At 63.3% G+C, this 57671-nt stretch carries 51 protein-coding genes, 1 tRNA gene and 3 pseudogenes (2 of these 55 cut by a window edge); 27 read left to right on the top strand and 28 right to left on the bottom strand.

The genetic code is table 11. The features are described from left to right. A protein-coding gene (gene hisC, locus DRB19_RS03175; RefSeq protein ID WP_114184581.1) for a histidinol-phosphate transaminase crosses the window boundary here: on the bottom strand, positions 1-421 show its start. 689 nt of this gene lie to the left of the window's left edge; only the first 421 of its 1110 coding nucleotides appear in the window; its start codon is at positions 419-421; its stop codon lies beyond the left edge, outside the window. Positions 422-476: 55 nt separating this feature from the next. Further along, entirely contained in the window at positions 477-1310 is an 834-nt protein-coding gene (locus DRB19_RS03170) for a chorismate mutase (RefSeq protein WP_114184580.1), read from the bottom strand. A gap of 139 nt (positions 1311-1449) precedes the next feature. Between DRB19_RS03170 and metX the strand changes: the two genes are divergently transcribed. The 3 genes from metX to copM all read left to right on the top strand — a co-directional run bounded on the left by metX (position 1450) and on the right by copM (position 3998). Next, positions 1450-2625 carry a homoserine O-acetyltransferase MetX gene (metX, locus tag DRB19_RS03165; RefSeq protein ID WP_114184578.1) on the top strand — a complete coding sequence of 392 codons (1176 nt, stop codon included), beginning with the start codon at positions 1450-1452 and terminating at the stop codon, positions 2623-2625. Then, entirely contained in the window at positions 2622-3266 is a 645-nt protein-coding gene (metW, locus tag DRB19_RS03160) for a methionine biosynthesis protein MetW (RefSeq protein WP_114184577.1), read from the top strand. Before metX ends, metW begins: the two co-directional genes overlap by 4 nt. A gap of 351 nt (positions 3267-3617) precedes the next feature. Continuing rightward, positions 3618-3998: a CopM family metallochaperone gene (gene copM / locus DRB19_RS03155; RefSeq protein WP_114184576.1), complete on the top strand. Its 381-nt coding sequence runs from the start codon at positions 3618-3620 to the stop codon at positions 3996-3998. 85 nt (positions 3999-4083) lie between these two features. Here the strand turns inward: copM and DRB19_RS03150 are convergent, their stop codons facing one another. The 3 genes from DRB19_RS03150 to DRB19_RS03140 form a co-directional block, all read right to left on the bottom strand. Further along, the gene (locus DRB19_RS03150) at positions 4084-4269 is read right to left on the bottom strand and encodes a con-10 family general stress protein (protein WP_114184574.1); all 186 of its coding nucleotides are present in this window, start codon (positions 4267-4269) and stop codon (positions 4084-4086) included. 191 nt (positions 4270-4460) lie between these two features. Then, a complete protein-coding gene (xerD, locus tag DRB19_RS03145) occupies positions 4461-5393 on the bottom strand; it encodes a site-specific tyrosine recombinase XerD (RefSeq protein ID WP_114184573.1) in 933 nt (310 codons plus the stop codon). Beyond that, positions 5390-5539, bottom strand: coding sequence for a histidine kinase (locus DRB19_RS03140; protein WP_114184571.1), 150 nt, complete (start codon positions 5537-5539; stop codon positions 5390-5392). Before DRB19_RS03140 ends, xerD begins: the two co-directional genes overlap by 4 nt. 137 nt (positions 5540-5676) lie before the next feature. Here DRB19_RS03140 and DRB19_RS03135 point away from each other — a divergent pair, with 137 nt between their 5' ends. From DRB19_RS03135 to DRB19_RS03125, 3 genes are read left to right on the top strand one after another with little or no spacing between them, the layout of a single operon-like run. Further along, positions 5677-6303, top strand: a complete 627-nt coding sequence (locus DRB19_RS03135) for a shikimate kinase (protein ID WP_114184570.1) — start codon at positions 5677-5679, stop codon at positions 6301-6303. 17 nt (positions 6304-6320) lie between these two features. Further along, on the top strand, positions 6321-7448 hold the full coding sequence (aroB, locus tag DRB19_RS03130; RefSeq protein WP_114184569.1) for a 3-dehydroquinate synthase: 1128 nt from the start codon (positions 6321-6323) through the stop codon (positions 7446-7448). Continuing rightward, on the top strand, positions 7445-8776 hold the full coding sequence (locus DRB19_RS03125; protein ID WP_114184568.1) for an HlyC/CorC family transporter: 1332 nt from the start codon (positions 7445-7447) through the stop codon (positions 8774-8776). The genes aroB and DRB19_RS03125 overlap by 4 nt, the downstream gene beginning before the upstream one ends. Here the strand turns inward: DRB19_RS03125 and DRB19_RS03120 are convergent. From DRB19_RS03120 to DRB19_RS03100, 5 genes are all read right to left on the bottom strand, one after another. Then, a complete protein-coding gene (locus tag DRB19_RS03120; protein ID WP_114184567.1) occupies positions 8706-9635 on the bottom strand; it encodes an alpha/beta fold hydrolase in 930 nt (309 codons plus the stop codon). The two genes, DRB19_RS03125 and DRB19_RS03120, sit on opposite strands and share 71 nt — an antisense overlap. A 49-nt stretch (positions 9636-9684) precedes the next feature. After that, positions 9685-11508, bottom strand: a complete 1824-nt coding sequence (locus DRB19_RS03115) for a glucan ABC transporter ATP-binding protein/ permease (RefSeq protein ID WP_114184566.1) — start codon at positions 11506-11508, stop codon at positions 9685-9687. A 161-nt stretch (positions 11509-11669) separates the two neighbouring features. Beyond that, complete coding sequence (locus DRB19_RS03110; RefSeq protein WP_114184562.1) at positions 11670-12167, bottom strand: CAP domain-containing protein; 498 nt, start codon at positions 12165-12167, stop codon at positions 11670-11672. Beyond that, positions 12164-14692 carry a DUF3772 domain-containing protein gene (locus DRB19_RS03105; protein WP_245439254.1) on the bottom strand — a complete coding sequence of 843 codons (2529 nt, stop codon included), beginning with the start codon at positions 14690-14692 and terminating at the stop codon, positions 12164-12166. Before DRB19_RS03105 ends, DRB19_RS03110 begins: the two co-directional genes overlap by 4 nt. A gap of 142 nt (positions 14693-14834) precedes the next feature. Beyond that, positions 14835-15122, bottom strand: coding sequence for a flagellar basal body-associated FliL family protein (locus tag DRB19_RS03100; protein WP_114184560.1), 288 nt, complete (start codon positions 15120-15122; stop codon positions 14835-14837). Between the two features lie 346 nt (positions 15123-15468). Here DRB19_RS03100 and DRB19_RS03095 point away from each other — a divergent pair, with 346 nt between their 5' ends. After that, entirely contained in the window at positions 15469-18219 is a 2751-nt protein-coding gene (locus DRB19_RS03095; protein ID WP_114184559.1) for a glycoside hydrolase family 2 protein, read from the top strand. 78 nt (positions 18220-18297) lie between these two features. On the opposite strand, the gene DRB19_RS03090 is transcribed toward DRB19_RS03095, so the two are convergent. The 7 genes from DRB19_RS03090 to DRB19_RS03060 form a co-directional block, all read right to left on the bottom strand. Then, the gene (locus DRB19_RS03090; RefSeq protein WP_114184558.1) at positions 18298-20469 is read right to left on the bottom strand and encodes a family 1 glycosylhydrolase; all 2172 of its coding nucleotides are present in this window, start codon (positions 20467-20469) and stop codon (positions 18298-18300) included. A gap of 73 nt (positions 20470-20542) precedes the next feature. Then, entirely contained in the window at positions 20543-21697 is a 1155-nt protein-coding gene (glf, locus tag DRB19_RS03085; RefSeq protein ID WP_114184557.1) for a UDP-galactopyranose mutase, read from the bottom strand. A 4-nt stretch (positions 21698-21701) separates the two neighbouring features. Next, positions 21702-22814 carry a glycosyltransferase gene (locus DRB19_RS03080; protein ID WP_245439253.1) on the bottom strand — a complete coding sequence of 371 codons (1113 nt, stop codon included), beginning with the start codon at positions 22812-22814 and terminating at the stop codon, positions 21702-21704. A 294-nt stretch (positions 22815-23108) separates the two neighbouring features. Further along, positions 23109-23420, bottom strand: coding sequence for a polyhydroxyalkanoic acid system family protein (locus DRB19_RS03075; protein WP_114184555.1), 312 nt, complete (start codon positions 23418-23420; stop codon positions 23109-23111). A gap of 143 nt (positions 23421-23563) precedes the next feature. Continuing rightward, positions 23564-23869, bottom strand: a complete 306-nt coding sequence (locus DRB19_RS03070) for a hypothetical protein (protein ID WP_114184554.1) — start codon at positions 23867-23869, stop codon at positions 23564-23566. 101 nt (positions 23870-23970) lie between these two features. Further along, complete coding sequence (locus tag DRB19_RS03065) at positions 23971-24237, bottom strand: hypothetical protein (protein WP_114184553.1); 267 nt, start codon at positions 24235-24237, stop codon at positions 23971-23973. 155 nt (positions 24238-24392) lie between these two features. Further along, a complete protein-coding gene (locus DRB19_RS03060; RefSeq protein WP_170148898.1) occupies positions 24393-24773 on the bottom strand; it encodes a septal ring lytic transglycosylase RlpA family protein in 381 nt (126 codons plus the stop codon). 330 nt (positions 24774-25103) lie between these two features. On the opposite strand from DRB19_RS03060, the gene crtI reads away from it, so the two are divergent. From crtI to ispH, 7 genes are all read left to right on the top strand, one after another. Further along, positions 25104-26654, top strand: coding sequence for a phytoene desaturase family protein (crtI, locus tag DRB19_RS03055; RefSeq protein WP_114184551.1), 1551 nt, complete (start codon positions 25104-25106; stop codon positions 26652-26654). A gap of 136 nt (positions 26655-26790) precedes the next feature. Then, positions 26791-28326 (top strand): phytoene desaturase family protein, encoded by a 1536-nt coding sequence (locus tag DRB19_RS03050; protein ID WP_245439251.1) that lies wholly within the window; start codon positions 26791-26793, stop codon positions 28324-28326. A 5-nt stretch (positions 28327-28331) separates the two neighbouring features. Beyond that, positions 28332-29153: a lysophospholipid acyltransferase family protein gene (locus tag DRB19_RS03045; RefSeq protein ID WP_373867333.1), complete on the top strand. Its 822-nt coding sequence runs from the start codon at positions 28332-28334 to the stop codon at positions 29151-29153. Further along, complete coding sequence (locus tag DRB19_RS03040; protein ID WP_114184550.1) at positions 29150-30253, top strand: glycosyltransferase family 2 protein; 1104 nt, start codon at positions 29150-29152, stop codon at positions 30251-30253. The genes DRB19_RS03045 and DRB19_RS03040 overlap by 4 nt, the downstream gene beginning before the upstream one ends. Before the next feature lie 19 nt (positions 30254-30272). Further along, entirely contained in the window at positions 30273-31916 is a 1644-nt protein-coding gene (locus DRB19_RS03035; RefSeq protein ID WP_162815569.1) for a squalene/phytoene synthase family protein, read from the top strand. Continuing rightward, a complete protein-coding gene (locus tag DRB19_RS03030) occupies positions 31913-33199 on the top strand; it encodes a hydroxysqualene dehydroxylase (protein WP_114184548.1) in 1287 nt (428 codons plus the stop codon). The genes DRB19_RS03035 and DRB19_RS03030 overlap by 4 nt, the downstream gene beginning before the upstream one ends. Beyond that, a complete protein-coding gene (gene ispH, locus DRB19_RS03025; RefSeq protein WP_114184547.1) occupies positions 33196-34164 on the top strand; it encodes a 4-hydroxy-3-methylbut-2-enyl diphosphate reductase in 969 nt (322 codons plus the stop codon). Before DRB19_RS03030 ends, ispH begins: the two co-directional genes overlap by 4 nt. 6 nt (positions 34165-34170) lie before the next feature. Here ispH and DRB19_RS03020 read toward each other — a convergent pair. Then, a pseudogene (locus tag DRB19_RS03020) lies at positions 34171-35502 on the bottom strand (MATE family efflux transporter). Between the two features lie 269 nt (positions 35503-35771). On the opposite strand from DRB19_RS03020, the gene DRB19_RS03015 reads away from it, so the two are divergent. Both DRB19_RS03015 and DRB19_RS03010 read left to right on the top strand, forming a co-directional pair. Further along, on the top strand, positions 35772-36749 hold the full coding sequence (locus DRB19_RS03015; RefSeq protein ID WP_162815568.1) for an amidoligase family protein: 978 nt from the start codon (positions 35772-35774) through the stop codon (positions 36747-36749). A 56-nt stretch (positions 36750-36805) separates the two neighbouring features. Beyond that, positions 36806-37450, top strand: coding sequence for a gamma-glutamyl-gamma-aminobutyrate hydrolase family protein (locus DRB19_RS03010; RefSeq protein ID WP_245439250.1), 645 nt, complete (start codon positions 36806-36808; stop codon positions 37448-37450). 133 nt (positions 37451-37583) lie between these two features. On the opposite strand, the gene DRB19_RS03005 is transcribed toward DRB19_RS03010, so the two are convergent. Then, complete coding sequence (locus tag DRB19_RS03005; protein WP_162815567.1) at positions 37584-39074, bottom strand: response regulator; 1491 nt, start codon at positions 39072-39074, stop codon at positions 37584-37586. Positions 39075-39266: 192 nt separating this feature from the next. On the opposite strand from DRB19_RS03005, the gene DRB19_RS03000 reads away from it, so the two are divergent. From DRB19_RS03000 to DRB19_RS02990, 3 genes and pseudogenes are all read left to right on the top strand, one after another. Beyond that, complete coding sequence (locus DRB19_RS03000; protein WP_245439249.1) at positions 39267-41453, top strand: glycoside hydrolase family 3 N-terminal domain-containing protein; 2187 nt, start codon at positions 39267-39269, stop codon at positions 41451-41453. A 109-nt stretch (positions 41454-41562) separates the two neighbouring features. Continuing rightward, positions 41563-42276: pseudogene (locus DRB19_RS02995) on the top strand (YoaK family protein); the annotation flags it as partial. Positions 42277-42350: 74 nt separating this feature from the next. Then, positions 42351-43478 carry a DSD1 family PLP-dependent enzyme gene (locus DRB19_RS02990; RefSeq protein WP_114184542.1) on the top strand — a complete coding sequence of 376 codons (1128 nt, stop codon included), beginning with the start codon at positions 42351-42353 and terminating at the stop codon, positions 43476-43478. Positions 43479-43492: 14 nt separating this feature from the next. Here DRB19_RS02990 and DRB19_RS02985 read toward each other — a convergent pair whose 3' ends face one another. Continuing rightward, the gene (locus DRB19_RS02985; protein ID WP_114184541.1) at positions 43493-43681 is read right to left on the bottom strand and encodes a hypothetical protein; all 189 of its coding nucleotides are present in this window, start codon (positions 43679-43681) and stop codon (positions 43493-43495) included. Positions 43682-44059: 378 nt separating this feature from the next. Between DRB19_RS02985 and DRB19_RS02975 the strand changes: the two genes are divergently transcribed. Continuing rightward, positions 44060-45037 (top strand): NADPH:quinone reductase, encoded by a 978-nt coding sequence (locus DRB19_RS02975; RefSeq protein ID WP_114184539.1) that lies wholly within the window; start codon positions 44060-44062, stop codon positions 45035-45037. Positions 45038-45122: 85 nt separating this feature from the next. On the opposite strand, the gene DRB19_RS29715 is transcribed toward DRB19_RS02975, so the two are convergent. Further along, a tRNA-Arg gene (locus tag DRB19_RS29715) sits at positions 45123-45220 on the bottom strand. A gap of 104 nt (positions 45221-45324) precedes the next feature. Here DRB19_RS29715 and DRB19_RS31795 point away from each other — a divergent pair. Together DRB19_RS31795 and DRB19_RS02970 are read left to right on the top strand one after the other, a co-directional pair. After that, positions 45325-45591 (top strand): annotated as a pseudogene (locus DRB19_RS31795) (integrase arm-type DNA-binding domain-containing protein); the annotation flags it as partial. 36 nt (positions 45592-45627) lie between these two features. After that, positions 45628-46599 (top strand): tyrosine-type recombinase/integrase, encoded by a 972-nt coding sequence (locus tag DRB19_RS02970; RefSeq protein ID WP_245439248.1) that lies wholly within the window; start codon positions 45628-45630, stop codon positions 46597-46599. Between the two features lie 30 nt (positions 46600-46629). Here the strand turns inward: DRB19_RS02970 and DRB19_RS02965 are convergent, their stop codons facing one another. The 3 genes from DRB19_RS02965 to DRB19_RS02955 form a co-directional block, all read right to left on the bottom strand. Continuing rightward, positions 46630-46962 carry an MliC family protein gene (locus DRB19_RS02965; protein ID WP_245439247.1) on the bottom strand — a complete coding sequence of 111 codons (333 nt, stop codon included), beginning with the start codon at positions 46960-46962 and terminating at the stop codon, positions 46630-46632. Between the two features lie 11 nt (positions 46963-46973). Then, complete coding sequence (locus DRB19_RS02960; protein WP_420870157.1) at positions 46974-47231, bottom strand: BrnA antitoxin family protein; 258 nt, start codon at positions 47229-47231, stop codon at positions 46974-46976. 127 nt (positions 47232-47358) lie between these two features. After that, on the bottom strand, positions 47359-47559 hold the full coding sequence (locus tag DRB19_RS02955) for a hypothetical protein (RefSeq protein WP_147021662.1): 201 nt from the start codon (positions 47557-47559) through the stop codon (positions 47359-47361). Between the two features lie 402 nt (positions 47560-47961). On the opposite strand from DRB19_RS02955, the gene DRB19_RS02950 reads away from it, so the two are divergent. From DRB19_RS02950 to DRB19_RS02930, 5 genes are all read left to right on the top strand, one after another. Further along, positions 47962-50706: an ATP-dependent DNA helicase gene (locus DRB19_RS02950; protein ID WP_245439246.1), complete on the top strand. Its 2745-nt coding sequence runs from the start codon at positions 47962-47964 to the stop codon at positions 50704-50706. Then, the gene (locus tag DRB19_RS02945; protein ID WP_245439245.1) at positions 50703-52724 is read left to right on the top strand and encodes a DUF7017 domain-containing protein; all 2022 of its coding nucleotides are present in this window, start codon (positions 50703-50705) and stop codon (positions 52722-52724) included. Before DRB19_RS02950 ends, DRB19_RS02945 begins: the two co-directional genes overlap by 4 nt. 145 nt (positions 52725-52869) lie before the next feature. Continuing rightward, on the top strand, positions 52870-54039 hold the full coding sequence (locus DRB19_RS02940) for an ankyrin repeat domain-containing protein (RefSeq protein ID WP_114184534.1): 1170 nt from the start codon (positions 52870-52872) through the stop codon (positions 54037-54039). After that, positions 54039-54548, top strand: a complete 510-nt coding sequence (locus DRB19_RS02935; RefSeq protein ID WP_114184533.1) for a hypothetical protein — start codon at positions 54039-54041, stop codon at positions 54546-54548. Before DRB19_RS02940 ends, DRB19_RS02935 begins: the two co-directional genes overlap by 1 nt. A 96-nt stretch (positions 54549-54644) precedes the next feature. Beyond that, positions 54645-55172 carry a hypothetical protein gene (locus DRB19_RS02930; protein WP_147021661.1) on the top strand — a complete coding sequence of 176 codons (528 nt, stop codon included), beginning with the start codon at positions 54645-54647 and terminating at the stop codon, positions 55170-55172. 7 nt (positions 55173-55179) lie between these two features. Here the strand turns inward: DRB19_RS02930 and DRB19_RS02925 are convergent, their stop codons facing one another. The 4 genes from DRB19_RS02925 to DRB19_RS30695 form a co-directional block, all read right to left on the bottom strand. Beyond that, positions 55180-55785: a hypothetical protein gene (locus DRB19_RS02925; protein WP_114184531.1), complete on the bottom strand. Its 606-nt coding sequence runs from the start codon at positions 55783-55785 to the stop codon at positions 55180-55182. A 125-nt stretch (positions 55786-55910) separates the two neighbouring features. Continuing rightward, the gene (locus DRB19_RS02920; RefSeq protein ID WP_114184635.1) at positions 55911-56690 is read right to left on the bottom strand and encodes a hypothetical protein; all 780 of its coding nucleotides are present in this window, start codon (positions 56688-56690) and stop codon (positions 55911-55913) included. Between the two features lie 98 nt (positions 56691-56788). Next, the gene (locus tag DRB19_RS02915) at positions 56789-57070 is read right to left on the bottom strand and encodes a hypothetical protein (protein WP_114184530.1); all 282 of its coding nucleotides are present in this window, start codon (positions 57068-57070) and stop codon (positions 56789-56791) included. Beyond that, positions 57070-57671, bottom strand: partial view of a hypothetical protein gene (locus DRB19_RS30695; RefSeq protein ID WP_210207437.1) — the 3' portion only. 382 nt of this gene lie beyond the right edge of the window; the window shows 602 of its 984 coding nt (coding positions 383-984); the start codon falls outside the window, past its right edge; it ends in the stop codon at positions 57070-57072. The genes DRB19_RS02915 and DRB19_RS30695 overlap by 1 nt, the downstream gene beginning before the upstream one ends.

Here is a 57671-nt window from a genome sequence, read left to right as displayed (position 1 = left end):
CCACGTCCGCGTGGTAGTCCTTCTCGGGCGCCACGACCGGCACGCCGCCGGCGGCCAGAATGGCGATGCGATAGACCAGGAACCCGTGTTCCGCGAATATGCCCTCGTCGCCGGGCCCCACATAGGCGTTCGTGATCAGGCTCAGAAGCTCGTCCGAGCCCGAGCCGCAGATGATGCGGGCCGGGTCGAGGCCGTATTTCGCCCCGATGGCCTCCCGCAGCTTGGTCGCGGAACCGTCCGGATAGAGCTCAAGATAGCCGGCCGACCGCACGGCCTCGAGGGCCTTCGGCGAAGGCCCGAGCGGGGTTTCGTTGGACGAGAGCTTGTGGATCTTCGTCACCCCGGCGCCGGCGCTGCTCTTGCCGGGCACATAGGCCTCGATCTGCATTACGCCGGGGCGGGGTTCGGGACGGGCGGCCATGGATCAGGTTCCTGCAATCAATCGGTTCGGCGGATGCTCTAGCGCAGGCTGAGGCTCATTTCACGCGGAAACGTTCGGCGTGGCTGCCCACTTCGACGAGCTGCGACAGGCTTGCGCCGGCCTTGGTGAGCGCGTTCTGGAGATCCGAGGGCTGAAGCGTCCCCGGCACGGCGATGAGTTCCGACAGGCCGTTGGCGTCGGCGGCGCTCGCCACCACCTCGCCGCCGAGATCCGCGAGCGCCTCGTTGGCGCCCTTGTGCCAGCGCTCGAACTGCGCCGCATAGAGCACCACGTCGCGCAGGGACGCATCGGCCAGGGGTTTCGAGATGACGAAGACCGGGGTGCCGGCGGGGTGGTCCGGCCGCTCGATGAAGGGCAGGCGCGCGATGATCTTGGGACGGTCCGGCCCTGCCAGACTCCGCCACCACGCGCCGCTCGTCGCGCCCTGGTCCATCCGGAAGATGCCGAGATCCCCTCGCGAGGTCGCGACCGCCTCGATCACCGCCGCGGCGCTCGGATGGGTCACATACGGGACCGTGAAACCGAAGTGGAACCGGGCCGAATCGCGCACGGGCGCGTCGCCTGCCGAAACATCCGCATGAACTGAGTAAGGGGCCTGCACATACGTGAAGGTCGCGATGATCACCCGCCAGATACCCTCGGCCGTGTCGAGCGGAAGCAGCCCCTCGTGACGCTCGGCAAGAGCGCGCATCATGGAAGCCTCTCGGCCCGGCCTGAAGGCGGAGCCGGATTCGGAGGTCTTCTTCACGGCGATGAGGCGGTCGATGATCTTACCGCGCTCCATCAGGAGCCGGTGCATCGTCTCGTCGATCCGGTCGATCTCCTGGCGCAGATCGGCAAGGGAGGGAACGGGCGCGTCGGAGGACATGAGTGGTGATCCTGGTCAAAAGGCGCTTCTCTTTCGCAGTCTCCCGCGGCCCTGCCAAGTCCTATCCAGCCCCCGCCGGGCTTTTAGCGCGTTGACGGCATGACCGGTCCGAACTACCGGTGTTCGAAAGATCGAACGCATGACCATGTCCAGCGCAACCCTGCCCCCCGAACCGCGAAACCAGGTCGACGATCCGTCGAGCCTTGTGGCGCGCTTCGGCGCGAGCGAGCCGTTGCTGATGGATTCCGGCGGCTCGATCGGCCCCTGGCAGATCGGCTACCAGACCTATGGCAAGCTCAATGCGGACAAGTCGAACGCGGTTCTGATCTGCCATGCGCTCACGGGCGACCAGCACGTGGCGAATGTCAGCCCCCTGACCGGCAAGCCCGGCTGGTGGAGCACCATGGTGGGGCCCGGCAAGCCCGTCGACACGAACCGCTTCTTCGTGATCTGCGCCAACGTGATCGGCGGCTGCATGGGAACGACGGGCCCGGCCTCGACCAATCCGGCGACAGGCCAGCCCTATGCGGTCGATTTTCCCGTCGTGACGATCCGCGACATGGTGCGGGCCCAGGCGGCCCTGATCGACAGGCTCGGCATCGAGAGCCTGTTCTGCGTCATCGGCGGCTCCATGGGCGGCATGCAGGTGCTGCAATGGGCCGTGAGCTACCCGGACCGGGTTTTCGCGGCGCTTCCCATCGCGGCGGCGGCGCGCCACTCGGCCCAGAACATCGCGTTCCACGAAGTGGGACGCCAAGCCGTCATGGCCGATCCCGACTGGCGCGGCGGCCGTTACCTGGTTGAGGGGACGCGGCCCTCCAAAGGCCTGGCGGTCGCCCGCATGGGCGCACATATCACCTACCTGTCGGAGATCGCCCTGCACCGGAAGTTCGGCCGCAACTACCAGGACCGCAGCGCACCGACTTTTTCGTTCGATGCGGATTTTCAGATCGAGAGCTACCTGCGCTATCAGGGCTTGTCCTTCGTGGAGCGCTTCGACGCCAATTCGTATCTCTACGTGACGCGCGCGATGGATTACTTCGATCTCGCAGCGGAGCACGGAGGCAGCCTCGCCAAGGCATTCAGGGGATCGAAAACCCGCTTCTGCGTGATCTCCTTCACGTCGGACTGGCTGTTTCCCACCTCGGACTCGCGCGCCATCGTGCATGCGTTGAACGCAGCGGCCGCCTCCGTGGGCTTCGTGGAGGTGGAGAGCGACAAGGGCCACGACGCCTTTCTGCTCGACGAGCCTGAAATGTTCGCAGCCGCCCAGGGCTTTATCGATGCTGCCGCGCGGGCGCGGGGAATCGCATGACGTCCTCCCGCGTTCTGCCCCCTATCGAGGACGTTGCGGGACACCGCCTCGATTTTCTCCTGGTGGCCGACATGGTCGAGCCCGGCTCCCGGGTGCTCGACATCGGCTGCGGCGACGGTTCGCTCCTGGCCCTCCTGCGGGATCGCAAGGGCGTCGATGGGCGGGGCATCGAGCTGTCCCGCGACGGGGTGAATGCCTGCCTGGCCAAGGGGCTGCCTGTGATCCAGGGCGATGCCGACACCGACTTGGCCGATTATCCGGATGACGCCTTCGACTACGTCATCCTCACCCAGACCATCCAGGCGACCAAGCAGCCGAAGGTGGTTCTGGAACACCTCCTGCGCATCGGTCGCCGGGCCATCGTGTCGTTCCCGAATTTCGGCCACTGGAGCGTTCGCCTCGACGTGGTCCTCCGGGGCCGGATGCCCGTGACCAAGAACATGCCCTATTCCTGGTACGACACGCCCAACATCCATTTCTGCACCATCCGCGACTTCGTGGAGCTGTGCCGGGAGGTGGGCGCGCAGATGGAAAAGGCGGTGGCCCTCGACGCCAGCGGACGCCCGATCCGCGTGACCCTGCCCTGGTGGGCCTGGAACCTGCTCGGCGAGCAGGGAGTGTTTTTGCTCAAGCGGCGCTAGAGCATCGGACCGAGCGAAAAACCGGAGCCACTTTTCGCCAACGTGGACCTCCAGTTCAGCACGATGCGCTAGGGCTGCACGAAGCCCTTGACCTTACCATCATGGGAAGCCCCAAACATCGTGAGACCTCAGGAAGCCTAAGGATCTCGACCATGTTTCACTTCCACATTCCGGGCATGACATGCAGCGGCTGCGTCGGCGCCGTCACCTGTGCCATCTAGGCCATCGACGGCACGGCCAGGATCGAGACCGATCTCGCGGTTCGCGAGATCACGGTCACGTCGGGCTCGTCCGAGGCCACCACCTAACATCCTCGTTCAACGCCCAGAACCGAACCCAAGGAGAATGCCGATGAGACTTCATCCTCTTGTTCTTGCCCTTGCAATGGCCTCCATCCCGGCTCTTGCGCTTGCGCAAGGAACGCATCACGGCGGCCATTCGGGCCACGCCCGGCCATCCGCCGCAACCGCTGCGGAAACGCCCGCCACAAAGGGCTATCGCGAAGCCAATGCGAAGATGCACCGGGACATGGAAATCGAATTCTCGAACGACGCGGATGTCGATTTTGTGCGCGGCATGATCCCCCACCACCAGGGTGCCATCGACATGGCCAAGGTGGCCCTGCAGCATGTCAAGGACGAGCAAATCCGCAAATGGGCCACCGACGTGATCCGCGAGCAGGAACGTGAAATCGCCGAGATGCAAGCGTGGCTCAAGAAGCAGGGCCGCTAAGCCGCCACCGGCCTTTTGGCATTTCAAGACAGAAAGAAAAGAGCTGCTGGATCGGCAGCTCTTTTGCGTTCAGACCGGGACGCTGCTAGCGGTTGCCGCCCCGGGAATGTTGCCCGCCCTTACGGCCGGCCGCGCTGGCGAGATCGCGATTTTTCGAGAAGGAGCGATCTTCAGGGGCCACGCTCTGTCCGCCCTTACGGGCGATCTCCAATTGCCGCTCTTTGTCCATCGAGGCAAAGCCCCGATTCGAGGTGCCGGATCGATCAGCCATCATGTATCTCCACCGTTGCGTAGCCATGGACTCGGACAACGCATGCCGGTGGTGCTTGTTGCTAAAGGAGTTCGACAAATACGTATTTTAGAACGTTTCTATTGAGAAACAGGAATATAAATTCATCGATTTACATAGGTTAGTCTGCATCCTGGCTGAAACGCGCGAGAACAGCCGAAATGGACGCGCCGTCAGCCGTCGCTGCCTGACAAGGGATGCAGGTCCCGCACCATGCTCTTCAGGCGCTCATCCAGCACATGGGTATAAATCTGGGTGGTCGAAATATCCGAATGCCCGAGCAGCTCCTGCACGACCCGCAGATCCGCTCCGTTCTGGAGCAGGTGGCTCGCAAAGGCGTGGCGCAGGACGTGCGGGCTGATCTTGTCGGTGCGAAGGCCTGCGGCGGCCGCAACCGTCTTCAGGTCGCGGGCAAAGGCCTGGCGGGTCAGATGGCCGCTTTCGCTGTCGGCGGGAAACAGCCACGACCCGGCGGTCTTATTGCGTTCCTCCAGGAGCGCCAAATAGGTGCGCGCCGCCTCGCGAGCCGCTTCCGTTAGGGGAACGAGGCGTTCCTTCGCGCCTTTGCCGCGCACCACGAGGAAGCGCTCCCGGGTTTTGGCGGCGCTGCGCGGGAGCGAGATCAGCTCCGAGACACGCAGGCCCGTGGCGTAGAGGAGTTCGAGCAGGCAGGCCATGCGAGCCGCGCGCAGGCGTTCGGCCGGTGACGCGGTCTCGCGCCCGGCTTCCTCGTGAGCGACTTGGAGCAGGCGGTCGACCTGCTCCACCGACAGCACCTTAGGCAGGGAGCGCCCCCGCTTCGGGGCCGAAACGGCAGCCGTCGGATCGGCGGCGGCGTAGCCTTCTACGTAGAGAAATTTATGGAACTGGCGCACGGCCGAAAGCCGCCGGGAGGCGGAGGTGGCCTTCAGGCCGCGCTCCTCGAGGCTCGCCATGAATCCGCGCACCGTGGCGGCGGCGGCCTTGTCCGGTTCCGATCCGGCCTCCCGGAGATAGGCGAGATAATCGTCGAGGTCGCGCCGGTAGGCGTCGAGGGTGTTCTTCGAAGCGCCGCGCTCGGCTGCGAGCATGTCCAGGAACAGGCTGGCGTGGCGCGCGCCGCTCATGAAGACGCGGGCAGGCGGTTATGCGGGATCGGCACCGTGATCTCCCGGGAGTCGGGTTCGACAAAGGTCGCGAGCGCGAACATGGCCGCAAAGCCCAGACCGGCCAGGATGGCGACGACAAAGAGAAATCGAAGTAAAGTCGGCACGGGAGCCTCTTGAAGCGTTACCCCGCTAGAACCACGCATGGGCCGCAATGGCAAGCCCTGACCAAGCGCAAGGTCGCGTCCCCTTCGCCCAATAACGCCCTTGTGACAGACCCCCGGCCCCGTGCTAGGACAAGGGCATGAACACTATCAGCCGCCTCAATTCGCTCGTGGACGAGGGCGGGCAGGACATCGGAAGCCATGGCGGCCCCTCAATCACCCGCCAGCTCGGCGCGCGATCGATCGTGCTCGTCGGCCTCATGGGCGCTGGAAAAAGCACCGTCGGCCGCAGGCTTGCCCAGAAGCTTGGCCTTCCTTTTCGCGACGCCGACCATGAAATCGAGGCGGCCGCCGGAATGTCGATTCCCGATATCTTTTCCATTCACGGCGAAGCTTATTTCCGGGATGGCGAGCGCCGGGTCATCGGCCGTCTTCTGCAGGAAGGGCCGATGGTGCTGGCCACCGGGGGCGGCGCCTATATGAACGAGGAAACTCGCGCCCGGATTGCCGAGAACGGAGTCTCGGTGTGGCTGCGGGCGGATCTCGACGTGCTCATGCGCCGTGTGCGCAAGCGGGCCACCCGCCCGCTCCTCCAGAACCCGGATCCGGAGGGCACCATGCGCCAGCTCATGGCCATACGCCACCCGGTCTACGCCTTGGCCAATCTGACAGTCGATTCGCACGAGGCTCCCCACGACCGCGTCGTGATCGACGTCATGAAGGCCGTGGCGGAGTGGCTGGAGCAAAACGGAGGTTCACGCCATTGAGCGGCGCAGCGGCCAGGATGCGGCCTGCATCCATCACCACGGTCCCGGTTCCCCTCGGCGACAGGGCTTATGAGATCCTGGTGGGCCGAGGCTTGCTCGGAGAAGCCGGCAGCCGCATCGCGGCCCTGGAAGCCCGCACCGCCGCCATCGTGACGGATGGTCACGTGGGGCCGCTTTACGCCGAAGCCCTCGCGGCCTCGCTGCAGCAGCACGGCCTGCGCGTCTCCATCATCACCCTGCCGCCCGGCGAGGCCACCAAGTCCTATGCGTCCTTGGAGCGCGTTTGCGACGCGGTGCTGGAAGCCAAGGTCGAGCGGGGCGATCTTGTGGTGGCGCTCGGCGGCGGCGTCATGGGCGATCTCGCGGGCTTCGCGGCGGCCGTGGTGCGCCGGGGCGTGCGCCTCGTGCAGGTGCCGACCACCCTGCTGTCCCAGGTGGATTCCTCCGTCGGCGGCAAGACGGGCATCAATTCGCTCCACGGCAAGAACCTCGTGGGCGCGTTTCATCAGCCAAGTCTCGTCCTGGCCGACACGGCCCTTCTGGACACGCTGCCCATCCGCGAAATGCGGGCCGGCTACGCCGAGGTGGTGAAATACGGCCTCATCGACGACCCGGACTTCTTCGCTTGGTGCGAGGCGAACTGGCGCGGGGTTTTTGACGGCGGGCCGGAGCGCGACGAGGCGGTTGCGCAGAGCTGCCGGGCCAAGGCCGCCGTCGTCGTCAAGGACGAGCGGGAAGACGGGGATCGCGCCCTTCTCAATCTCGGCCACACTTTCGGCCATGCCCTCGAGCGCATCACCTACTACGATTCCGCCCGTTTGGTTCATGGTGAGGGCGTTGCCATCGGCATGTGCCAGGCGTTCCGCTTCTCGGTGGCGCTGGGCGTCTGCCCGCCTGCGGATGCGGAGCGGGTCGAGGCTCACTTGAGCGAAGCCGGACTGCCCACGCGCCTCGCCCAGGTGCCGGGAGGGTGCGGCACCGTCGACGAACTCCTCGACGCCATGGCCCAGGACAAGAAGGTGAAGGGCGGCGCCCTCACGTTCATCCTGGTCCGGGGAATCGGGCAGAGCTTTATCGCGCGCGACGTGCCCGTCGCCAGCGTCCGGGCCTTTCTGCAGGATGAAAACAGCACATCACGGCCATGATTGAGGATCCCTCCGTCGACCTCTGGCTCGCCGGCTTGGTCGTCGTTTTCTGTCTTCTTCTCTCGGCGTTCTTCTCAGCGGGCGAAACGGCTTTCACGGCCGCATCGAAGGCCCGGATGCTGATGCTGGAAAAGGGTGGCGACACCCGCGCCGGGCTGGTGAACCGGCTGTTGCAGATCCGCGAGCGCTTCATCGGCACGGTGCTGATCGGCAACAACATCGTCAATATCGGCGTATCGGCCTTCACGACCAGCGTACTCGTAGGTATCTTCGGCGATGGCGGCGCGCTCTACGCCACGATCATTATGTCGATCCTGGTGATCATCTTCGCCGAGGTTCTGCCCAAGACCCTGGCGATCTCGTCGCCCGATACGGTCTCGTTGTTCCTGTCGCGGCCCATGAACTGGGTCGTGGGCATTCTCGGACCGCTCGCCATCGCCATCGAGCGGCTGGTGCGGCTCATGCTGCGTCCCTTCGGCATTCACATCGGCACGAACGTACCCATCCTCTCGGCCTCGGAGGAGATCCGGGGCCAGCTCAACCTCCTGCACCGGGAGGGCGGCGTCGCCAAGGTGGAGCGCGACATGCTGGGCGGCCTCCTCGACCTTGAGGATCTGACGGTCTCGGAGGTCATGGTCCACCGCACCAAGATGCGCACCATCAACGCGGATCTCTCGTCCGAGGAGATCGTCCGCGAGGTGCTCTCCTCACCCTATACGCGTATGCCGCTCTGGCGCGAAAGCCAGGAGAACATCGTCGGCGTGCTGCACGCCAAGGACTTGCTGCGCGCCCTCGACGCGGTGGGCGGCGACGCCGGAAAGCTGCGGGTGGAAGCCATCGCCCTCGAGAGCTGGTTCGTGCCCGACACGACCTCGCTCCGAGACCAGCTCAAGGCCTTCCTGGCCAAGAAGACGCACTTCGCCCTCGTGGTGGACGAGTACGGCGAGGTGATGGGCCTCGTGACCCTCGAGGACATCCTCGAGGAGATCGTCGGCGACATCAAGGACGAGCACGACCTTTCGGTGCAGGGCGTGCGGCCTCAACCCAACGGCGCGGTCAATGTGGACGGCTCCGTGCCGATCCGCGATCTCAACCGGGTCATGGACTGGAACCTTCCGGACGCCGAGGCGACGACGGTCGCGGGCCTTGTGATCCACGAGGCGCAGGCCATTCCGAACACAGGCCAGATCTTCACGTTCCATGGCTTCCGCTTCCAGGTGCTGCGCAAGTCCCGCAACCGCATCACGGCGCTCCGGATCACGCCTCTGGCACATGCCCGGAAGGCTGACGAGGCTCCGGCCGCAAGAACTCGACCAGAGCCTGATTGACCGCATCGACCTCTTCGAGCTGCACCCAGTGGGACCCCTGCTCGAAGAACACGGACCTGGCGGCGTCGCACAACGCCAGGCTCTCCTCCGCAAGCCCTGTCTCGAGAAAGCGATCCTGCTGGCCCCAGATGAGGAGCGTGGGAACCGTCACGCGCGCATCGCGCAATTGGGCCTTCACGCGCAAGGCCCGATACCAGTCGAGCATCGCCTTGAGGGCGCCGGGCTCAGCCCATGCGCGTTCATAGAGATCCAGATCGGCGGACGTGAAGGCACCGGCCTGGCTGCTCCCCGTGAGCGCCTGCCGCAGCATCGCGAAATTGCCTGCCGAGAGCGCCGTTTCCGGCAGCCAGGGAAGCTGGAAGAATCCTGCGTAGAGGCTGCGCATCATCTGCGTCGGATGGCGGCGCATATAGGGCGAGACCACCTCTGGATGCGGCGCGTTGATGACCGCGAGCCGCTCCACCCGGTCCGGATGGCAGGTGGCCGCCCACCAGGCGACGAGCCCGCCGAAATCATGTCCCACGAGCCGAACCTTCGGGCTCCCCAAGGCGTCGGCCAACGCGATGACGTCGGATGACAGGATGTCGAGGTCGTAGGCCTGGAAGCGCGGCGGCTTGCTGCTGAGATTGTAGCCTCGCTGGTCGGGCGCGACGACCCGCAGACCGGCCTCCGCCAAGGGCCCCATCTGTCGTCTCCACCCCCACCAGAAATCCGGAAAGCCATGCAGGAGGATGACCAGGGGAGCATCGGCGTCGCCGGCCTCCGCATAATGCAGCCGAATGTCGTTGACTTTCTGCTGTCCAACGGTGAACCGCCCGGACCACCCGGGAAGGGACAGTTCTTTGGTCGCCTGCGCCATGGTGATTCCTCGGAAATTGATATCAGGTGACGGTTTGACACCGTATCCGTTACGCCTCGACAGGCGAACCCGCCGGAACCCTCCTTGCGGCCTTCGGCTTGGCGTCAGACGGCTTGGCGTCGGTCGCCATGAACTGAGCCTTGGCGAGCTCCGCGAAGCGCCCGCCCTTCGCCACGAGTTCGTCGAACGTGCCGGTCTCGACGACGCGTCCATGATCGAAGACCAGGATGCGGTCCGCGTTGCGGATGGTGGCGAGCCGGTGGGCGATGACGAAGGTGGTGCGGCCCTTCATGACCTCGTCAAGCGCCCGCTGAAGCTTCTGCTCCGTGGCGGCGTCGAGTGCGCTGGTCGCCTCATCGAGGATCAGGATCGGCGGGTTCTTCAAAAGCGCGCGGGCAATCGACAGGCGCTGGCGTTCGCCGCCCGACAAGGAGCGCCCCCGCTCGCCGATGATGGTATCCAGGCCGTCGGATTGGCGGGTGATGAATTCGAGCGCCTGCGCCCGTTCGAGCGCCTGGATCATCTCGGCATCGGACGCCTCGGGACGGCCCACCTGGAGGTTCTCGCGGATCGACCGCGCAAAGAGCATCGGCTCCTGAAACACCACACCGATGTTGCGGCGCAGGGACGCCAGGGAGATGTCGCGTATGTCGTCGCCATCGATGCGGATGCAGCCGGATTGCGGATCGAAGGCGCGGTGCAGGAGACCCAAGGTGGTGGATTTGCCGGATCCCGTCGAACCGACGAGCGCCACGGTCTCGCCCTGCCTGACGTGGAACGTCACGTCCTGCACGGCAGACCTCTTGCCGTCGTAGGAAAAGCTCACCTCCTCGAAAGCGACCTCGCCTCCGAAGCGTTCCACGTTCTTCGCGTGGGGCCTGTCGTGCACGGCAGGCGCGGTGTCGAGGATCTCGAAGAATTCGCGCAGTTTCGGGGCCTGCATGAACAACTGGTTGATGAAGCTGACCGCCTGCTCCAGTCGCCCGATCAGCATGGTGGCCATGCTCATGAACATCACGATCTCGCCGATGGTCGCAAGCCCGTTGAGGTGAAGCCACGTGCCTGTCAGGAAGATCGCAGTCACCGTGATGGTCGCCGCCGCCCGCGACGCCACGGAGGCGATGGCCCACCAGGACAGGACAGGGTTCTGGGCCTGGAGCAGCTGATGGATGATGGTCCGCAAGGACCGGGTCTCCGCCTCCACCCGGGTGAAGGACTGGATCACCGGCACGTTGCCGAGCGCATCGGAGGCGTGTTCCGCAAGATTGGAGTGATAGCGCTCCACCGAGCCCTGCAGACTTTCGGTCTTGCGCACCACGATCGCGGTGAGAACCGTGAAGACGACGACGAGCGCCACGAGGAGAAGCCCAAGCCGCCAGTTCAGAAACACGGTCAGCGGCAGCAGGATCACCAGGGCCACCAAGGCCGACAGGTGCTCACGGAAGAATCCGAGCCACAGCCAGGACATGCCGCCCGAGCCCTCGAGCATAACCTTCAGGACCCGGCCCGAATGGGTGCTGGTATGGAATGCCAGCGGCAGTTCGAGCACGTGCTCGAAGTAGTTCGCCACCACGGCGAGACGCCGCCGATGCGAGAGCCGGTCGGCGTAGAGGGCCACGAGGGCGCCGGCCCCGATGGAGAAGAACCCGAAGGCGATCCAGGCGACGATGAGAGGCGTCAGGACCCCGAACGTAATCGGCGGCGTGCCAGGGATCTGAGCCCTGGTGAGAACGTCGATGATGCGCCCGAACAGGATCGGCTCGGCGAAGGCCGAGACCGCAAGCGCCACGTTGGCAAGGGACAGCAGAGCCCCGACGCGAAGATCGGAGCCGAGCTGGCCAAGAACCCGGACATAAAGGCGAATCAGCCACATGCGTGGTCTACCAATGAACGTCACGGGGTGGGATGAAAGCCCTACGCCCGATGAGGGTTGCATGATCCTCTGCCCAGGGGCGCGGGACCATATCCCCTAGACCTAACGTTTTGACACGCGATAACAATCCCTGGACTGTCCCAGGCCTAGGTCAGAGCCGTCTAGCGGTCGGCCGCCACCACAAGCGCCCAATAGACCTTGTACTTGGAGTTCGGCGTATAGGCCGTGGCGATGCCGATACGGCTGGCCTGGGGGTCGAGGAGAACCCGGTTGTGCTGGGCGCTCTCACGCCAGCCCGAGAAAGCTTCCGCAAGGGTATGATACCCGGCCGAGAGATTGGCCCCGGGCGCCTTGACGCCGGAGGCGGCCAGGCGGGACTTGAAGGCATCGGCCGAACTCGGCTTGTCCGCCGACGCCATGGCGTCGGCTTCCGCCTGGGCCGCGGCCTGGAGGGCGGGGTCGAGCGTCAGGGGCCCCAGTCCCTTGTTGCCCCGATAGGCGCTGATCATGTCCCTGGCCATTGCGGCGTCCACCGCCGCATCGGCCTTCGCCATGGAGACGTAGAAGCTGGGAGTCTGGCTGGTCGCCCGAGGCGCAGGAGCGCTTTGGCAGGCCGCCAGGGCAATAGCCGTGAGGCCGAGGGTGGCAAGACGTTTCATGCCGGAGATTTATCCTTGAGAAGGGTTAAGCCTTCATCCTCATCCACCGGCTTGGAGGCTTTTTCCTCGGGCTCCTCCGGGGGGCTGGACGAGGCGGCCGGCTCGGGCGGCGCGGTAAGCTTGCGCAACTCCCGGAAGATCTCGAAATAGAGATCGCTCGATACCCGGCCGGCGGAATCGATGTCGTCCACGAAGCACACCAGATCGAAGTCGATGGTGTTTTCAGTCGCTTTCTTGAACAGGACCCTTGGCGTGGGCTCGCTCATGATCTCCCGGTGGGCAAGCGCCGCGCGGCGCATGATTTCCGCAACCTGATCCGGATCCGTGGCGCGCGGGACCGGAACGGACACGAGCACGCGCCCGACCCGGTCGTTGCGCACCCGGTTGCGCACAATGCCGGAGATCAGGTTGGAGTTCGGCACGATCAGGGTCGACCGGTCGAAGGTCTGGATCTCGGTGGAGCGCACGTTGATCCGGCGCACATAGCCCTCCCCGTCGCCCACCACCACCAGGTCGCCCACGCGGATCGGGCGCTCCCAGAGAAGGATCAGACCCGAGATGAAGTTGTTGACGATGGATTGCAGGCCGAAACCGATACCGACCGAGAGCGCGCCGGCCACGATGGTCACCCGCTCGAGGCTCAGGCCCAGATACGTGAAGGCAATCATGCCCGCCGTGATGATGCCCACATAGCCGGCCGCCGTGCGGATCGAGTTGCGTAGGCCCGCATCGAGATCGGTCGCGGGCAGGAACGTGTTGTCGAGCCAGCGCTGGATGATCCGCGTGACCGTGAAGCCTGCGGCGAACAACGCGGCGGCGATCAGGATTGACGAGATGGAGATGGTGACGTCGCCGACGCTGAAGCCGAAGAAGATGGCCCGCAGGGACCCCATCAGGTCGGTGGATTCGATGCCCCACGGCGCGAGCACGAGCAGGATCGCCATGATAATGAGGCAAAGGCGCGCTGCGCCGCTCGCCAGAACGCCGATCTGCTCCAGGGAACGGCGGCGCAGGCCGGTATTGGCCTGAAGCGTCGTGGCGATGCGGCTCGGCCCACGCAAGGAGTTCCCGATGAACTCGTCCGCCAGCGCGATGGCCAGCACGAGAAGGGCGATGAGGATCGAGATCCAGACCACCTGATCGACCATGAAGGAGGCAAGCGCCACATAGCCGCCGATCACGCTTCCGACGACGATGGCGACAGCGAGCCAGCCCACGGTCCGGACAGGGCCGCCGATATCCACCTCGGGCGGCACGTAGGGCCCGAGGCAAGCCTCGTCCTGGTTCGCCCGGGCGGCGAACCGGCGCAGCAATTCGGCGAAGATCAACCCGGACGCAAGGGCGAAGAGGGCCCGCGTCATGACCGTGATCGGCAGGACCGCCGCAATGGCCTGGTTGAATGCGTCGAGGACTTTTCCGACTACCATGACGGTCGCCAGGGTGATCGAGAAACTCATGATCCGCGTGGCCGACGCATTCGAGATGGAGACCAAGCGCCAAGGGGAGCGGTCAGGCGCCAGGATCGCGTCGGCCAGGGCGCGAACGAAGGCAATGAAGGCGAGGCCGCGCAGGAGGGCCGCCACCACCCGCTCCAGGCGGGGCGGAAAGATGTCGGCCGAATCGAATGCGATCCAGACGATCCAGCTTCCGGCCATCGCCGGCACCGCGCCGAGCAGCAGAACCGCCAGCGCCGCCAGGAGGCGGCTGCGACGGGCAGGGTCGGAGATCGCCGGGTCTCGCCGGACCAGGCGAGGCGCGATCGAACGCCGCCCGGCATAAAGCGCGACGGCGGCGCCGATCGCGAGGCCGAGGATCAGCAGAACGCCCAGGGAGCTGTTGCGCTGCACCTGCCCCAGCGTGTCGGTGAAGGTGATCTGCTGCGCGCGCAGCTCCCGCGGGATCGCCTGTATCACGGCGAGCCAGAGGCCCGGACTGAACACGCTGTCGGTCTGCTCGAAGAGCGCGCGGGTAAAGCCGGATCTGCGCAGGTCGCCGATCTGCGTGTTGAGCTGCTCCGCCTGAACCAGGAGGGCGCGTCCCAGGCGCTGGGTCTCGTCGAGCTCCGCGACGGCGGCTTCCCGCTCGCTCCGATCCCGGGCCACGTCAGGACTTTCCTCGGGCTGGCCTTCCTTGGGCTTGGGGCCGAGTTGGTTCAACCGCTCGCGGCTTGCCTCCAGCTTCGGCGCCTGCTCGTCGATGACCGCGCGGATATTGGCGATGATCGGCTCGATCTGCTGGCGCAGAACCTGAAGGTCCGCGTCGGACTGCGCCCGTCCGCGCAGGGCAAGCTCCTTCTGGTCGAGATCGGCCTTGTAGCCGTCGAGCTTGGCGCGCGCCGCCTTGGTGTCGGCGGAAACGGCCGGAGCTTCCGGCGCGGGAGCGGCCGGCGTCTGGGGCAGGTTTTGGGTTTGGGCCGGACTGGAGGGTTGGGGCTGGGGCTGCTGCGCCTGAGCCAGACCACCTGCCGAAAGGGCTAGCGAAACCATCGCGGCCCAGAAGAGCCGCCGCATTCCATTACTCGTCATTCAATCCGCCTTGTCGCAATCCCTCGAACGGGCGGTCTTGCGAATCATTGAGGCGAAAAGTCGCCGCCTCTCCGGCGCAACGCAAGAAAAAGCCGGGAACGATGAACAACATCGTTCCCGGCTTCCCTTAGATAAGGTGTTGTTACTGCTTCGTGGTTCCAGTCGCCGAGGGCTCGGCCGGCACCGGATAAGCCGGGTTGGCGGGCGATATCCGATTTGTCGGGTTTGCGTTCGAGGACCCCGACGGAGACCCGGTCACGGCCTCGCGGGATGCCTCCTGGCTTGGATTGTCCGGGGAGGTCGCGCCCATCCAGATCATCAAGCCGGCGCCGATGACGGCCAGAAGTGCGAGGGCGCTGATCAGAACTCCGAGAACCGGGCGGCCCTTGGGACCCTGTCGGGAACGATCGTCAGGAATGAGTTTTGGCATTATGAGCCTCATGTAATATAGTTTTGCGAGATGAGCCGCCAAGGCTCGGCCGTATGAGGGCAACGCGAGATGGGAAAGGCGGTTCCTGCCCGAGATCCAATCAGCCTGCCGGGACTGCCGCCGAAATCAGTTTTGCCGATGAATGTCCGGGATCCAACATGCCGCATGGCCGTTGTTGAGAACGGGCCATAGAACGATGGTCAGGGGTTAAGGGGCGGATGTTTCAAGCGAAGCTGAATGGGCTCGAGTGTGCGGTAGATCACGCGCCACGTTGCGCTGTCTGCCGTTCAGCCATGTTTTCGCCGCTTTGGACGCCCTTGGGTACGCCCTGATTCAAGGAGATGTTATGCAGGATAATCGCATCAGCTTGGACGGGACCTGGGAATTTTTGCATGTGGCGGATGACCGCCTGTCCGGCCCGGCTGAAGTTCGCCACATCGTTGTGCCTAGTCCCTGGCAGGCCCAGTTCTCGGACCTGCGCATGCGCGCGGGCATCGGCATCTATCGGCGGACGATCGAGATCGCCGAGGAGTGGCTGCACGACAGCATCTTGATCCGTTTTGGCGCGGTGTTCCACAACTCGCGCGTCTTCATCAACGGCGAGCCGGTCGGCACGAACGAAGGAGGCTTTCTGCCCTTCTCGTTCGACGTGACCCACTACCTCAAGCCCGGGCGGAACGAGATCAAGGTGCGCGTGGACTCGCCCACCGACAACCCGGCCGAGTTCCCCGATTCGCCATTCGCCGAGATCCCGTTCGGCAAGCAGAGCTGGTATGGCCCCCTGTCCGGCATCTGGCAGCCCGTCTATCTCGAGCGCCGCATCCCGGACCACATGAACCGTGTCCGGCTTGTTCCGAACCGCGAGACGGGCCGGGTCACGTCGGGCGTGTTCTTCGCGCGTCCGCTGACGGATTCCACGCAGATCCGCGTCGAGGTTCGCGACCCCTCGGGCGAGGTGGTGCTGGACGAACTGCACGAGACCCAGGTCGGCGTCACCAGCATGCCGTTCGAGTTCACGGTGCCGGACGTGCAGTCCTGGTCTACCGACCATCCCAACCTCTATCGCGTCCGCCTGGAGCTGATCCGCGACGGCCAGGTCCGGGATGAGATCGCCGATCATTTCGGGTTCCGCACCATCGAGACCCGGAACGGCAAGTTCTACCTCAACGGCGAGCCCCTCTATCTGCGCTCGGCCCTCGACCAGGACTACTACCCGGACACGATCTGCACCGTGCCGTCCGTGGAGTTCCTGGAGGATCAGTTCCGCAAGGCCAAGGAACTCGGCCTCAACTGCCTGCGCTGCCACATCAAGGCGGCCGATCCGCGCTACTACGAGGTTGCCGACCGGATGGGCATGCTCATCTGGACCGAGCTTCCCAACGGCGGCATGGCGACCGACCGCTCCCGCGGGCGCAAGGAAAAGCTCCTCAAGGGCATCGTCGATCGCGACGCCAATCATCCGTCCATCATCATCTGGACGATCATCAACGAGAACTGGGGCGTGGACCTCGTCAACGACGCGGACCACCGCGAGTGGCTCAAGCGAACCTTCGCCTGGCTCAAGGCCTACGATCCGACCCGGCTCGTGGTCGACAACTCGCCGCTGGCCCCCAGCTTCCACGTGGAATCCGACATCGCGGATTACCATTTCTACGCCGCCTATCCGGACCACCGGGCGCAATGGGACCAGTTCGTCGACGAACTCTCCAGCAGGGCGTCCTGGCTCTATTCTCCGCATGGCGATGCGGTGATCACCGGACGCGAGCCGCTCATGTGCTCCGAGTTCGGCAATTGGGGCCTGCCGTACCCGAAGGACCTTCGGGACGAGAAGGGCGAGGAGCCCTGGTGGTTCGAGACCGGCCACGACTGGGGCGAGGGCGTGATGTATGCCCACGGCGTCGAGAACCGGTTCTCCGACTGGAGCCTGGACCGGGTGTTCGGCGACCTGCGCCGCTTCGTCATCGCGGCGCAGTGGCAGCAGTTCCGCGCCTTGAAATACGAAATCGAGGTCATGCGCCAGAAGCCGAGCCTTGCCGGCTACGTCATCACGGAGTTGCACGACTGCCACTGGGAGTCGAACGGTCTTCTCGACATGCGCCGGAACCCGCGCGTGTTCCATGAGCTGTTCCACATCGTCAACTCGGACACGGTGATCGTGCCGCGATGGGAGCGCGCCTCCTACTGGGCGGGCGAGACGATCAGCCTTCAGCTTTCGGTGGCGCACGGCGCAGGACCGGTCCTTGAGGATTGCCAGCTCGAGATCACTGTCTGCGACACCAAGCAGACCCTGCCCCTGCCGCGCATCGAGGCTCCGACGGTGTTCGATCTCGGTCGGGTGGAGGTGCAGGCGCCGGATCTGGACGAATCGGCCCTGCGCCGGGTCAATTTCGACCTGCGTGCCCCGGACGGCCGCGTGGTTTCCCACAACCACATCGACATCGCCGTGCACCCGACGCGCCCCCGCTCGACCCGCTCGCGCGAGCTTGTCTGGTCGCCCGACGAGGATATTCGGGAGCGCTTCACGGCCATGGGCTATACCTTGGCCCGTGCGCTCGAGGAATCCACGCTGGTTGTGGCCCGCACGCACAACAAAGCCATCGCGGACCACGTGCGCCAGGGCGCCAAGCTTCTGTTGCTGCCCGAAGCCGACATGAGCCTGTATCCGTTCTTCCCGCACTGGCAGGCGGTCAGGGTCCAGGCGCGCGCCGGCACGCTGTGGTCGGGTGATTGGGCCTCATCCTTCGGCTGGCTGAGGCGGTCGAGCCATTTCGCCCGCTTCCCGTCCGGTCCCCTCCTCGACGAGACCATGGACCGGGTGCTGCCGGACTACGTGATCTCGGGCTGCAATCTTCTGGACTTCCAGGCCCGGGTGTTTGCTGGTCTCGTGGTCGGCTGGATCCACAAGCCGGTGGCTCTGGGCGTCGAGCGCTCCTATGGACGCGGCCGCATGGTGGCATCGACCCTTCGGCTGTTCCGGGATGCGCCCTTGGCCGATCCCACCGCGACCCTGCTTCTCGACTCCTTGGTGGAGCTTGCCGTTGAGGCGCGTGCGCCCCGCCTGGAAGAAGCCGTCAGGGCTGCCGAAGCGGCGGCCTGAGTCGGTCGGTCTATTCGACGAAAAGAAAAAGGCCCGGCGGGATTGTCCCGCCGGGCCTTTTTCTTGAGAAAAGACGAATTACTCGGCTGCCATTCTCATGGCGTCCATCGACCAGTCGATCTCGCTGTCGTGGAAGAAGCGGTCGACCGCGACCTCAAGGCTCGGCATGAGGATGCCGCGCTCTGTGGACAGGGCGGTATTCAGCGCAGCGCCGTTCTGGATTTCGACGATGGCGCTGGCGTCGAGTCCGGCGCGCTCGGCCACCATGACGGCGAAATTGCGCCACGACACCTCACCGAGATTGGCCATGTGCCAGAGGCCAGTGCCGCCATCGATGAGGAGATTGAGGGCAGCATGCACAAGGTCGGGCACATAGGTCGGGGATACGATGTCGCCGCTGGCTTCAATCCCCTCCCCTCGGCTCAGGGTGTTGAGGACCGACCAGACGAAGTTGTACCGGTCCCATGGACCGAAGAACCCGCTGGTTCGAATGACCAAGGCCTTGTCGTGCGCCGCCAGGACCCGCTGTTCCGCCTCGGCCTTGCTGGCCCCGTAGACGGTGGTCGGATTGACCTCGTCGCTTTCCCCGTAGGCGCGGCCGAGGCCGCCGTCGAAGACGAGATCCGACGAAAAGGTCACGAGCGGGATGCCCAATTCCGAGCAGGCCTCAGCCAACACTTCAGCTCCGAGCGCATTCTCGCGAAAGCAGATCTCGGACTCCTCTTCGGCCTGAGCCACGCGCACATAGCCGGCCGTGTTGATCACCGCCCAGGGCCTGTTGCAGGCAAGCGCCGCCCTCACGCTTTCCCGGTCTGCGATGTTCATGTCGTCCCGCGACACAAGGGTATGATCGAGGCCTCGGAAGTCGCTCAGGCGCGAGAAGGCGCGGCCTAGGGTGCCGGTTGCGCCTGTGATCAGGAGCTGGCGCGGCGCGCCCACGAGGCGGCATGCATTCGATTTCCTGGCCGGAGGACGGTAGAAACGAATGTCGCGCTTCCACCACCCGGCCCGGTCGAGAACCGGGTGGTCGAAGGTCCCGGTCTTGGCAAGCGCCTCGGCCGCATGGGCCAGCGCCGTGGGTCGAGGCTCGGGAGCCCGGACGTCGAATGGACCCGGCTCATAGAAGCCGGCGCGTTGGGTGAGGAGCGTGTTCCAGTCAACGGCGCCGAACAGGGACCAGACCGTCACGGCGCGAATGTCGGCGCCCTCCTGTCGTACAGCCTCCGCACCCTGCCAAACCTGCGCGAGCCAGCGTAGCTGATCGTCGCGGGTGCTTCCGTGGTGAGCCTCGGTGACTGCGATGGGCCGCTTGTAGCGCTCCCACACCTCCCGCAGCCGCGCCGCCGGACCAAGTTCCTCGGCCGGAAGCGGCATACGAACCGCCTCCACGTCGGCGTATCGGTGCCGTCCATTGCCACCCCGATGGTGTTCGGGATAGCGGCTCATGCGTTCGTCGAGATAGCGCTCGCTGGTGAGATAGTGATTGATGCCGATGATGTCCGGCGCGGCATCGGCCTCGAGGAACAGCTCAAGATCAGCTTGGCTGACCCCGTGCTCCAGGAGGATATCCCACCAGGGGTGATTGCGGTCGACCATCCCGCACAAGAGATCGAAGGAGAGCCATCGACGCTGGTTTTCGTGCTCAGCCTGGCAGGCGAGCGTGGGCGTCGAGAAGGTCTTGCCCATGTCGTCGGTCTGGACCAGCTGAGCGCCCGGGCGGATCTTCCGGATCGCCCGCATGGCAAACACGGTCGCCTTGCACTCGTTGACCAGGATCTTGAGGAAGGCTTCGTAGGTTGTGCCGTGCGGGTACCAGTGGCCATAGAGGCCCGAGAAGCGCGCGGTAGTGAGCGGCTCGTTCACTGGCGTGTAGAGGTCTAGGTGCGGGTACCGTTCGGCCACATGGGCCGCGTGGCGCGCCAGCAGTTCCGGCCAGGCCGGATCGAGCATGTTGGTGTAACGCGGTCCGCTGCCGTGATGGCAAAGGCCCGCAATGGCCCTGATGCCGAGGTCCTGCAGGCGCCTCAGACGGCTGTCGTGCCAGGAAAAGTCCGTACGATCCGGGCTCTCGGGGGACACCGTCTCCCAGAGCACCGGATGGCGCAGGGTGCGGATACCGAGGGCAGCGATCCGGTCGAGATCCTCAATGCGATCGCCGTGCCCGGTCTCCAGGCTTTGGTTTCGGAAGTCATCGCCGATACGGGCGACTGTACATTCGATTCCGCCCCAAAGCTCTAAGGATTGCCCCATCAATCATCTCCTACGCTTATACAAAGTTCTATTACAACTATGCTTGGCGTAGATTGTTCGATGGGACACTTGATTATGACGCAAGCGCTGCCGCTGACGGCATGACTTTGACGTCGGTAGTATCGGCCTGAGCCGGAAGGGACTCGTTGATGCGTCGGAACGTGGCAAGGGCCTGCCCGACGATCTGGTCCATGTTGTAGTAGCGATAGGTCGCCAGGCGGCCTACGAACCACACATCCGGCGTCGTCAGGGCCAACCGCTCGTACTTCTTGAACAGTTCCTGATTTTCCGGCTTTGGAATGGGATAGTAGGGGTCGCCTTCAGCCGACGGGTACTCGTAGGTCAAAGCGGTCTTCTGGTGCTCCTGGCCCGTCAGATGCTTATACTCGGTCACGCGGGTATAATCGTTCGTCTGCGGGTAGTTCACCACCGCGACCGACTGATGCCACGTCTTGTCCAGCGTCACATGTTCGAAGCGGAGCGACCGGTAGGGAAGTTTCCCGAAGCGGAAGTCAAAGTATTCGTCGATCGGGCCGGTATAAATCACGCGCCGGTGCGGTACGACGTGTCTTACGTCCTCATAATCGGTCTGCGTCATGACGTGAATGTTCGGATGGCGGACCATCTTCTCGAACATGCGCGTGTAGCCGTGCTTCGGCATGAACTGGAATTCGTCGCCGAAGTACCGGTCGTCGCGGTTCGTGCGGGTCGGGACGCGGGACGTCACCGACTTGTCGAGTTCGGACGGATCAAGCCCCCACTGCTTGCGGGTGTAGCCGCGGAAGAATTTCTCGTAGAGCTCGCGGCCAACCGTCGAGATCACCACGTCCTCGGACGTCTTGATCTCGGACACCTTCTCGGCCCGCTCGGCGAACCAATCCTGCAGCTGCTCGGACGTGAGGTTGAGGCCGTAAAGCTTGTTCACCGTGTCGAGGTTGATCGGGATCGGCACCTGCATGCCGTCCACTTCCGCCAGGACGCGGTGCTCGTAGAAGCGCCATTCGGTGAAGCGCGAAAGGTGATCGAAGATCTGCTTCGAGTTGGTGTGAAAGATGTGTGGACCGTACTGGTGGATCAGCAAACCTTCGTCATCGTAGCAATCATAGGCGTTTCCGGCGATATGAGGCCGCCGGTCGATGAGGAGCACACGCTCGTTACGCTCGTTTGCAAGCCGCTCCGCGAGAACGCTGCCGGCAAAACCTGCTCCGACAATCAACCAATCGTACATTCCATTACTCCGCAGGCGTGGTGGCGTAAACAGGCAGGGACGAAGCGGGACGATCGGCAACGGTGTCGCCGGTTACATCCAGCATGAGCTTGTGCATGGAAGCCCATGTCTTGTCCCAGGAACCGGCCGCCAGATGGCGGTCGACCTTGGCAAGCCAGCTCTCCCTTGGCCGAGCCAGGATAAGCTCCGCCTTCTCAACCAATTCCTCGACGCTGCGGGCGATCTCGACCAATCCCTTCTCGCCGTAAGGCCTGACCACATCGGTAATGGCCGTCGAGACGACGGGCACGCCGGCTGCCAGAAATTCCGGCGTCTTCGTCGGGCTGATGAACTTGGTCGCCTCGTTCAGGGCGAACGGCATAACGCCGATGTTCCAGCCCGAAAGGTATTGCGGAAGTTCGTCGTAGGATTTGCCGCCAAGCCAGTGAAGGTTGGGCCGCTGCGGCAAGCTTGCCGGATCAATCTTCACCACCGGGCCGATCATCACGAACTGCCAGTCCGGACGAAGTTCGGCAACCTGAGCCACGAGGTCGACGTCAAGGCGCTCATCGATGACGCCGAAGAACCCAAGACGCGGATAGGGGATCTGCGCCTGGTCCGCCGGATCCTGCTTGACGCCGCGCGCCTTCGAGAAGTGATTGAAGTCGATGGAGGACGGGAATGCGTGGACGCTGCGGTGCCGGTTGCGCTTGGCCTCGTAGAGGCTCATGCCGCCGGTAAACACCAGATCGGCGCGGCTGAAGAGATCGTTTTCCAGGGACAGAAGCTCCTGGGATGCACCCCGGAAGAGGGAAAGCTCGTCCATGTTGTCATAGATGCACAGATCGCACTCAAGATCGCTCGAGAAAGCGAGAGCCATCGGGGTGTAGTACCAGAAGACGCGGGTCTTCGAGGCTTCACGCCCGATCAGCTTCTCAATGAGGTCATGCTGCTCGGCCACGACATCTTCGTGCGCGAGCCCTTCAGGCAGCATGGGAACGGCGATCGTGACTCCCTGCGGCCGGTCGCTCAAATCCATATGAGGAGTGATGCCAGGCTTGAAGATCGGCTCTTCGATGATCAGAACATCATAATGTTTGACGGCGCGACTGAGGAGATGCTGAGGACGTTGCCACACGAAGTCCCACCGGAGGTGGGAAAAACAAACCAGGAGAGGCTTTTTGGAGTCGGTCTTGAACAGTGAACGAGAGGCATGCGACTGCGTTATCAGACGCTCATGCATAGCGCGATCCTCAGAAACAAATGTGATGTCACGATCGGACTGAAAACCAGGTCCGGGACGATGTTTTGCTAGTTTGTGGATCGGACCAGCGATGGGTCGCGGTCGCAATCGAATAGACAACGCAAAGGATGCGACTAAGTTCCATCGACGTTCATCTTGGTGAACGACTATTCATACATATAGGCTGGTTCACTTCTTCTCCAGCATCAGCGTACCTTGCTTCTGGATGAAATTCTTGGCCTTCTCGGCCACCATCGCAAGAAGCCAGGGCAAGTGTACTTCGACGCGCACCTGATCTTGCTGAACGTCGAGATGCCCGTTGACGGTCTGTCCCATGGCGCCGACGCGAAAATCCATCCGGTCGCCGCTCCAGGTCTCGTCGACCGATGCGATCTTGTCGCCGAACTGCGATTTCAAACGGGTCACGCCTCCCTGAAGACGGCGCAGGGCCTCCTCCTTACCGAGATTGTGGGGAATGGACACGATGAGGGGTTTCGACATCAGCAGCCTCCGCTTGTTCCACACGTCAAGCGAAGCAGTGCTGGTCGGGTTCCACCTGCCGGTGGGGCAGCCTCGCAGGGAGATCATAGACCGCCGCAAGGATAAGAGAGGGATCGGCCGCGACGCCGTAAGCTGGTTGCGACCTAGAGCATTTCAACTTTGAGAGCCCTGACGATGAGAGCCTCCTGATCAAACCGACGCTCAAGGTCCGCCCGATAATTCTCCCACCACGTGTGATCGAGTTCTCGGGCCATGACCTCGAACACCACGATATCGTCGTGAGCCGTATGTCCGCCTTCTTTCCAGACGCCGTGGGCCGGAGCGCGGGTAAAACTGGTGACGCCGCCGAAACGCTCGGACAGCTCGGACCGAATCCGACCATAAGCGGCGCCGTCGAAGCGGCGTCCCTCATTGTCGGCAAGCGGCAACAGAAGTTGAACCAGATGCATCGCTATGTTCCTGACGCATCAACCGGCAGATCGCGAAAACCCAACCCGGCCGATGCACTCAAGGACACGTTCTAGCGCGGCGAACCGCGAAGGCGAGAGCGTCAGGCGTGCTGTGCCGCGAACAGGTCCCGGTCCGAGACCGGCAGGCTGTCGTCGACCCTGTAGCGGCTGGAGGGTTTTGAGACGCGCCAAGGATGGACCGTCGACGCGTGGATGGCCTCGGACGGGCGAAGCCTGCGCGCCGATCCGTCCGACTGGACTTCATCGATCACGACGAAGCCGAAGATGGTGAGGCGCGTCGCCATCATCTTCGTGGTTTGGTCATCCGCCGCGATCGGCAAGGAGCCGGCGGCATAGACCGCATCCATGAGACTTCTTTGATCCCGCCGAGGGGACGCCGACGAGCGCGCTCCCGGAAAGCGGATGACGTTCGTCGCTTCAGACGATCTCGATTCCATAATACGCAACCCTTGGTCCCGAATCAGGCCAAGGATCGCGTCTAGGAATTAAGATCCGCCTAACCCTAATCGAGACGGTGCAGGGACACGTAGGCGGTACCGGCCGAGGTCAGGCCGAGCTGCTGCGCCGGGCCTTTGGCCAGGTCGATGATGCGCCGGTGGGCGAAGGGCCCGCGGTCGTTGACGCGAACCACGACCGACCGGCCATTGGTCTCGTTGACCACGCGAAGCCGCGTGCCGAACGGCAGGGAGCGGTGAGCGGCCGTCATGTCGTAGGAGTTAAAGCGCTCCCCACTGGCGGTGCGTCGGCCATGAAAGCCTGGCCCGTACCAGGAGGCCTGTCCCCGTTGCATTTCCCGGCCTGTTTCAATCGCCTTCGTCGATATGGATCCGGTCTCGGTGGGGTCTGTTGTAGTGTTGCAAGCGGCTACGAAAAGAATAGGCATCAGTAACGATGCGCGGGTGAGGGTCTTCTTCAAGGATAGTCTCCCCTTGCTTTGTGCTTGGTAGGGAAGCTGATGGATAAAAAGGCAAGAATAAGGCGTGATAATTTTTCCCTTAATCTTCCATACTTTTTAGCCGTGCGAATATTCTTACATTTAGCCTCAATTACTGCCAAGCTTGCACGACAATAGCCTCAAGGCCATTTTGTTCCGCGCCGTCGTGAATATTTTCCGCCGGGTTCATTTTCGCCGGCATGCTCTGGTCTGTCCTGGTGTTCGACCTAGTTCACGACACTCGCGGATCGTTTCTCGCGGCGCTTGAGGCACTGCTCCATGCTGAACCCTTCTCCGTCATCGCGTGTCGCCATCGTCGGAGCAGGACCGGGTGGGCTTGCGGCCGCCATGTTGTTGGCCCGCGAGGGGATTCCGGTGACGGTGTTCGAGCGGGAACATGCGGTCGGCGGACGCACCAGAACCATCACGGCCGAGGGCGGATACAAGTTCGATATCGGCCCGACCTTCTTCCTTTACCCACGCGTCCTGCGCGACATCTTCGAGGCCTGCGGCGAGAGGCTCGAGGACCACGTGACGTTGGAGCGGCTCGACCCGCAATATCACCTGGTGTTCGAGGGCGGCGGAGAGATCCGCGCAACGGCTGATCTTCAGCGGCTCGAACAGGAGATTGCGCGCATCGCGCCGGCGGACGCCGGAAACGTCCGTCGTTTCCTGGAGGACAACCGAGCCAAGCTCGAAGCCTTCCGGCCCGTTCTCGAACAAGGCTTCTCGAGTCCGGCCGACCTCGTGTCGCCCGCGATGCTGGCGGCGCTTCCGAAGCTTCGGCCCTTCTCCACCGTCGACGGCGATCTCAAGCGCTACTTCGCCGATCCCCGGGTGCGCCTGGCATTCTCGTTCCAGACGAAATATCTCGGCATGTCGCCGTTCCAATGCCCGAGCCTGTTCACGATCCTCTCCTTCCTCGAATACGAGCACGGCGTCTATCACCCGGTCGGCGGCTGCGGCGCCGTCTCGGAAGCAATGGCGAACGTGGCCCGCAAGATGGGCGTCGACATCCGTCTCGGTTCCCCTGTCGAGCGCATCCTCTACGAGGGCGGCGAGGCCGTCGGAATAGAGGCCGGAGGCGAACGCTTCGCGGCGGGCTCCGTGGTAGTGAACGGGGATTTCGGCCACGCCATGCGCCGCCTCGTGCCCGAGGCCATGCGCCCGCGCTGGCGGAACAAGAAGCTCGACCGCGCGAAGCTCTCCTGTTCGACCTTCATGCTCTATCTCGGCATTGAGGGCGGCGTGGGCGATCTCGCCCATCACACGATCCTTCTGTCCCGGGATTATGAGCGCAATATCCGCGAGATTACGGACGGCATCCTGTCCGACGAGCCTTCGATCTACGTGCAGCATGCGGGTGCGACCGACGCTTCCCTCGCGCCCGAGCAACATACCAGCCTCTATGTTCTGGCGCCGGTGCCGAACCTGCGCTGTCCCGTCGATTGGGCCCGGGAGGCGTCGCGCTTCCGGGGGATCATCCTCGAGCGCCTGAAGCTTCTGGGTCTCCACGACATCGAAAGCCGCATCCGCTTCGAGCGGGTGGTGACCCCGAAAGGGTGGCAGGACGAATTCGCGGTCTTCGAGGGCGCAACCTTCAACCTCGCCCACAACCTGACCCAGATGCTCTACTTCCGGCCCCACAACCGTTTCGGCCGCAACGTCTATCTTGTGGGCGGCGGCACGCATCCCGGCAGCGGCCTTCCGGTGATCTTCGAGGGAGCCCGCATCACCGCGAGGCTCCTCCTGGAGGACAGGGAGCGTCGCCGGGCTGGAACACGGAAGCGGAAACCGGCGGCCGGCGCCGTCGGCGAAGCCGCCCTCTGACAGGGACGCAGATGGGATCCCTTCAGGCTCGATCGGTCCGCTCTCGCCTTGAAGTGGCCCCTGCCCTTCCTAGAACCATGATCACAGAACCTGGGCGCGGATGACCGGCATCCGAATGCCCTGCGGGAGGATTGCCTTGAGCGCTCAGACAGCTTCAGTCGCCGTGATCGGCGGTGGACTCGGCGGGTTGGCGGCGGCCTGCGTCTCGGCGGCGCGCGGTCATGCGGTGACGCTCTACGACAAGAATCCCTGGATCGGCGGCAAGGCCGCGGTGCTGCACGAGGATGGTTTTCGCTTCGACATGGGTCCCACGATCCTCACTGTGCCCCGCGTTCTGGAGCGCATCTTCTCGGAGGCGGGGCGAAACCTCTCGGATTATCTCGATCTCGTGCGTCTCGATCCGCAATGGCGGTGCTTCTTCGACGACGGCTCCCGCATCGACCTGCAAGAGGATATCGCCGCCATGGCGGACGCCATGGACCGCTTCGCGCCCGGCACGAAGGCGGGCGAAGGATACCGGCAGTTTCAGGCGCTGTCCGAGAACCTGCACAACATCTCGAACCGTTTCTTCTTCTGGAAGCCGGTCGAAGACCTGTTCGACACCATCAACATCCGGGCGAACATGAACCCGGGCACGCTCCGGGATGTGCTTTCCCTGCGGATGGGGTCATCGGTGGCCGGCACCATCCGGTCCAAGGTCAAGGACGAGCGCTTGGCGCAGATGCTCGACCATTTCACCCAGTATGTGGGCTCGTCGCCCTACGGATCGCCCGCGGTCCTGTGCGCCATCGCCCATATGCAGGCCGCCGAGGGCGTCTGGTACCCGATGGGCGGCACCCGCGCGGTGGTCGAGGCCCTGATCAAGCTCGCAGGCGAACTCGGCGTCATTTTCCGGCCCGAGACGGACGTGCAGTCCATCCACATCGAGAGCGGCGCGGCGACCGGCATCGTCACGTCGAACAGGGATGTGGCGCGCTATGACAGCATCGTGTCCAACATGGATTCCATCCGCACCTATCAGGAACTCGTGGGCGGAGACGTGGGCGAGCACTACGCCAGGAAGGATTTCGAACCCGCCTGTTCGGGCGTCGTCCTCTATCTCGGACTCAAACAGCGCTACGACCACCTGCTCCACCACGATTTCGTGTTCTCGCGCGATCCCGAGGAGGAGTTCGATTTCATCTATCGCAAGGGCGAGCCCGCGCCTGACCCGACGTGCTACATCGCGGCCCCGGCCGTCACGGACGCGAGCGTTGCGCCGGAGGGCGGCGAAGCCCTCTACGTTCTGGTCCATACGCCGTACCTGCGCCCGCATCACGATTGGTCGCAAATGTTTCCGGCCTATCGCCAGGTCATTCTCGACAAGCTGAAACGCACGGCCGGCATGGAGGACATCGAGAGCCGCATCGTGGTCGAACGGCATCTTACCCCGCAGGACATTCATGATCGCTACAAGGTTTTGAACGGCGCAATCTATGGGCTAGCGAGCCATGGCAAGTTCATGGGAGCCTTCAAGCCGGGCAACCGCAGCCGGCAGGTGCAAGGCCTCTATCTGGCGGGCGGGGCGGCTCACCCGGGGCCTGGCATGCCGATGGTGATGATGTCCGGCTGGATCGCAGCCGATGCGCTTGATGCGGACGTCAAGGCTGCCACCATGCGGAAAGTCTCTTGAAGACAATGGCCAACCGGACGGGCGAAGCCGCTTCCAGACAGGAAGTCTCTCCCGTCGCGCGCCGCTCTGTCCCTATCCACCGCTTCATGGTCGGCTATTTCGGGCGCTACTTCACACGCCACATGAACGCCCTGCGGGTGGCTCGGTGGGGCATGCCCGCATCCATGCCGCCTGGACCTGTTATCGTCTATTCCAACCATCCGTCCTGGTGGGACGCGGCGATTTACATTCTCGCGGCCGACCGCCTGTTCCCGGAACACGAAAGCTATGCGCCGATCGATGCCGCGATGCTGAAGCAATACGGCGTCTTTGGCCGGATAGGAGCCTTCGGGGTCGATCTTGGCACGGCCCGCGGAGCCGCGGCGTTTCTCAAAGCCGGCGAGGAAATCCTGTCTGCTCCGAATCGCGCCCTGTGGATCACCGCCCAGGGTCGATTCAGCGATGTGAGGGAGCGTCCCGTCGGGCTCAGATCCGGTATCGCTCATCTGATCGAGCGCGCCCCTGGCTGCACCATTCTGCCGCTCGGGATCGAATACAGCTTCTGGGCGGAGCGCGGCGCGGAGGCCTGCATCGCCTTCGGGGCTCCCATGCAGGCGCAGGAGCTTCTCGATCTGCCGCGCACCGAGCGCATACAGCGCCTGGAGAGCAGGCTTACGGCAACCCTCGACGGCTTGAGCGCCGATGTGCAGAGCCGGGATCCCGGCAGGTTCCACTCGCTGATCGAGGGACGCGCCGGCATCGGCGGCGTCTATGACACCTGGCGTCGCTTGTCGGCAGCCCTGCGCGGACGCGCCTTCGATCCATCGCACCAGGGGCGCGCCCCATGACGATCCTTGGGTTCATCCTGTTGGCTCTCGCGGCGCTGCCCGCTATTCTGGCAGTGATCAACCTGAAAACCTTGCGCGCGACACCGCAGCACCGGCCGGCCTCCGACACCCTGGTGTCGATCCTGATTCCGGCCCGTAACGAAGGCGCGAACATTGGGCCGGCGCTCGAAGCGGCGCTTGCGAGCACGGGCGTGCCGGTCGAAATCCTTGTAATGGACGACGGCTCGACGGATGAGACCGCCGCCATCGTGGGCACCTACGCCCGGCGCGACGCGCGCGTTCGGCTGCTCACGGCGCCGCCCCTCGCGAGCGGCTGGACCGGCAAGGTCCATGCCTGTCATCATCTGTCGGAAGCGGCGGCAGGCACGCATTTTCTCTTCATGGATGCGGATGTGCGTTTGGCCCCGCATGCCGCTGCGGCGCTGGCGGGACATGCGCAATCCGGCAATGCGAAGCTCGTGAGCGCGGTCCCGCGGCAGGTCATGCGCTCCCTCGGCGAGTTGCTCATCGTGCCGACGATCAATTTCCTTCTCGTCGGCTATCTGCCTATGAGGCTCATGCGCCGCTCCCCGGATCCGGGCCTTGGCGCCGCCTGCGGCCAACTTGTTCTGGTGGAGCGCGAGGCCTACCGGGCAGCCGGCGGTCACGCGGCGATCCGGTCTCTTCTCCATGACGGAATCCAGCTTGCTCGGCTCTTCCGGCGCAAGGGGATCATGACCGATCTGATGCCCGGAGACGGGTTGGCCTCGTGCCGCATGTATGCGCGCTTCGGCGACGCCTGGGCGGGCTTTGCCAAAAATGCCCATGAGGGGATGGCGACGCCCGCGGGTCTGCCGATCTGGACCGTCCTGCTGCTCGGAGGTCATGTACTGCCGTTCGGGCTGCTGGTGATGACCCCGACGCTGCCGATCCTCCTGGCGGCCCTGGTGTCCTTGAGCACCCGCGCGATCGTGACGGTCGCCACCCGGGAAAATCCCTTGTCCATTCCCCTGCATCCTTTCACCATGCTGGTCGGCCTCGCGATTCAATGGAGCGTGCTCCTGCGGATCGGCGGAAAGCGCCGCGCCGGGTGGAAGGGCAGGCTTTATCCCGTAGGGTGACGCCATGCAGATGGGCCAAATGCAGGCATCTAAACGTCCACGGGACGAAAGTTTCCCCGTCGCGTCGCTCGTGCTCTCCCGCGCGCATCGCGATGCCGTGCTCGCGTTCTATCGCTTTGCCCGCATGGCGGACGACATCGCCGACGCGCCCGACCTGAAGGCCGACGAGAAACTTGCTCGTCTCGACAGCCTTGAACAGGCCCTGGTCGAAGGCGATCCCAAGATCCCGCAAGCGGCGCAACTCCATGCCGTCGATCGGCGCTATGGTGCAGGCCTCGTGGAGGCGCGGGACCTGGTCCGCGCCTTTCGCCGGGACGCCGTGAAAACCCGCTATGCGGATTGGGCCGAGCTCACCGATTACTGCGCCGTCTCGGCCAATCCGGTCGGACGCTTTCTCCTGCGCCTTCATGGTGAAAGCGAAACCGCCCACGGCCCCGCCGATGCACTCTGCACGGCGCTTCAAATTCTCAACCACGTGCAGGATTGCCAGCCTGACCAAAAGCGCCTCGACCGCATCTACCTGCCGGTCTCCTGGCTGCAGGTCGCGGGCGGCGAGACTGCCTTCTTCGAACCTTCGAATGCATCCCTGCGCCGTGCTGTTCTGAACGGCGTTCTGGACCGGGTCGATGGGCTGATCGACCGCGCGCGAGTTCTGCCCGAGCGCCTTCAAGACAGGCGCCTGCGGGCGCAAAGCATCGCGACCCTCGCGTTGGCCCAACGCCTGAGTCGGCGTTTGCGCAGCTGCGACCCGGCACTGACGCGGGTCCGCATTTCCCGGGCCGACGCCGCCATGGCGTTTTTGCGGGGGCTTGCCGGCGCTGCGCGACCTGCATCGAGTCGCGACACGGATATCACGGCGGCGGCCGTCCGGCGCTCGGGCTCGTCCTTCCGGCTCGGCATGAAAAGCCTCTCGGCCGATCGGCGCCGCGCCATCCACGCCGTTTATGCGTTCTGCCGGGAGGTTGACGACATTGCGGACGGAGCGCTGCCGTCATGGGAGAAGCGCCGCTTCCTCAACGAGTGGCGCAGGGAGATCGACCGTCTGCATCGTGCGCCCGAAACGCCGATCGGGCGCGAGCTTGCCCGCGCGTCGAGCCTCTTCCGGCTGCCGCTGGGGGAATGCCATGCGCTCCTCGACGGGATGGAGACGGATTGCCAGGAGCGCGTTCGGCTGGCTGACGATCACGCCCTGAACACGTATGGCCGCCGCGTCGCCGGATCGGTCGGCGTCCTGTCGATCCACGTCTTCGGCGCCCCGACGGCGCAAAGCTTCGCGCAGGAACTAGGACACACGCTCCAGCTCGTGAACATCCTGCGCGATATCGACGAGGATGCCGCGCTGGAGCGCGTCTACATTCCCCTGTCGCGCCTTGCCCGCCACGGCCTGCACGATGCGCCGGCAAGCGTGCTGGCGTCAGACCCGCGCTTTGCCCGCGTGTGCGAAAATCTGGCGGACGAGGCCCGCGCGGGCTTTGCCGCAGCGGACGAGGCCCTGAGGCGGCTCGACAGGTCGAGCCTCAAGCCGGCCGTCCTGATGATGGAGAGTTACCGCCGCATCCTGGACCGTCTCGTGGCGCGCGGGTGGGGAACGAGGTCCGGCAAGCTGCAGCTGACCGCGGTGGATCGGCTGCAGCTCATAGGTCTGGCAGTGAGGGCCGCATGAGGGCGAGGCGAACACATATCGTTGGGGCCGGGATTGCAGGCCTGAGCGCCGCGCTCGCGGCAACCGCAGAGGGCGGAGAAGCAATCCTCTACGAGGCAGCGCCGCAGGCGGGAGGACGCTGCCGCACACTCTATCCGGCGGGCGGCTTCACCCATGACAACGGCACCCATGTGCTGTTCACGGCCAATCGTCGCGCTATCGGGTTCCTCGAGACGGTTGGCGCAAGACAGCTCTGGATCGAGCCGGAACCGGACGGCCTCCCCATTCACGACGCCGGGACCGAACAGACCAGTCGCATCGGTCTCTCGCCCTGGTCCTGGCTGTTTCCGTCGCGACGTCCGAGAGGATTGGGCCTGGGCGATCTTGGACGCCTCTTGCGCCTCGCCCTCTGCTCCTCCGACCGGCCTGTCGCCGAGCTCATCGGCGACAGGCCGATCATGAAGAGCCTGATCGAGCCCTTGACCATTGCGGTGCTCAACACACCCGCCATGGAAGCATCCTCCCAGCGGCTTGGCTTCGCCCTGCGCCGTCTCGTCCGGCCTGGGGCCGGGAAACTCCTGGTAGCGCGCCACGGGCTCGACGAGGATCTCGTCCGGCCGGCCCTGGATACGTTGCAGGCCAGGGGAGCGCAGCTTCTCACGGGCCAGCGCCTGCGCTGCGTGTTGACCGGTCACGACCGCGCCATAGGGCTTGCCTTGACGGACCGCACGGTGGCGCTGGGTCCGGATGACCGCGTCGTCCTGGCGCTTCCTCCGTGGGAGATCGCGCGGCTGATGCCCAACCTCCCGGTTCCGGACCGGTTCGAGCCGATTCTCAACATCCATTACCGCATCTGCGGCCTCGACCGGCCTCGGTTCCTGGGCTTCGTCGGGACCCTCGCCCAGTGGGTTCTGATCCGTGACAACCATGTCAGCGTCACCGTGTCCGCCGCCGGAGAGCTTGTGGATCGCAACTCCAACGAAATCGCCTCAGCCATATGGCGCGAGATCGCCCCCGTCCTGGGATCGCTCGGCCTTGATGCAGCGGCGAGCCGTCAGCCCGAAACCCGCGTGGTGAAGGAAAGACGCGCTACGATCCGGCAGGCTGCATGCCCCCTGCCGCAACCGCCGCTCCTGCCACTCGCCAACGTGGCGCTGGCGGGAGACTGGATTGGCTCCCTGCCGGCCACCATCGAGAGCGCCGTCATCGCCGGACAGGAAGCCATCATGGCCCTTCAGCATGCCTACCGGACGCGACTGCCTGCTGCGGCTCCGCACCCGCAGCGGGTGGAGCACGCCGCATGAGCCCGGATCAAGCCGCCTTAAAGGTTCTTCTTTCGTCGCCACGCGGCTTCTGCGCCGGTGTCGAGCGGGCGATCCGGGCTGTAGAGGATGCGCTCGCGCAGACCGGCAAGCCCGTCTATGTGCGCCATGAGATCGTCCATAACGGCCGCGTGGTGGAGAACCTGAAGCGGCAGGGCGCAGTTTTCGTGGACGATCTGTCGGAGATCCCCGATGGGGCCGTGGCCATCTTCAGCGCCCACGGCGTCCCCGAAGCGGTGGAGCGCGAAGCGGTTCGGCGGGGGCTTTCGGTGCTCGACGCCACGTGCCCGCTGGTGCGCCGGGTTCATCGCGAAGGGCAGCGCCACGCCAGGGCCGGCCGCGAGGTCATCGTCATCGGGCATCGTGGCCATGTGGAGGTCGAGGGCACTACGGGTAGGATCGACGGCACGGTTCATGTGGTCGCCACCGTGGCGGAAGCTCTCACGGTTGCGGTCGAAAACCCTGAGCATCTTGCCTATGTGACCCAGACCACGCTCTCCGTGGACGACACGCGGGAAATCATCGAGGCCCTGAAGCGGCGCTTTCCGGCGATCCAGGGGCCCGACACTAGGACGATCTGCTACGCGACCCAGAACCGCCAGATGGCGGTTCGCGTCATCGCCAAGCGGGCGGACCGGGTCATCGTTTGCGGCGCGCGCAATTCGTCGAACACCGCGCGCCTGCGCGAGGTGGCCGAGAGCGAGGGCCGCCCTGCCCTGCTCATGCAGGATCCGCGCGATCTGACCCTATCGTTCATCAATGGGGCGGCGGTGATCGGCCTCACGGCAGGCGCATCCGCGCCTGAGGAGCTCGTGCAGGAGGCGCTGAGCCAGCTGGCCCGGTGGCGGCGCGTCACCGTGGAGGAGGTGCGCGTGACCGAGGAGGGAACGCGCTTCGCCCCCGTCGACCTGTCGCACCTCGTCCCCTGGCAAGCGAGAGCCTGCTGAATAGGTCTAAGCGGCCACCAGCCCGAGTTTGTCCCGGCGCACCCAGCGCCAGAGCATCAGCCCGGCCACCACCGCAAGTCCTGTGGCTAGGCCGATCCAGATGCCCACGCCGCGCAGGCTCGTGCCGAAGGCCAGCGCTACGCCGAGCGGAAGGCCCACGCCCCAATAGCCGAAGGCCGCGTAGAACATCGGGATGCGCGTGTCCTGAAGCCCCCGCAGCATGCCCGCACCGACCGCCTGAGCGCCATCCACTAATTGGAACAGGGCGGCGAGCACCAGGAACGAGACCGCAAAGCCGATCACGGGCGCATTCTTCGGATCGCTCAGGTCGAGAAATGCGCCGAGCAGCAGATGGGGCACAAACAGCATAAGCATCGCCGTGAACACCATGAAGCCGACGCCAAGAACGAACGCGGTCCAGCCGGCGCGGGTGACCGCATCGGGATCCCGCGCTCCGAAGGCGCGCCCAACGCGGACCGTGACGGCCTGCCCGAAGCTGAAGGGCACCATGAAGCAGAAGGATGCGATCTGCAGGGCGATCGCGTGGGCCGCGAGTTCATTCGCGCCGATGCGTCACATGAACAGCGCCGCCGCGTTGAAGATCGTCACCTCGAAGGCGAGTGTCAGGCCGATGGGCACGCCGATGCGCCACAGGGTGGCGTAACGCGGCCAGTCGGGCCGCCAAAAGCGTCCAAACAGATGATATCGCCTGAGCTGTCGGTCGTAACTGATCACGCCAGCGAGCGCGACGAACATGAAGGTGCTGGAGATCACCGTCCCGTATCCGGCTCCGACGAGGCCGAACTCCGGGAGCCCGAACGTGCCGAACATCAGGCAATAGGCGGCCGCGAGATTGACCGGCACGGCCAGGAGGCCGATCACGAGGGCCCAGCCCGGCCGCTCGAGGGCCGACAGGAACGAGCGCAGAACGAGATAGAACAGGAACGGCAGCAGGCTCCATTGCAGGGCGCGCATGTATTCCCCGGCCTCGTGAGCCAGGAGGGGCTCCTGCCCCATGGCCAGGAGAAGCGCCTCCCCGTTCCAGGCCACGATCCAGATCGGCACCGCGACCGTGATCGCTGCCCAGAATCCCTGCCGGACCGTGCGACGCACCTCGCGCACGGAATGACGCTTGCGCCCGAGCTCTTCGGCGATCAGGGGCGAGGTCGCGCTGACGAGGCCGATCCCGAAGATCAGGAACGCGAAGTAGAGATTCGTGCCAAGCGCGCCGGCCGCCAGAGCGCCAGAGCCGAGCCACCCCATCAGGATGACGTCCGTCGTCATCAGGGCGTTCTGGGCCACGTTGGTGAGGATGAGAGGCCAACCGAGCGCCATCATGGCGCGCAGTTCGGCGGTCCAGGCGGCGCGTTCCAGCGTTTGGGGGCTCGTGATCGAGGTGGTCGTGTCCATGATGGATGCGCTTGTAGCGCATCGTGCGGAAAAGTGGACCCGGTTTTCCGCGCCGAACAATGCGTCGCGTCCAAAGTGAGCCCGAAGAGCGCCCGAAAGGCCACACCATGCCGGCAAAGATCGGGGCATTTCCAGCGTGGCGGAACCTGACCACAATGCGGTCGTTCACCTCAGCTGTACACGTTTCGGAGACAGTCATGGCGCAACTGGCGCTTCCCACCTCCATCGATTTCGCCCTGCCCCCGGTCCTGCGCAACGAACACGGGCGGACGCGGACCGTGGGGGTCGAGGTGGAGTTCGTCGGCCCATCGGCGGAGGCCACTGTCCAGGCGCTTCAGAAGGCTCTTGGCGGAGAGATCGCCGAGGAGGATCCCCATGCCTTCGCGCTCAAGGGATCGGCCATCGGTGACATGTCGGTCGAGCTGGACAGCCGGATCCTGCATCCGGCCAAGAGCGGCGAAGCCCAGGGCCGGGTACTGCCCCGCATCGCCGCCTGGTTCGGCTTCGCGGCCAGTTATCTGGTGCCCTGCGAGCTGGTGACGGCCCCCGTTCCCATGGACCGGCTTCAGGACTTGAATCAGGTCCTGACAATCCTGCGGGAGATCGGCGCGAAGGGAACGCAGGATGCCCCCTTCTATGCCTTCGGGCTTCACTTCAACCCGGAGATTCCGCGCCGGGATGCGGCCACGGTCGCGGCCTTCCTCAAAAGCTTCGTGCTGCTCAATCCCTGGCTGCGGCGGGAGGTTGCGCCGGACACGACCCGCGAGCTTCTGGGCTTCGCGGACCCGTTTCCGGCCGAGTACGTCCGCAGGCTCGCCTCGCCCGATTACTGGCCGGACATACCGGACTTCATCGACGATTACCTGGCCGCCAACCCAACCCGGAACCGCGACCTGGACCTGCTGCCGCTCCTGCACCATCTCGACGAGAAGCGGGTGCGCGCGGTGCTGCCGAACGAGAAGATCAACGGGCGGCCGACTTTCCATTATCGCCTGCCCGACGCGCGGGTCAGCGACCCGGGGTGGAGCATGGCGCCGGACTGGAACCGCTGGGTTGCGGTGGAGCGTCTGGCGGCGGATCGCGAACAGCTCGACGCGGCAGGGGCCGCCTATCTGACCTTCGAGGGCGAGGACAAGAGCTGGGCCAACGTGATAGAACAGGTCGTCCGGGCATGAGCCGGCCGCTGATTGGCGTCACCACCTCAAGGCGAGGGGGATGGCGAAGCTACCTGATGCACAAGCTTGCGCTCTACCGCGCGGGCGCCAGGAGCGTGCACCTGACGCCCGGCGATGCGCTCCCGCGCGTATCCCTCCAGGGCCTGATCATCGGGGGCGGAGACGATATCGGGGCGGAGATCTATGGCGGCCAGGTTCTGCCGGACGTGCGCATCGACCCCGAGCGGGACAAGCTGGAGCTTGCGCTGCTCAGGGTGGCTCTTCCGGCGCAGCTGCCCGTGCTGGGCATCTGCCGCGGCTCGCAAATGATCAATGTGGCGCTCGGCGGCACGCTTCACACGGACATCTATGAAGTCTACGTCCAGGCTCCGAAGATGCGCACGGTGCTTCCGAAAAAGCGCGTGTCGATCAAGCCGGAAACGCACCTGAATCGCATTCTGCGCTGCAATCCCTGTCAGGTGAACGCCCTGCACCACCAGTCGGTCGACAAGCTCGGAGAGGGATTGCGGATTGCCGCCGAGGATGAGAGCGGCATCGTCCAGGCGGTCGAGAGCGAGACCGCGCCGTTCCTGCTCGGCGTGCAGTGGCATCCGGAGCTGCTGGTCTGGAAGAAGCCGCAGCAGCGTCTGTTCGCGGCCCTGGTCGAGGCCGCAAGCCACACCAAGGCGCTGCTCCAGCCTTCGGCCGTGGCCGCGCCCTGACATAAGTGGCCCATCCCAATTCGACGCCTGGGCTCACAGGCTAGCTTATAAGGGAAAAGCCCACAGCCCTCATCCTGAGGGGCGCGCAGCACCGTCTCGAAGGATGGGGGCTTTTGACCGACGAGCCAGAGGCCTAGGACGTCCGCCGAACCGGCCGTGGGAACAGCGGCACGACCTTGTTCTCCTCGGGCTTCGACAGATGCTGTTGGATCGCCCCATGAAGATCGCGGCTGAGGATTGGCTTGTGCAGAAGGGGAAACTCCTTCTCGCCGTCCGCCACGGCAGGATTGCCGGTGATGAGCAGGATCGGCAGATCCGGAAAGATCTGCCGGATCTCGCGGGCGAGCATCATGCCGTTCAGGGTTCCGGGCATGGACACGTCGGTGAGAACGAGGGCAGGCCGTCGCGCGTCGAGACTTTTCATGACCTGGCTGGCATGAGTGGCGATGCGCGTCACGTAACCGAACTCTTCGAGCATGGATTGCAGCGCCAGGGCGACCTCGACCTCATCGTCCACCACGAGGATTTCCGTATGAGGACGCACGACGCCACTCTCGATCGGGTCGTGCTGCGCGGAGCCCGAGGTTAGCAGCGCCGGGGCGTTAGCGCGTGGAAGGTAGAGAATGATGGCCCGTCCGGTTTCGGTATTGCGCACCTCGGCCGCGCCGCCGAGGGGCTGCAGGAACTGGAGACTCCGGCTTAAGGTCAGCCAGGGCTGCAGATCGATATCCTGCAGCACAAAGGCCTGCTCGGTCAGGTCGCGCTCCTGGGCGGGATCAGCTTCGCCAGAGCTGCCGATGACGAGCTGCACGAAGTCGCCCTCGCGTTCGAGATCCGACAACGTCCCCTTCTGCACATGGATGTTTCGCGCTTCGAGCGTGATGGCTCCTCCCTGGGCCAGGGTATCGCGCGCATAGGCGCTCAAGGTGATGATCGCCGTTTCGAGCTCGTCCCGGTCGGCCTCCACCGGCCACAGGCCATCTTCGAGGTCGACGCGCAGCTCCACCGTGTCCCGCAGTAGGGAGCGGCTCATCAGAGCTGCGATGGAATCGATGCGCTCCGCCAGATCCACATACTGCACCTTTGTGTCGCCCTGGCGGGCGAAGGCTGTGGACTTGGCCAGCAGGCCCGCCGCTTGATCGGAGGCCACGAGGGCGGACAGAAGCTTGCGCTGCAGCGCCGGCTGCTCCTTCATCTGTCTTGCGACGGAGTCGATATTGGCGCTGATCACCATCAGCTTGTTGTTCAGGTCGTGCACGATGCCGTCTCGCAGGCGCTCGACCGCTTCGAGCTTCTGGACGCGGCGAAGGTTCTGCTCGCCCGGCGACAGATCCGGGACGCTTGGCCGGCCCGCCGATAGTTTCGGTCCCGCCGGAACCGGAAACGATGAATGGATCTGCGCCGGCCCTGCCTGATCGCTCTTCGGGAAGGACAAAGCGCGGGCGATGCGTCGGCTGACGAGGACGCCTCCGACGAGGATCAGGGCCAGGAAAGCCACTGCCGCCATGATGACGAGTTCGGGACGCTGACTGAACGCAGCTCCGGCGAGGGCCAGCCCCGAGACGGCCAGGAGCCCGGACCACGCCGCAAGCACGCGCTTTAAAGGGTAAGGCAGCTCAAGCATCGCCTTTTTCGCATATTTGAATTGACCAGACGCCCCTAAGACGCCACTTCCGGCACTCGCTGTTTGTAGCACGAACTCGTTTTCTGAGGGAGTTTTCTCTGTAATAACGTTTTCGTGCGTATCGAGGAGATGCCGGTGCGGTTTTCTTGTCTCTCGGGGCTGACGCGAGTTAGCCTCGCATGTGGTCTTTTCTTGGGCGCTCTTTCCACAGGCCATGCACAGGATGATGTGGAGCGGCGGGTCAACGAACTCCTCGGCCAGATGACCCTTGAGGAAAAGATCGGACAATTGAACCTGATCTCCCATGGGCCGCCCCTGCGCTGGGAGGACATCTCCGAAGGTAAGGCCGGAGCGCTCCTGAACTTCAACAGCGCCGCCGACGTGGCCCGCGCTCAAGCCCTCGCGCGCCAGACCCGCCTGAAGATCCCGCCGATCTTCGGCCTCGACGTTCTGCACGGCTTCCGCACTCAATATCCGATTCCCCTGGGCGAGGCGGCGGCGTTCAGCCCGCGCATCTCACGGCTTGCCTCGGAATGGGCCGCCAAGGAGGCCGCCTATATCGGCGTGCAATGGACGTTCGCGCCCATGGCCGACCTGTCGCGGGACAGCCGCTGGGGACGCATCGTCGAGGGCTTCGGCGAGGATCCGCATCTGGGATCCGTGCTCACCGCGGCCCGGGTCGAGGGCTTCCGCCAGGGTGGTCTTGCGACCGCGGCGAAGCATTTCGCCGGCTACGGCGCGCCCCAGGGCGGGCGCGACTACGACACCACCTACATTCCGCCCGCAGAGATGTACGACACCTACCTGCCGCCCTTCCGGGCAGCCGTGAAGGCCGGCTCGGCAAGCTTCATGGCGGCCTTCAACGCCCTCAACGGCGTTCCGTCCACGGCCAATCCCTGGCTCCTCACCGACGTGCTGCGCAACCAATGGGGCTTCGACGGCTTCGTCACGTCCGACTGGGCCGGCATCCACGAACTGCTGGGCCACGGCATCGCCAAGGACGGCGCGGAAGCTGCCCGCAAGGCGATCCTGGCCGGTGTCGACATGGACATGATGGGCCAGCTCTATATCAATCACCTTCCGGGGGAAGTGCGTTCGGGCCGGGTGCCCGAGAGCGTGGTGGACGAGTCCGTCCGGCGCATCCTGCGCACCAAGATGCGCCTCGGCCTTTTCGAGCGCCCCGATACCGATCCCGCGCGAGTCGATTCGATCTTCCCGTCCGCCGAAACGCGCAAAGTGGCCCGCGAGGTCGCGCGCGAGACCCTGGTGCTGCTGCAGAACCGCGACAACGTGCTTCCGGTGGCGCAAGGGGTTCGTTCCATCGCGGTCGTGGGTCCGCTTGCGGACGCGCCGCACGACCAGTTGGGACCTCACGCGGCCCGCGGCCACAAGGAGGACAGCGTCACGGTCCTGCAGGGCATCCGCCAGCGGGCGGCAAGCGCCGGCATCACGGTCAATCATGCGCCTGCCTGTGACCTGTTCTGCCGCAACACGGACGGGCTTCAGGCCGCTGTCGACGCGGCTGAGTCCTCCGATCTCGTGATCGCGGTCTTCGGCGAGCCGCAGGAGCTTTCGGGCGAAGCCGCATCGCGCACGCGCCTGACCCTCAATGGCCGGCAGGTCGAAGTGCTGGAGGCCCTGGCCGCCACCGGCAAGCCCGTTGCGCTCGTCATCATCGCCGGGCGGCCGATGGAGTTGGGTCAGCTTGCCGACAGGATCCCGTCTATCGTCATGGCTTGGTATCCGGGCACGGAAGGCGGACCCGCGGTGGCCGACGTGCTTTTCGGCGACGCGAACCCCAGCGGCAAGCTTCCCTTGAGCTGGTTCCGCACCGTGGGACAACTGCCCTACTACTACAACCGTCTGCCGAGCGGACGCCCGACCCTTGCGAACAACCGGTTCACCTTGCAGTACATCGACGAGGCGATCACCCCGCTCTACCCGTTCGGCTGGGGCCTCAGCTATACGAGCTTCGCCTACAAAGAGGCCGCGATCGCAAAGCCCCGCCTCGGCGCGGGCGACACGCTCAAAGTTTCGGTCGACCTCGCCAACACGGGCGCGCGGGACGGCCAAGAGGTAGCTCAGCTTTACACCCGCGATCCGGTCGCAACGCGCAGCCGCCCCTTGCGCGAACTGAAGGCCTTCGAAAAGGTCGCTCTCAAACCGGGCGAAACCAAGCGCATCACCCTGCGCGTCCCGGTCGAGGAGCTTGGTTTCCACCTCGATGACGGAACCTATCTGGTCGAGGCGGGAGACATCGAGGTCTTTGTCGGCGGCAGTTCCCAGGCCGAGGCGATCGGCAAGGCCGAGATCATCGAGACCATCCGCATCCCGCCCACAGAGCGCCGCGCGTCCATCTCCCGGAGCACGGCCCAGTAGTTTTCACGCACCTTTTTGCATCGACGAAGGTATGCGGGAGCAGCTAAGCTCCCGCATCATGTCGTTCTGGGGCATCCTGAAAAATCATCATGATCTGACGGCGCGCTACATCGGGTCGGCAAGGCGCGTCGTCGCCTCGCAGAGAACCGGAACGGCAGACGCTCAGCTGGGGATGACGCTCACCTTCGTGGCCGGCGCCATCAACGCAGGCGGTTTTCTGGCCGTTGGCCAGTACACCTCGCATATGTCCGGCGTTTTCTCGTCCATGGCCGACAATCTGGCGCTTGGTGCGGTGGACTTGACTCTGATCGGCCTTGCAGCGTTGCTGCCATTTCTTGCTGGAGCCGGCTGCTCGGCCATCCTGATCAATTGGGGACGGCGCCGTCACCTGGAGAGCCAGTTCGCCCTGCCGCTGATGCTGGAGGCGGCTCTGCTTATCGGCTTCGGCATCTTGGGCTGGCTCATCTCGGCTTCTTGGCATTTCACCTTGGCGGCGGTGCCGCTGCTTTGCTTCATCATGGGGCTGCAGAATGCCACCGTGACAAAGATTTCCGGTGCCCGCATGCGCACCACTCATGTAACGGGCATCGTGACGGACATCGGCATCGAACTGGGCAAGCTCGCCTATTGGAATCGCAATAAAACGTCGCCGAAAGTGCAGGCCGATCACGGCAAGCTTTGTCTATTAAGCCTGCTGCTCCTGTCGTTTTTCATCGGCGGCGTGATCGGCGCCGTCGGGTACAGCCGTGCCGGCTTCCTGTTCTCGATCCCGCTCGCCCTCCTGCTCATCCTGCTGGCCGGACCGCCGCTCGTGGCAGACCTGTTCGCCCATCGCCACAACGCACACAGCGTCTGATCACCGGGCTGTCGCCAATGTACCCGTAGAGACCCCAAGACATGCTGCAACATCCGCCTGCCGAACCCGGAATGCGCGAGGACGAGGTCGAGACTCCGGCCCTCATCCTGAACCTCGACGCGTTCGAGGCCAATCTCGCCACGATGGCCCGCCGCCTCAAGGGACGCAACGTCGCCCTGCGGCCTCACGCGAAAACCCATAAGTCGCCGGTCATCGCGCACCTTCAGAAGGCGCACGGAGCCGTGGGCCAATGCGTGCAGAAGGTGGGTGAAGCGGAGGCTCTGGCCTGGGGCGGCGTATCCAACATTCTGGTGACGAACGAGGTCGTCGGTGCGCGCAAGCTCGCGCGCCTGGCGGCTCTTGCGCATGTTGCGACGATCGGTGTGTGCGCCGATCACGCTGACCAGATCGACGCCCTGGATGGGGCAGCCGCCGAGGCAGGTGCAAGGCTGACGGTTTACGTGGAAATCGACGTGGGCAGCGGCCGTTGCGGCGTCACCTCTCCGCAGGAGGCGGCCGATCTGGTCAAGCGCATCGCGGATTCGCGGTCGCTGACCTTCGGCGGCCTCCAGGCGTATCATGGCGGCGCGCAGCACCTGCGCCGGTTCGAGGAGCGCAAGGCGGCGATCGTCTCGGCGGTTGGCATCGTGAGGGCGACGCTGGACGCCCTGGAGCAGGGTGGCCTTCCCTGCCCGGCCGTCACCGGCGCAGGCACCGGAACGTTCGATCTCGAGAGCACGTCCGGGGTCTACACGGAAATTCAGGCGGGCAGCTACTGCTTCATGGATGCGGATTACGGCCGAAACTTCGACGAGAACGGCGCGCCTGTGTCCCTGTTTCGGCAATCCCTCTTCGTGCTCGGCACCGTCATGAGCGTGACCCGCGCAGGCTCCGCTGTAATCGATGTGGGCCATAAAGGCGTAGGCGTGGACAGCGGCCTGCCGCTGGTCTGGGAGAAGCCCGACATCGCGTATGCGGGCGCATCGGATGAGCACGGCAACCTGAAATTCACTCCCTCGCACAACGGCGCACTCAAACTCGGCGAGAAGATTCGCCTCGTGCCCGGTCATTGCGACCCGACGGTCGATCGCTACGACTGGTATGTGGGCGTGCGGAACGGCCGCGTCGAAAGCCTGTGGCCGATCACGGCACGCGGAGCCATGACTTAAGGCTAAAACCGGCGTTACACCTCGAAGGCCTGGCGAAGCCTTTCATCCGGCCGGTCGATCCGACGTGCAGGGTTGCCTTGCGCGCATCTGGTGCAGATGACGAGGGACGTGGCCCCGCCATAGACGGAGATGTAGCCCTGATCCCTCAGGCCGCGCTCAACCTCGTTGAGATATTCGAACCATTTCCGAAACAAGTTGGTCATGACTGCCTCTGGTGTTTGGCCATGATGGGGCAGGCAAGTTCCGTGCCGGGCGTGGGGCCGCGGCCGGTGCATACGCGCATGAGTGTAAGGACGGCCGGAATCGCACACCAGGGTCGTGCAAATGATTTCCAGACGCTCAACCGATGCTCAATCGCGCGGCAAAAGCCCGTCCGCTCAACATGTCGCCCGACGCGACCAGGAAATGGCCATCCCCGGAAGACTTCGAACTTCCGACCTACGGCCGCGGCGCAGCCAGCCCCCTTGTCCTTCAGTCATTCCGTCTTTTGACCAAGCTTTCCCGACGAATTCTGTTCTTGGACTCTGGCCGGGTTCAGCCACTCCGCTAAGCTCTCTTTGGCAAGGAACAGGAATTTTTCGATGCAGGCAGTTTGGTACGAGCGGAATGGTCCAGCGCGTGAGGTGCTTCAGTTCGGCGAGATGCCTGATCCGGAGCCCGGCCCAGGTGAAGTGCGGGTTCACGTCCATGCGTCAGGCGTGAACCCTTCGGACTGGAAGACACGCTCGGGCTCACGCCCAATGACTGCGCCACGAGTCATCCCGCACAGCGATGGGGCAGGCATCATCGACCGTGTGGGTGTTGGGGTGGGCCCTGCCCGGGTTGGCGAACGGGTTTGGATCTGGAACGGTCAATGGAAGCGGGCCTTTGGGACAGCCGCAACCTACATTGCGGTGCCGTCTGAACAGGCGGTTAGACTCCCCGACGCGGTTTCCCTCGAAGCGGGAGCTTGTCTGGGGATCCCGGCCCTGACAGCGCATCGCGCCATGACGACGGATGGCTCGCCTGAAGGCCAGATAGTCCTGGTTGCGGGCGGTGCTGGAGCGGTCGGACACTATGCCATTCAGATGGCAAAGCTCCTTGGAGCCACTCAGGTAATCGCCACCGTGAGCTCGGACGAAAAAGAGGAGCATGCCCGGGCAGCCGGTGCTGACGCGATTATCAATTACCGGACCGAATCGGTGCCCGACCGAGTTCGCGAGATCACAAGCGGGTATGGCGTCGACCGGGTGGTCGAAGTTGATATGGCCGGAAACGCATCTCTGCTTCCGAAGATCGTTGCACCGGGCGGACTTTGCGTCGCCTATGGGTCGAACTCACCGCAGGCGGCCTTTGACTTTGGACCAATGATTCTCAGCGGCGCCGCAGTGCGGTTCTTCCTCGTCTACGAGCTTTCGGCCCAGGCCCGTGTTCAGGGCATTATGGACCTGACCCGCTGGATGGATGAGGGGCGACTGCACCATGCCATCGGAGCAAGCCTGCCTTTAGATCAGACGATCGAAGCACACGAACGTGTCGAGCAAGGAACAGTGATAGGGAACGTGGTGGTGAGGCCTTGACCGGCGAGGCAGTGGCTCAGGCGATGAGGGCGGCTTCTGAACCACCCACGCAGTAACCACGGCATTTCGTGAGGGCGTAAAATACTGGCGATCCCGGGAAGACTCGAACTTCCGACCTACGGTTTAGGAAACCGCTAGTCAGTCTCCTATTAGGTTCGGTCTACCTTGATATACTTCTCACTCTGCAGTAATTTAGACCTAGCAACTACCCATGTTTTCTGCCCATTTCTCGCCACCATTGTAGCTAGCCTGTAGCTAGAAGGGTGCTCCAATCCGGCGAGGAACCGATGACTGAGCTCAAACGTACCCGTATCACCAAGCGATTGGTCGACGCCCTTGAACCGGGTCAGATCGCGTGGGACTCCGAGGTCCGCGGCTTCGGGGTCCGGTGCCAACGCCAAGCCAAAGTATATATTCTCAAGGCCACTATCCAGGGGCGGCAACGGTGGCTCACCATCGGCGAACATGGATCGCCGTGGACCCCTGACACCGCCCGCCATGAGGCTCAGCGGCTATGGGGCACGATCCGGGGCGGCGGGGATCCAACGGCCGCACGAAAGGCGGCTTCCGCCAAGCCAACAGTTGCTCAGTTGTGCGAACGCTACCTGCAGGAGCATGCCCGTCAGCATAAGAAGCCCCGCAGCATCCAGACGGATGAGAGCAATATTCGTAATCATATTCTCCCCCTGTTGGGCGCTCTCCCGGTATCCGAGGTGACTCAAGCCGATATTGACCGCTTCAAAAGGGCTGTTCGGAATGGGGAAACAGCCACGCCAGGCGCGTCGAGATCCACAAGCTTCCATGGGGGAGCGGTTGTCGCTGGAGGCCCAGGAATCGCAAACCGCTGCGTCTCCCTCCTGTCCAAGATGTTCAACCTTGCGGAACGATGGGGCTGGCGCTCTGCGGGAGCTAACCCGACGCGCCATATCGAGAAGTACCGGGAAGCCAAGCGGGAGCGTTACCTAAGCCTTGAGGAGATTGAGCGACTCGGTGCCGCTTTTTATACTGCTGAAATCGAGGGAAGTGAGAGTCTGTATGCCCTTTCTGCCCTCCGGCTGCTCCTTTTGACTGGCGCCCGTCTCAGCGAAATCCTCTCGCTGCAGTGGGAGTGGATCGACCTCACCAAGCAGATGATCCGACTCCCTGACTCAAAGACAGGGCAAAAGCTGATCTTCCTTAACAAGCCCGCCATACAGGTTCTTGAGAGGGTTCCACGCACTAACGGTAACCCTCACGTGATTTGCGGGAATCGGCCATCAGCCCACCTCGTGAACCTCCAGAAGCCTTGGCAGAGGATCTGTGCCACTAGCGGGCTCGAAGGAGTTCGTCTTCATGACCTGCGTCATTCCTTCGCGTCTGCGGCTGTAAACTCTGGGCTCACGCTTCCCATGATCGGTAAGCTCCTGGGCCACAAGCGCACCGAAACCACCGCCCGCTATTCTCACTTGGCGGATGACCCAATCCGCATCGCCAATGATCATGTTGGTAAATCGATTGCGGCAGCACTAGGCAGCCTACACGGCGGACAACCGACTAGAGATGCAAGGGACGACCTATCGTGAACATGCTCTCATCAGGCCGGAAGGTGCGGTTTAACTGCTAGACTGGCAGGTCGTCGCTTTTCCCGCCCGGGTCAGGGTGGCGCCCGTTCCTTTGATCCAGAACTCCACATCGCCGTGTGTGTACCGACCGCCATCCGCAGAGATGGCCTGCGGGAGCGTCGTCTCCACCGTTGATCCAGCATAGTCCAGCTTGACCGAACCCATTGAGGTGCTCGGGGGAGAGAACGTAGCCTGTAGCTTTGTCCCGTCCGCGCAGGTGTAGTGAACAGGTTTGGGATCTTGGGCAGCCGCCCCTGTGCCGGCGCCCGCAAACAGGAGGGCGATCAAGACCGTTCTGCCCGGAACACGGGTTGCGTCGTTCACGAAACGATCCCTCACTTGCCCGCCGCCTTGCGCAAAGCGGCGTTGATCCGGTCCTGCCATCCAGGGCCGTCCTGCTGGAAGGATTCGAGCACCTCCTGGTCAATGCGCAGGGTGACAGTCTCATTCACGCCCGGGATGGCCGAAGCCTTGGGAGGCCCCCCAACAGGCTTCGCCGTAACTTTCTTGAACGCAGCCTCGGCCGCCTTCAATAGATCGCTGGGACGCCGCCCTCTAGGTGATCTCGATAAGTCTTCCTCCCGATGAACCACTACCTCTCAAGCAGTTTCGGGCAGATGTCAGAACCATCGTTGCGGACAGCTTCAGCAACTTCAAGCCCCCCTGACGCCGCCGGGCGCCGTGTGCAGGCCTTTATCAACACCGTCGCCCGCGGTTGAGTCAGACTGTCGCCTGCATGCTGGTCCAGGCCGACAGCACCAGGAACTCGTGCCACCGGCCATTGGGTGCCAGAAGCCGGCGCACATCATAGTCGGCGGCTTCGCCCGATAGGGCCGGGGCCCTGTCTGGGGGAGTGGTGGGAGCCTTGCCGTCCTGGAGTGAGAGGCGGATCCGCCGCTCTTCGCCCAAGGTGCAGAGCATGCCTTCGCATGGGCCTCCCACGCACCGATAGGTTCGCTCCCGCGCTGCCATTGCGAATCTTCTCCCTACGCCACTGGGTTGCGCTTGGCAGCCCTGCGGAACAACGTTTCATTCATCTTGGGCATCCGCTTCAACGGGGTCAACGCCGTGTGGTGCGCCGTTTGACCTTCCCTAAGCCTTCGCAGCCGCAAACCGATGGTCCGGCCAGGGAGTCCTTCATGGGGCATGGAGGCGATGGCTCGATTCACCCGCGAGCGGCCAGCCGTCATGTTGCCGGGTAACCATGCTGTCTGATGCGACGCCTTAACCAAACAATTCCCATCAAACGGATTTGGCGGCAGTAAGTCCTCAGCCTAGGATCCCATTCTAGGATTCGAAATAAAATCCAAGAGGCGGGGCATCGTGGAATCGGCAATCAACAAGAACAGCTTCCGGTTTCTCGAACCGTTCTGGCCGGACCTCCATGAGTCTGCCCGGATGGCCGAAGAGGCGGGCGCCCAGCAGCCTGACCGGGCCGCGATCCGCCTGCGGGGCTTCACCGAAGCCATGGTCATGCATTTGTTCAACCGATTTGGTCTGGATCGCGTCGAAAACGACACGCACTTTGATCGACTCGTTCGACTGGAGCAGGGCGACCTGCTGGATGCCCGATTGCTTGCCAAGTTCCACACCATCCGCAAGCTGGGCAACGAGGCCGCTCACAATGGCCGGGTGGCGCCAGCGCAGGCGGAAAGCCTTCTTGAAGACGCTTGGTCGCTCGCCTGTTGGTTCTGTCGTTTCATGCGCCCAGACATCGAGTGGCTCACGCCGCAACGGGACATAAAGGAAACCGAAGCGCCCTCATCGTCGCCGGTGGAGGCTGACGCCACCCCCGCGAGGCAGTCGACAGCAACGGGGGCACCCGGTCGTATTCTGAAGTTTCCTGCAGACCGCATCCTCCGGATACAAGAGGCGGTCGCAAAGGCGATGGCGCAGGTCGATCCGAGGGTGCGGACGCTGCGCACCCGGATTGCGCTGCACGATGCGTTCTCGGACGATTTGAACCACGATCAGAACGGTTGCTTGGCCGCAGTTTCCGGCTTCCTGGCGGATCGTGATCAGCGCGTCTTTATGCTCAAGGGATATGCCGGGACCGGCAAGACATTCCTTATCAAAGGGATCACTGAGTATCTCTCCGCCCAGGGACGAGCATTTCAACTGTTGGCGCCCACCGGGCGAGCGGCAAAAGTTATCCTTGAAAAAACCGGGCGCGAAGCCCGGACCCTGCACAGTTTCCTATACGGCTACGGGGACCTGCAGGAGTATCGCGATACTCCTGCAGGCTCCGAGACATTCAAATTTCACGCCCCGATCAGGACCAATTCAGACCAGGCAAACACGATCTACATCGTGGATGAAGCCTCCCTGGTGTCGGACGCCTATGCCGAAAGCGAATTCTTTCAATCAGGATCGGGATACCTGCTGCAGGATTTCATGTCATACGCCGACTTTGCAAACGGCGCCAATGACAGGAAAATTATCTTTGTGGGGGACCCGTCACAGCTGCCGCCTGTTGGAATGTCGAACTCCCCGGCGCTCGATTCCGACTACCTTCGCAAGCACTTCCGCTTGGAGCCGGCGGCGTATGAACTGAAGGAAATTGTGCGCCAGAAGGCGGACAGCGGCGTGATCCGCAACGTCATGCCTCTTCGCGACAGCCTGGAGAAAGCCAAGTTCAGCGGGCTCAGCTTCGACTTCGGAGAGGATGTCTGCCGCATCCGCTCCGACGATGTCCTCCCGCTCTACATGGCAGCCCGAACCGGGGGAGGCCAGCCCATCGTCATCACGTATTCGAATGCTGAGGCTGCAGAGTCCAATCGAAGCATCCGAAATCATCTCTTCCCCGACAAGGACTTCATTACTCCAGGAGACGTCCTGATCGTCACCGCCAATGGTCACGTGAGCGATAGGTTCCTGGCCAATGGAGAGTTCGTCCACGTCTCCGGCGTGGAGACTGCAATCGAACGGCGAACCGTCACCCTTAAGGATCGTAACCCCGATACCGGGGTCGTGGAGGACGTCGAGATTGTTCTGACATTCCGGGATGTCGAGATTGCGCTTCCAGCCCTCGATGAAGATGCTTCCACAGTGAGGGTCAAGATCCTCGATGACCTTCTGCATGGAAGGCAGTCCGGTCTTTCAGGGGTTCAGCAACGCGCGCTCTATGTCGACTTCCTCAAACGCCACCCGGATCTCAGAAGGCGCGAGAACCGCGATGAACTCAGTCGGGTTCTGCGGCAGGACCCTTACTTCAACGCCCTCCGAACCAAGTTCGGCTACGCCGTGACCTGTCATAAGGCGCAGGGCGGTGAATGGACCGATGTCTTCGTCTCCTGCCAGACGGGGCAGAACCCCCGCACTGCGGACTACTTCCGCTGGCTCTACACGGCGATGACCCGTGCAAGTGGCAAGCTGTATCTCGTTAACCCTCCTGAGATCAGGCTCAAGGTCGCCGGCGCCGACTGGTGGTCTAGCCCTGCAGCGGAGGCACCAGTTGCTCCAGATACCGGTGCGGTCTCCACGCCTGCCGGAGGGATGGTGTCGCCACGGGAAGCCTTTCAATCGGGAGTGCTCGCCAAGATTCGGGTGATCCTGAGCGATACAGGGATCGTGATCGATGATGTCGCCCATCATCAGTATCAGGAGGCCTATTACCTGAGTCGAGGCGCCGCGACGTGCCGGGTCAACATCAGTTACAACGGCAAATTCAAGATCGGCTCGGTTATGCCACAACAGACGGGACCTTTGGGTGAGGAGCTTCGCGCTCTCCTTGCCCCGCTGGTCGGCCAGAACTGGTCCGCGCCCATGTCTGCTGCAGCGGGCACGGCGACCGGACTGGGTGCAGGTCCGGCCCTCCCCTTCCTGAGGGATCTTCATGACCGCCTGTTGCCCCTGCTTGAGCCCAGGAGCATCCGCGTCGCTTCACTTGAGGAGCGCCAGTGGTGCCAGAGGTACACCTTCGCGCGCGAAGGTGACACAGCCGTCGTGGACATCTTCTACGACGGAAGGAACCGGTTCAAGAGCTGCATGCCGGTGAAAACAAGTGCCATACCCGCCCGTCTGGTCCCTGAAGTGGTTGAGATCCTGACCTCGGAGATCATCCTGTGAGCATCTTGAATTTCGCGGCGCGACCCAAGAGCGGTAGACCGGGTTCTGCGAGGCTCTCGCAGGAGGTCACCGCGCTACGCAAGGGCGGCAGTCTCGATGATGCATATCGGCTGGCGCTTGACCTCATCTCCTCTCCTGAGGCCGACGAATGGACCTGGAGGGCCTATGGTTGGTGCCTTATTGACCTGGTCAAGCGGCATGCCTCCGACAGGGAACCTGGCCCCCTGCAAGAGTACATAGGACAGCTCTCCGCCTTCCAGGTTCCACAAGGAGACGACCTTCTTACTGAACACAGAGAGCGGGCACTGGCGCTGGCTGATGAAGACCGACGAGCAGTCATGGAGGCAAAAAAGCTCAGCAAGAATGGGCAGCATGAGCAAGCTATCCGTGTCTTCGCGGCACTTCGATCCCAGGGCAAATTGAAGGTCGAAGATAAGCGATCATTTGGTTGGGAGTTGTTTCGCGCCATTCAGTCCATTCTGAAGGCGGCCGGAGGCAAAGATCTGTCTCAGTCTGCTGTCGGCGCGATCAAGCAGCACCTCAACACCTATATCAAACTCGAATTATCCGACCCGGATTTGCTACACAGCGGCATCCTACAATACGCATTGCGGCTCTCCCAGGCTGACCATCTGCGTCTCGTGGCTTTCGCGCGGCTATGGAAGTTGGAGAGCTTCCGCCCTGAGGATTATGAGGCGTCTACCTCCGAAGATGGCAAGGTCTTTCCGGCTCTTGCCGAACTGGTACTGCAGCGTGCCTCAAAGGAGGCGGCCGAGGGGCAGCGTCCCGATGAGATGCAGTTCATCTTGCCCTATGTGGAGCGCGCACTGGAACGCTTCCCGGATAACATCTGGCTGAAGCTCAACATGGTGAAGCTGCTACGTGGTTTGGGGCGGCTCAATGAGGCTCGCCAGCTCGCTGTAGAGTTCGCGCGTAAAAAAGCCGGAGAGTACTGGGCTTGGGAAATTCTCGGTGACCTGGAAGCGGATCCGCCGATGCGCCTATCCTGCTACGCCAAGGCCCTATCATGCTCGGAGGATGACAGCTTCGTCAGCAAGGTTCGGCTCAAGTTCGCACGCCTTTTGTCGGATGGCCATCCCGCACAGGCTAGGGCCGAGGTCGAGAGGGTGATCGAGCACAAGCGGCGCGAAGGAACTCGCATTCCCTCTGAAGCTGATCAGCTTGCACAGAGCGACTGGTTTCAAGGAGCCACCTCTGCTCCCTCCGGCAGACCGTTTTATGACCGCTTCAAGACGCAAGCCGAGGAATTGCTCTTTCGCCACCTTCCTTGGACTGACGCAACGCTCGGAGAGCAATTCGTCATTGAAGGTAAGGATGGACAGAAAAATCGGAGTCGCCAACGTATCTATGTCAAGGCTTCTCCCTTTCCCTTGGAAATCAGCGTCTCGGCTTCGCATCCTGACGTGAAAGGAAAGGCACCGGGTGTTCCGATCAGACTACAGATGGAGACGTCGCAAGAGGAGCCGTGGAGATCCACCGTACACCGCATCCAGGCGCGCGAGGACGGTGCACCCTATGACATCTTTCCGGAGCTGTACGGGATCATCGACCACATCAATCATAAGAAGGCGCTTCTGCATTTCATAGTGGCAAGGGATGTAGACGGAACCTGTCCTTTGGCCGAGTTTCAGGGCCTGGCGGAACCCGGTGTGGCAGTCTCCGTGCGCATGGCCCGGCATCACAGCCGCAACGGCCTTCGGTCCCGCGTTCTCTCGATTGCACCCACAACCAGAAGGCCAGGCGAAGATATCTGGAAGGCCTTCAGCGATGAGGTTGAGGTCCGCAACGGCCTTGGCTTCACCTCTGACGGGGTCTTCATTCCACCCGACCTTGTCGCGTCTGCTGGCATTTCCGACAGAGACTCGGTGGAAGGTGTTGCCGTGATTAGTTACAATAAGAAGCGGAACACATGGGGCTGGAAGGCTATCAGGGCCACATCCCTCGGCGGCTCTGACGGCGATGCAGAGGACGACACAACCTGGGACGATAACGATTGAGATACTACCCAAGCTGCAAAAGGCGCCGGGTGGAAGATCGTTCCCGGCCGGTGCCTGTGGTTGAGGCGTTTAACCGCGATCAATTCCAAGATGCATTGACCACTATTCATAATAGATTTTCTTCGATCCATGAGAGCAAGAAAGCATGTCGATTTTACAAAAAGCAGTGGAGTCTGGCTGCATCTCGGAAGTCGAGAGAATCCTCGTCAATGGCGACCCTGAAGAAGTCCGTTACGAGCTACCGAGTGCTCTGACATTCGCACTCGACGCCGGCTTTTCCACGATCTCACGCCGACTGGCGAATGATCCAAACTACGATCCGGGCGAGCAGGCCTGCCCCAACCTAAGCAAGGCCGTGAGCCTCGGATACGTGGATGTCGCTCAAATTCTTATAGCTAAGGGCTCAAAGCTGAACCTGATCGCTGACAATTCGCGCAGCCCGCTCAGAACTGCACTGGAGAACGAATATTTCGATCTAGCGCGCTTCATGATCAGCCATGGTGCAGAGATCTCGGTGCGTGACAGCAATGGGTGGACTGCTCTGATATGGGCCTCAATCACTGGCAACCGCCCCGCCTACGACTTCCTGATCGAACACGGTGCAGACATCCATATCTGTACCAGCGACGGTTGGAACGCTCTCGCTGGCGCATTCTTCAAGCAGAACCATGAGATCGCGAACGACTTACGTGAGCGCGGCGCTAAATTTGGTCCAAAGCACGAGAGCGCTGCCTTAATATCCTCGTTCCTCGGCGGCTATTACGACGTGCTCCGGTCTCTGCTCGCAGGTGGTGCCAATCCCAATCTCGCCTTCCATGACGGCACTCCATTGCTCTCACTCGCGATTATTCGCGGCGACAAGGAAATTGTAGAGACACTCATCGAAAAGGGGGCTGACGTCGACGCGAAGTCTAGCGATGGCAGTTCGCCTCTATCATTGGCCATCAGGCTAAGACATTACGAGATCGCTGAGGTGCTGGCGGCGCGGGTCAGTACTGTGAACGTGCGGGATGCTAACGATAACACTCCCCTTCATCTGGCGGCGACGCACGGTAATGATCGTCTCTGCGCCATCCTTATCGAACGCGGTGCTGCGATCAACAAAGCTGACCGTGAGGGCTGGACACCATTGATGCGGGCTTGCAAAAACACGCACCTGTCTGCGGTGAAGGTACTCATTTCGCATGGCGCGGATGTCAATGCCAAGACACCTTCCAATAAGACTGCGCTCTCAATTGCTAGCGCGCCTTCGTTCAAAAACGATAAGGAAGAAGCGATCATTGCGGCTCTTAGGGAGAAAGGTGCCACCTACTGATGGCTATCAAAGCGGAAGATATCTTCGAATCCGTCCGCAGGGGGTACGACGATCTCGAACTGGCCGACTCCCGGCAGATCCTGGACTACTTCGCGAACGTTGAGGATGAGTTCCGGATGGGACATGTCAGCAACATCAAGGGCATCCTCTTCGAGCGACTCTACGTCAACAACTTGGCCGACCAAGGGATTGCCGCGTCTGTGTTCGAGGCCACGAATCATCCCCTGGTTGACATATCTGTCGACCAGGGCTCGGGTCTGATGCTGGAGATGCAGCTCAAGGCCACCGACAGCCCCGGATACGTCCTCTCGTCCATGAGCGAAAACCCGGACATCCCCTTCGTGGTCACGTCGGAAGTGGCGGACGGGATCTCTCACGCTCACCTCATTGACTCGGACATATCCAACGAGGCTTTGGAGCACGCGGTTACGGAAACGCTGTTCACGGATTACGTCAACCCATTCAGCGCATTGTCGGTGCTGAGATGGATTGTCGGCATTCCTTTCTGACTGGAAGGCGAGACGGCCTACTGTCGTTGGTCATGGTTTGCGAACGACAACGGGACCAATCCTTCGCCGTCACGAAGTATATGACGTGGAATGCGCATGACCGAGCAAGCTCAAGGACTTCGGGCTCACATCTCCCGCCATGTTGGGCGGGCCTTCTATCCCGCCTGCAAGAGCGACATCGAGGAGCCACTTTCCCTGATCGCCCCGCTTGTCGATGAAGTGGTCTTCTGTGACCCGAACGATGCGCTCGCTCCCGCTTTCTCTCGTTGGCGCTCTGCCACCAAGCCTCGGGTCACCTGGCTCCGGAAGGGCGCGGTAGAGGCACTGGAGGAACTGGGTGAATTCGATGTTCTGTTCTACCGGAGAGACAGCGATGGGGAGGGCGGCAGCCGCGTCTTCGTCCTTGGCGACGTTTTCATGAGGAAGCTCCTCCCTCTGTTCCATAATGGGCGAGGTCTGATCATCACGGATGGTTCAAACGAGCGGGGTGGCCTGTTTCGAAAGATGAGACGGCCGTCGGGTCTCATCAGGCATGGATATTCTTTCTCACCAATCATCGAGCCTACCATAGAGGCCGCTGGGCTGACCCCTATCGCAGTCCAAAGGTTGCCTGGTGCCGTCTGATCTAGCCCTAGGCAGCCTCGTCGAGGGCCACGGCTCCAGCGATGTGGTTGATGTCCTGCTTCTTGAGGCCATCGAACCAAGTGTCCAGCAGGCCTCGGAAGGCTTGAGGGGACGCCCTTAAGAACTCGAATTCTCGCAGTTTCTCGTCAACCCAGATCTCGCGGGCCAGGACCAGCTCACCTATAGGGTTTCCCCGCGCCCATACGTTTCCGTGGGCAAGCGCATTCCGGACGGTCTTAAGAATAGTCCTTGCACGCTTTTTGTTGGCCGGCTTCACCGCTCCGAAACCTGACCATGCGTCTGGGGGGCCGTTCAGGCCGCTCGTCGTGCCGACCAGCCATTCCCGCGCGCTTGCCTCTCCCAGGAAGCTCTCTAGCGTTTTGTCCAGTTCTTCTGCCAACGCCGCGGCAGCCTGGCTAAACCTTTGGGCATCGCCGCTTGTGTGAGGGCGATCAGGACGCAGCCGTTCGTATGGCACTACCAGCCCTGCGGACGCCACGGCCAAAAGGAGCGTGACCTCCCTGTCCCGTAGCTTCGCACCTGGCTCGAAGGTCTTGAGGAGATCGTGACAGCGCAATGGGAAATCACGCACAAAGTCCCTGTATTCCGACAATTGCTCACTCCGTGAGTTGCGCTCAACTAGGCTAGGGGAATTTAGCCATGGCTGGCGTCACCCTAGTCGACTGAGCGATCCTCCACCGAACCTAAAATCGGCGGGTGGAGGATCGAAGATCACGCCTATGCCGCCAATCCAGCCATGCGGCCCACAAGTTTAGCACGGGCGGCATCAATTAGGTCTGGGTTGGTCTTGTTCGACAGGAGCTCCCGGGTCTTGCGTCCCAGGAAGTATGCGATGCGCTCACCATTAGAGCCCGACGGATGCGGAAGGCCGTCGAGAACCCTGGCCGGATCAAGCTGTCCCTCTCGCACCAGCAGGTTGAGAGCCGCAGTTGGCCAAGGGCCGAGCGGGACCCACACAGCATTGGGCAGCGCGCGCGTCTCACCACCGAGGAATTCCCGGACATAGCGGCGCAGCAACGGATGCGAGGTGATCTTGGATGAGCCGGAGTAATTCTCGCCCTGACTGTAGACTGGGTAACGGAGCGCGGATGTGTAGTGGACCAGTCCAGCACTGGTACCGAATAGCTCCAGGGACGACCGGATGCCTAGCCATCTATGCAAGCCGATATAATCGAGCATCTCCACCAGATTGGGGCGCATCTGGCCAGAAAAGGAGGCCGTCTCCTTCGCAGCCTTCGAGGCGGCCCCGATGTCCGCACCAGCCGCCAACTGCCTCCGGGCCTCCACAAGGGCGTTCACCGCCTGCTGGCGACCTGGCGTGATGCCAACGAGCACGACACGGGCACCACTATTGATATGATCGAACGGAGCGTAGGTCACGCAAAACGGGTCTTGGCTATCCAGGACAAGGCGGCCACCCAAGGACGGGTCGGACTGGATTTCAGCCTGAGAGGAGGCTGCAATGATCTCGGCAAAACGGGGAAGGAGGTCTTCCATGATGGTGTGCACTCGCTGTTGGACATGGGACGGCCGTCACGGGACGATGCAGGATCGGCCCCAGCCGAAATTTTAGAGCTACAGAATGAGGTGGGTGATCAGGGGCGCCGGAAGCGCCCCTCCTGATGGGCAACCGTAACGACGAGGCCGTTGTCCCCGAGGACCATGTATACGCTGAGCCAAGTCTCTATGGCCTGCAGTCCGCGCGATCCGCCCAGATAATCCTTCAGACGGCGCCTGGCCGCCTTGTCGAAGAACAGCCGCTCGGCACCGCCGCAACGCATCGAGGATCCGAAACGCTGCAGGAGGTCGACGATGAAGGGCGGGATGGCGCGCTGTTTGAGCCGCTCGCGGACGTGAACCGTGCGATCGTCCTGCATCAGAGGCCCTCCCCTTCCACGGCAGGGAGCTCCTGAACGACTCGGCGCTGCCATGAGACGCCAGCGACGATGCCCCAGTTCCCGGCGCTGTTGCGACGGCGCCAGTAGGGAGTGCGCATGCGCGCCAAGCGCTCCAGTGCGAGGCGGTAATCCTCGACTGGCTCCTCGGCCCCCTTAGGACCGATGGTGTAGCCCCGCGAGTTCCGGCATTCGACCGGATCGAACCAGCTGCCGTCCTTGGCCACGGGAACGAATACGACCTCACCAACATCCTCGGCTTCGACCGATGAAGGCACCAGAGATACTGCAGACCCGGAGCGCCAGATCGACGACTTGAAATCCTCACGGCCTTCCAACCACCGGAGAGCGTCGGCACCAGGGATCTCGCCAGCCGCGTTGAGACGGAGGTCACTTGCTCCCGCCTTGGGCGTCAGCATGTTCTTGATGCTCTTCAGGCTGATGCGGGCCAAGGCAGCCAATTGCTCGGACGTGACATCCTTGCCAGTGTCGATGCGGATGCGCGCCTCTGAGGCCAACACCGTTCGGCGCAGTTCCGACACCTCGCCCCAGCCAGGTGGGATGGCGTCAAGCAGCGTACGGG

Source organism: Microvirga aerophila, from assembly GCF_003332305.1.
GTDB lineage: Bacteria > Pseudomonadota > Alphaproteobacteria > Rhizobiales > Beijerinckiaceae > Microvirga > Microvirga aerophila.
This window is presented reverse-complemented; position numbering and strand designations above follow the sequence as displayed.

Bases quoted from the DNA above. Each gene is read 5' to 3' on its own strand.
- DRB19_RS03170 (WP_114184580.1), bottom strand. From the start codon at position 1,310: ATGTCCTCCGACGCGCCCGTTCCCTCCCTTGCCGATCTGCGCCAGGAG.
- metX (WP_114184578.1), top strand. From the start codon at position 1,450: ATGACCATGTCCAGCGCAACCCTGCCCCCCGAACCGCGAAACCAGGTC.
- metW (WP_114184577.1), top strand. From the start codon at position 2,622: ATGACGTCCTCCCGCGTTCTGCCCCCTATCGAGGACGTTGCGGGACAC.
- copM (WP_114184576.1), top strand. From the start codon at position 3,618: ATGAGACTTCATCCTCTTGTTCTTGCCCTTGCAATGGCCTCCATCCCG.
- DRB19_RS03150 (WP_114184574.1), bottom strand. From the start codon at position 4,269: ATGGCTGATCGATCCGGCACCTCGAATCGGGGCTTTGCCTCGATGGAC.
- xerD (WP_114184573.1), bottom strand. From the start codon at position 5,393: ATGAGCGGCGCGCGCCACGCCAGCCTGTTCCTGGACATGCTCGCAGCC.
- DRB19_RS03135 (WP_114184570.1), top strand. From the start codon at position 5,677: ATGAACACTATCAGCCGCCTCAATTCGCTCGTGGACGAGGGCGGGCAG.
- aroB (WP_114184569.1), top strand. From the start codon at position 6,321: ATGCGGCCTGCATCCATCACCACGGTCCCGGTTCCCCTCGGCGACAGG.
- DRB19_RS03125 (WP_114184568.1), top strand. From the start codon at position 7,445: ATGATTGAGGATCCCTCCGTCGACCTCTGGCTCGCCGGCTTGGTCGTC.
- DRB19_RS03120 (WP_114184567.1), bottom strand. From the start codon at position 9,635: ATGGCGCAGGCGACCAAAGAACTGTCCCTTCCCGGGTGGTCCGGGCGG.
- DRB19_RS03115 (WP_114184566.1), bottom strand. From the start codon at position 11,508: ATGTGGCTGATTCGCCTTTATGTCCGGGTTCTTGGCCAGCTCGGCTCC.
- DRB19_RS03110 (WP_114184562.1), bottom strand. From the start codon at position 12,167: ATGAAACGTCTTGCCACCCTCGGCCTCACGGCTATTGCCCTGGCGGCC.
- DRB19_RS03105 (WP_245439254.1), bottom strand. From the start codon at position 14,692: ATGACGAGTAATGGAATGCGGCGGCTCTTCTGGGCCGCGATGGTTTCG.
- DRB19_RS03100 (WP_114184560.1), bottom strand. From the start codon at position 15,122: ATGCCAAAACTCATTCCTGACGATCGTTCCCGACAGGGTCCCAAGGGC.
- DRB19_RS03095 (WP_114184559.1), top strand. From the start codon at position 15,469: ATGCAGGATAATCGCATCAGCTTGGACGGGACCTGGGAATTTTTGCAT.
- DRB19_RS03090 (WP_114184558.1), bottom strand. From the start codon at position 20,469: ATGGGGCAATCCTTAGAGCTTTGGGGCGGAATCGAATGTACAGTCGCC.
- glf (WP_114184557.1), bottom strand. From the start codon at position 21,697: ATGTACGATTGGTTGATTGTCGGAGCAGGTTTTGCCGGCAGCGTTCTC.
- DRB19_RS03075 (WP_114184555.1), bottom strand. From the start codon at position 23,420: ATGTCGAAACCCCTCATCGTGTCCATTCCCCACAATCTCGGTAAGGAG.
- DRB19_RS03070 (WP_114184554.1), bottom strand. From the start codon at position 23,869: ATGCATCTGGTTCAACTTCTGTTGCCGCTTGCCGACAATGAGGGACGC.
- DRB19_RS03065 (WP_114184553.1), bottom strand. From the start codon at position 24,237: ATGGATGCGGTCTATGCCGCCGGCTCCTTGCCGATCGCGGCGGATGAC.
- DRB19_RS03060 (WP_170148898.1), bottom strand. From the start codon at position 24,773: ATGCCTATTCTTTTCGTAGCCGCTTGCAACACTACAACAGACCCCACC.
- crtI (WP_114184551.1), top strand. From the start codon at position 25,104: ATGCTGAACCCTTCTCCGTCATCGCGTGTCGCCATCGTCGGAGCAGGA.
- DRB19_RS03045 (WP_373867333.1), top strand. From the start codon at position 28,332: ATGGCCAACCGGACGGGCGAAGCCGCTTCCAGACAGGAAGTCTCTCCC.
- DRB19_RS03040 (WP_114184550.1), top strand. From the start codon at position 29,150: ATGACGATCCTTGGGTTCATCCTGTTGGCTCTCGCGGCGCTGCCCGCT.
- DRB19_RS03035 (WP_162815569.1), top strand. From the start codon at position 30,273: ATGCAGGCATCTAAACGTCCACGGGACGAAAGTTTCCCCGTCGCGTCG.
- DRB19_RS03030 (WP_114184548.1), top strand. From the start codon at position 31,913: ATGAGGGCGAGGCGAACACATATCGTTGGGGCCGGGATTGCAGGCCTG.
- ispH (WP_114184547.1), top strand. From the start codon at position 33,196: ATGAGCCCGGATCAAGCCGCCTTAAAGGTTCTTCTTTCGTCGCCACGC.
- DRB19_RS03015 (WP_162815568.1), top strand. From the start codon at position 35,772: ATGGCGCAACTGGCGCTTCCCACCTCCATCGATTTCGCCCTGCCCCCG.
- DRB19_RS03010 (WP_245439250.1), top strand. From the start codon at position 36,806: ATGCACAAGCTTGCGCTCTACCGCGCGGGCGCCAGGAGCGTGCACCTG.
- DRB19_RS03005 (WP_162815567.1), bottom strand. From the start codon at position 39,074: ATGCTTGAGCTGCCTTACCCTTTAAAGCGCGTGCTTGCGGCGTGGTCC.
- DRB19_RS02990 (WP_114184542.1), top strand. From the start codon at position 42,351: ATGCTGCAACATCCGCCTGCCGAACCCGGAATGCGCGAGGACGAGGTC.
- DRB19_RS02985 (WP_114184541.1), bottom strand. From the start codon at position 43,681: ATGACCAACTTGTTTCGGAAATGGTTCGAATATCTCAACGAGGTTGAG.
- DRB19_RS02975 (WP_114184539.1), top strand. From the start codon at position 44,060: ATGCAGGCAGTTTGGTACGAGCGGAATGGTCCAGCGCGTGAGGTGCTT.
- DRB19_RS02955 (WP_147021662.1), bottom strand. From the start codon at position 47,559: ATGCTCTGCACCTTGGGCGAAGAGCGGCGGATCCGCCTCTCACTCCAG.
- DRB19_RS02940 (WP_114184534.1), top strand. From the start codon at position 52,870: ATGTCGATTTTACAAAAAGCAGTGGAGTCTGGCTGCATCTCGGAAGTC.
- DRB19_RS02935 (WP_114184533.1), top strand. From the start codon at position 54,039: ATGGCTATCAAAGCGGAAGATATCTTCGAATCCGTCCGCAGGGGGTAC.
- DRB19_RS02930 (WP_147021661.1), top strand. From the start codon at position 54,645: ATGACCGAGCAAGCTCAAGGACTTCGGGCTCACATCTCCCGCCATGTT.
- DRB19_RS02920 (WP_114184635.1), bottom strand. From the start codon at position 56,690: ATGGAAGACCTCCTTCCCCGTTTTGCCGAGATCATTGCAGCCTCCTCT.
- DRB19_RS02915 (WP_114184530.1), bottom strand. From the start codon at position 57,070: ATGCAGGACGATCGCACGGTTCACGTCCGCGAGCGGCTCAAACAGCGC.